We start from the raw sequence: 53891 nt of genomic DNA, 5'->3' as shown, positions 1-53891 counted from the left end.
GGAAGTGGCTCGACGTCCCCTTCATGAGGGAACACCAGACCTTCTGATAAAGGCGCAAATTTCTCGGATTGACCCCTTGCGCACGTTCGCACCACTTAGATGTCACTGATCGAAGGCTTCCATGAGGACGAGCGATCCTCATCGGATGAATTGGTCGATGTAGTCTGCCCCAAGGCCGTTTCGGCTATAATGGGCGCGGCACTTCTCGATGCGCGTGAACACGTCGTCAAACCCGACGGCCTTGCCATCCAGGTCGACATAGATCATGGCGCCATTCACTTGGAATAACGTGATCATCTCCTCTACATGAGGATCAACCACGAGGGTATGGGTCTCCCCCGGCGCTTCATAGGCGTAGGAGCCCTCCGTCGCCACCCAGTCGTGCTCGAGGTAGCGCCATTCGCCCTTGAGCACGAAGGCATGGACGGGTTGCGGGTGCCGGTGGCGTGAGAGCACGCCCGACTTCCGGACCCTCAGCAGGTTCATCCAATATCCGCGGGAGGCCGCCAGGAGGAGAGGACGGAACCAGACATTCTCCTCGACGGGCACCCAGATGCGCTCGTCCGTCGGGATCGCGTTCGGGACCACCAGTTCCGGCGGCGAATCCTTCGGCTGCGGGTGGCGGTAAGGAATCCACTTGTCATTCGCAGGCGGGGGGACCGAATCCGATTGGCTCATAGGGGCCTCCAAGATTTCTCAGGTTCACACAGTCAGATAGCCGCCGTCGATCGGCAGGATGGCGCCGGTGACGAAACCCGCGGCGGGAGAGGCCAGGAAGACGATCCCGGCAGCGACCTCGTCCGGCGTGCCCCAGCGGCCCATGGGCGTTCGGGCCAGTATCGGACCTGCCCGCTCCGGATCATCCTGAAGGGCCTGCGTCAGCGGGGTGGCGATCCAACCAGGTGCAACGGCGTTCACGCGGATGCCGTCACTGGCCCACGCGGCAGCCAGGCTCTTGGTCAACTGACCCACGCCGCCCTTTGACGCCGCATAGCCCGGGACACGGGCCCCGCCGAAGAAGGTGAGCATTGAGGCAATGTTCACAACGCAGCCCCTCGCCGACGCCAGTTTTGGTTTCGCCGCCGTGCAGGCCCGCATCGTGCCGGTTAGATTGATAGCTATAGTTTCGGCAAAGACATCCGGATCATGTTCCGCGTCGCGCCGGATCACGCCTGCGGCGTTGACGAGCACATCGAGGCGCTCGAGCCCAGCGACGAGCGTCTCAATGGCAGCACCGTCGCGCACGTCGAGGAGAGTAAAATCGATTCCGCTCGAACCGAATGCATCACTTGCAGCGATGCACTCGGCCTCGGTGGCGCCGGTGGCCACGACTTGCCCGCCGAGATCATGGAAAGCCCGCGCCGCGCCGAGCCCGATCCCGCTTGTGCCACCGAGGGCCAGCACTGTCCGGCCACGAAAGAGCCCCGGCGCGAAGGTATCTATCATGTCGATCATCCGTTCTCTCACAGCGCCTGCCCTTGTTGCCGAGGTCGGATGCGCTTCCAGGACCAGATGAAAACGGGCCACAGTAGCGCGCCTATGGTCATTGCTGCCAGAACAGCCGAGACGGGACGATCGAAGAATGGCAGCAGGCTTCCGTCGGACTTGATGAGCGACGTGACAAAGCTCTGTTCGACCATGGTGCCCATCACGATGCCGAGCACCATTGCGGCGACGGGATAGCCGTTGTTCTCCATCACGTAGCCGATAGCGCCGAAGGCTGCCACGAGAACGACCGCGAACAGGTTGTTCCCCGTCGCGAAGGCCCCTACGGCGCAACAGACGAGGATCACCGGCATCACTGTCGCTCGGGGAGCCCGCAGAACGGAACTCGCCGCGCGGATCATGACGATCCCGAGCGGAATCATCAGAATATTGGCAAGAACAAAGATGATGTAGAGCGCATACATGCTCGAGGCTCTCTCTGTGAAGAGAGTCGGGCCGGGATTGAGCCCCTTCATGTACAGAACGCCGATGGCGATCGCGGTGATCGTATCACCGGGGATGCCGAATAGCAGGGAAGGCACCCAGCCACTGGCCAGGCTCGCATTGTTGCTTGCCCCCGCTTCGACGAGGCCTTCGGGATGACCGGTGCCGAATTTCTTCGGCTCCTTGGAGAACCGCTTCGACATCGCATAGCTGACCCAGGCCGCCATATCCGCGCCGGCTCCCGGCAGAACGCCGATGATGATGCCGACGATATTGCCTCGAGTCATCTGACGCCAGTATTTCCGGGTGAGGTCGAGTTGACCGGACAGAATGCTTCCGAACTTGCGACGCGGCAGGGGAGGCGGTTCGGGTGACACCATGGCGCGGATCACCTCGGAGACTGCAAAGACGCCGACCAGGGCCGGAATCGCCTCGACGCCGCCAAGGAGTTCCGTGATCCCGAATGTGAAGCGAGGCACGCCGCCGGGATTTTCCATGCCGATGCACGCAATGAGAAGCCCGAGCAACATGCTGGCGATGGCCTTCACGGGGGACGACCGCGCGACCAACGTGGCGCACATCAGGCCCAGAAAGGCGAGCCAGAAATACTCGAATGTCGAGAAATTCAGCGCGAGCTCTGCGAGCGCGGGCGCCATCACGACGAGGGAGAGCGTTCCGGCGATTCCTCCAAGCGCGCTGAACCACAGGCCTGCACCGAGAGCGACTTCTGCCTGACCCTTCCGGGTCAATGCATAGGCCTCGTCCGTGTAAGCGGCGGAAGCAGGTGTTCCGGGAATGCGCAGCAGACAGCCCGGAATATCTCCCGAGAAGATCGCCATGGCTGAAGCGGCGATGATCGTAGCGACTGCTGCAATGGGAGAGAGATAAAAGGTTACCGGCACAAGAAGCGCGGTCGCCATCGTAGCCGAAAGGCCGGGCAACGATCCGATCACGAGGCCGTAGATCGACGACAGCAGGATCGCGATCAGCACATCTGGCGCGAGGACGAGACGGAAGGCTTCAATGAGTTCGTTCATGATCACCACGGCATCGGGAGCAGACCGGCAGGCAGCGGGACACGCAGGAGCTTGTAGAAGATCAGGTGAATTGCGATCGGAGCGATCGCCGCCAGCGGCAATGCCACGCGCAGCTTGGCGCCGAAGGCGAGGGCACCTACAAAGATCATGACAGCCGCCGTTGGGAGGAACCCGAGGCGATCGACGGCAACCACGTAAAACAGAAGCAGACCCGGTGGCAGCAATGCACGAAGCCTATAGATCAGAGGCTTCGTCGTTTGCGCGTGTTGCGAAGGACCTTCGACAGCCGCAAGATCAGCCTCGGCTTCCTCTTCGAAGCTGTGCCCGATTCCAAGGGTAATGAGGACACCGCACAGGATGAGACCGATGCCGATGACAATCGGAAACGCGCTGGGTCCGATATCCTGACCTGGCACGGGAGGAAGCCTTGAGCCGCCATAGGCGGACAGCACTCCTAGCGTGGCGACAAACGAACCGGTGATACGGTCAGACAACTGCATCGACGGATTTCTCTTCAGACGGATGAGCAGAAAGGACCCGGACGCCTTTGCCTAAGCGAAGGCATCCGGACGGAGCGCATACCTGCCGTCTCCGTTGGGCATGCGAGGACAGAGACCGCTTCGGCCTCATTCCGTCTATGCCTTGGCCAAGCCTGCGGCCTTCATGGCCTCGCCCATCTGCCGATCCGACTCATCCATGAACTGGCCGAATGCGGCTTTCTCGGCCCATTGGATCCCAAAGCCCCGACCGCTCATGAACTCCTTGTATTCCTTGGAGTCGTAAACGTCCCTGAGAACAGCAACCAGTTTGTCCTGGACGTCCGCCGGGAGGCCCTTGGGGCCGGCAATGCCACGCCACACCCCGACAGACTTGTGGGGGCCCATCTGTTCGTCGAGCGTAGGCACGTTCGGGAATTGCGGGTTCCGTTCCGGCGCGAGGATGGCAAGGCTCTTGGCGCGACCTGCATCGATCATGGGCCGGGCCTCAGGAAGCGAGCAAGGCACGATGTCGATACCGCCAGCGGCCAGATCCTGCATCCCCGGCGCGGCGCCGTTCGACGGCACCCAGGCCACGTGGTTTGGCTGAAGACCCAGCGACTGCAGCCAACCCACGAGGGCCAAGTGCCAGATGCCGCCTTGGCCGGTTCCCGAGGCTTTCAGCTTTCCGGGAGGTGCCGCCTTGATGGCGTCGGCCAATTCCTTGATGTTCTTGTAAGGACTGTCAGCCTTCACCTGGATGGCAGGAGCGTCGACGTTCATGAGTGCCAGAGGCGTGTAGCTTTTCGGCGTCAGCTCCGTCATCCCCTGCCAATGCATCATCGCAATTTCGACCGTGAGCAGGCCGATCGTGTAGCCATCCGGTGTCGCGCTGGAGATCGCCGCATGTCCGACCACACCGTTTCCACCTGTCCGGTTCACCACGTTCACGGGCTGGCCGAGCTTCTGCTCCATCACTTGCCCGATGATGCGTGCGGTCGCATCGGTGCCGCCGCCTGCGCCCCATGGACAGATCAGCGTGATCGGCCGATTGGGATAATTGGATTGTGAGAAGCTTGGTTTGAGTCCTACCACTGAACTAGCAAGGACAGTGGACGCTGACGCGACGAAACCGCGTCTCGTAAATGAAGTCATGCATTTCCTCCCGGCTAGTCCCCAGCCATGGCCTCGCCTGTTCCCGGCGCTTGACCTAAAGGTATCTTACGTGACCTTCCCGGCGGGGCAACTCATTTGCTCTAAGTTGGCCCTACAATTATTGCGATCGTATCGAAGGTGGAAGTCGCTCTTGATCGAAGGTTCTAGTGGACGTCCTCCGCCGCACCCCAAGCCTCTATAAGCTTCTCCACAGTGAAACCTGGGCTACGGGCAGCCTTCAGGACAGGAGCTTCCTTTCTCGTCACAAGGTCAATAGCGCGGGGAAGCTCCAGGGCGACGTAGGGATCGATCATGACTGCGCCATGGCGGTCCGCATGGAGCAGATCATCGGGCCTGACTTTCAATCCGAAGATCTCCACTGGACAATCGAACGCCTCGACGCGGACGAAGGCATGGCTCGGGCTGAGGGAGCCAGCCAGGATCTGAAATCCGGGGTCAACAGCGCCGAGATCACGCATCGAACCATTGGTGAGGACGCCTCGGGCCCCTAAACCCTTATGGATCGCCACGTTGATCTCACCCCAGAATGCTCCAAGCCCGGGCCGGGAGTCGATATCCTGCAGAACCACCACGACGGGACCGGCGTGAGCCGCGACATATCTGTAATAGGCGATCCGGCGTGCCCTTACTGTCTCGGGCGATTCCTCGGCCGGTTGCGAGCTTCGGATCAGCCCTGTGCGGGCGTAGCCGACAATGGCGGGGAGGCTCGGATGGGCGGCAAGCACTGGCTCTGTCGTGAAGCCCTCCGCCTTCCGATGGCCCAGGACGAGTTCGATTGCGTTGCAGACCGTCGGTGTATCAACAGCCGCCAAGGCAGTGAACACTTCAGGAGACAGCACTTGCTCCATTTTTCAAGCTTTCCCGCTTCAATTGAGTTGGCATTCAAAGGACTCAGCAGCTTCAGGCGATGCACTCCCAGACATCGTTCTGAGACTCGCAACCGACGAGTTGCAAGGTTGTTGCAATGTCTCGAGGCAGATTCAGTTCGATGACAAGCCATATCACATCGATTATCCAAGCAGGCCTGATGCGCTAGAAATTGACGCGGTCACCTCCTTTGAGCGACAGCATGTTGCGCGCATCGTCAGGAGTGGCGATTTCCAGTCCAAGTCCCTCGATAATCTGGCGCGCCATGTTTACCTGCTGCGCATTCGATTCCGCAAGCTTGCCAGGACCAATCCAGAGGGAGTCTTCCAAACCGACGCGGACATTGCCTCCCATGGCAGCCGCTTGGGCTGCAATGGGAAGCTGGTTCTTACCCGCCCCAAGGACCGACCATTGGTAATTGTTCCCAAACAACCGATCGGCCGTGCGCTTCATGTGGCCTACGTCCTCCGGGTGCGGACCAATGCCACCCAGAAGACCGAAGACGCTTTGGACGAAGAGAGGCGGTTTGATGAGACCTCGGTCCACGAAGTGGGCGAGAGTGTAGAGGTGGCCGATATCGTAGCACTCGATCTCGAAACGGGTGCCGTTCTCGGCGCAGGTCGTCAGGATGTATTCGATATCAGCGAAGGTATTGCGGAAAATGCGGTCACGCGATCCTTCGAGATATTGCTCCTCCCAATCGTACTTGAAATCCTTGAACCGGTTGAGCATCGGGTAGAGCCCGAAATTCATTGAGCCCATATTGAGGGATGCAACTTCGGGTTTGTAATAAGCCGCAGGGCGAACCCGCTCCTCCACCAGCATTGTCGGTGCGCCACCTGTCGTGACGTTGATGACGCAGTTGCTACGTTGCTTCACAGCCTGCAGGAAGGGGGCGAATGCTTCCGGCGACTGATCAGGCTTGCCGTTCTTTGGGTCACGCGCGTGAAGATGCACGATCGCGGCCCCAGCTTCCGCGGCGCTGATCGCGGCCTCGGCGATCTCCTCAGGCGTAATCGGCAGATGAGGAGACATGGAGGGCGTATGGATCGCGCCGGTCACGGCGCATGTTATGATGACTTTGCGGGCCATGGGCTTGGTTCCTCTCGGGAGATCACTGATCTGGTTGCGATTTCTTGTGGGCCTTCAACGCAGCCAAGCGTTTGTCCCGCCAAGCAGAGCGCCGTGCGAGCTCATCGGGTCCAGGCGCTTCGCCCCAGGTCTCCAGTATGCGGCTCACATTCTCCTTCTCCCAGACATGAGGCCTTGCGGCATCTTCCGAGAGACGCCGGTAGAAGCCTGTATAGCGGTCGCAGTAATCAGCGATGCCACCGGGTGCGTTGAGCTCGATGGTTCCAAAGGGGCCAAGGAAGGACCAGCGCAAACCGAGACCGTCCTTGACCGTCTTATCAAGATCCTGCGGGCTCACTACGCCTTCTCCGACGAGCCGGAATGCCTCTGCCAATAGCGCACCCTGGAGCCGGTTCAGGACGAACCCCTCGACCTCGTGGTTTACGACAATGGGCACCTGCTCGACACTCTCATAGATTGTTCGCGCCCGAGAGACTGTCTCGGGCGCAGTCCAGGGAGCTCCACACAGCTCGACGACTGGCACGAGATGGGGTGGGTTGACGGGATGGGCTACGAGGCAGCGGGCGCGGCCCGACAGTCCTTCGGTGAAGTGGGACGCAACAATCGCGGAGGTCGAAGAGGCAAGAATGCAGTCTGGTGGCGCGAGCCGGTCCAGCTCCGTGAAGATGAGCCGTTTGGTCTCGGCGATCTCGGGGCCATTCTCCTGAACGAGGTCGGCTCCGGTCACAGCCTCCGCGAGCGAGGATACGGCGACAACGTGAGCTGACGCATTTTCAGGATTGGCAACGAGGCCATGCCTTGCGAGCTCCTCTAATCCCTCGCGGACGAGGCCAGGGGCCTTCTCAAGCGTCTCGGGGTCCGGGTCGGTGATGCGCACCTCCCAGCCGGCCCGCGCAAAGACGATTGCCCAAGACCGGCCGATCAGCCCGGCGCCAATGATTGCAGCACTCGGCATTCTTTGATCTCCCTCATGGCTTACAGCCATAGGACCTTGCGGCGGAGCGCAAGATCGTCTCGCAAATCCTTCGATGGACCTGTATGGATCACCCGCCCACGCTCAAGGGCGACCGTCCGGTCGGACAGGGCGAGTGCGAGGTCCAGGTGATGGTCGACAATGATGATCGAAACTTCATGGCGGAGCTTGTCGAAACTCTCGAAAAGTTGCTCGATGATGGTCGGAGCAAGCCCTTCGAAGGGCTCGTCCAGGAGCAGCACCTTCACGTTCCCCGAGAGGGCGCGTGCGACCGCCACCATCTGCTGCTCGCCGCCGGAGAGAAAATCCGCCGGGGTTTCGAGCCTCTCACGAATGCGCGGGAAGTACTCGAAGATCCTGTCCAGATCCCACCGGACGCCATGGCCTGTCTCGCGCTTGAGCCGCCCGAGCTCAAGATTCTGAGCCACAGTCATTCCGGCAAAGAGGCCGCGCCCCTGCGGCACATAGCCAATTCCCAGACGCGCGATCTCAGAAGACGGACGGCCGGCGATCTCTTGGCCATCAAGCCTGATCGAGCCTGAACCGGGCGGTGCAATGCCGATGAGCGTTTTGAGCAGGGTCGACTTGCCGGCGCCGTTGCGGCCCAACAGAGCCAAGATCTCATGTTGGTGCACGTCGAGGGACACGTCCGTCAGGACATGGCTCTTGCCGTAGAACGTGTTGACCTTCTCTACGGCGAGCAGGGTCGCCTCTTCGACGGCGCTCTGCCGAGGCTTCGCCGCGATGGTCGCCGCGCCGGAGCCTATGTAGATTTCTTGGACTTTCGGGCTGGAGCGGGCATCCTCCACCGTCCCGTCAACCAGCACCTGACCCGCATTCATCACCGTAACGGCATCGGCGATCTGGAACACGCGATCGATGTCGTGCTCGACGAGCAGCATCGGAATGTCCGTGGAAATCCGCTTGATGATGTCGCCTATGCGCTGGCGCTCAGCGGCGGCTAGACCGGCGAGCGGCTCGTCAAGCAGCAGCACCCTCGGTTTCGTGGCAAGCGCCAGGCCCATGTCTAGGAGGCGCTGCCCGCCATAAGAGAGGGCGCCCGCCTCGGCCTTCTCGATGCCGGCAACTCCGAGATAGCGGATGACCGCTGAGGTCTCGGCTTCGATCTGCTTGATTGATCGCGCGGCCACCCACGGATTGAAACGCTGCGGGTGGCGGGCCTGTACGGCTAGGCGGACATTCTCTTCGACGGTCAGGGCCGGGAAGAGGCTCGTGATCTGGAACGAGCGTCCGAGGCCATCGTGCGTGATCGCTTCAGGGGAAAGTCCGGCGATGGACCGGCCTTGGAGGAGGACGTCGCCTTCGTCAGGCGTGTAGTACCCGGAAATCAGATTGAAGGCTGTTGTCTTTCCGGCGCCATTGGGCCCGATCAGGGCATGGAGGCTGCGGTTGCGCACGGCGATGTTGACCGACTGGACGGCCTTGAGCGCACCAAAGCTCTTTGTAATGCCGCGAGCTTCGAGAATGACGCCCTCCACATGACTGGCCGGCCTGAGAAACGGGGGCAGCGGCTCGTCGGTCAGGGTGCGGCCTGCCATAGCGGCTTCTTCCCTAACCTTGGCCCGGAACGGAGCTTTTATCCGTTGTGTGACTCCCACCAGCCCCGTCGGCGAGAGAACGATGAACCCGACGAAGAGGATACCAAAATAGAGCAGCCAGTGCGGGGTCCAGATCGACAGGAACTCGCGGAACAGAATGTAGAAGAGCGCTCCCAGGGCTGGCCCGAGAAAACTGCGCATTCCTCCGATCACCACCATCGCGATCAACTCACCTGAGAATGCAACCGAGAGGGGCTCGGCCGAGGCGAAGCGATGGTTGAAGACCGAAAGGATACCTGCAATCCCCACTACCGTGGCGGACACAACGAATCCGAGAAGTTTGTAGCGATTGGTCGGATAGCCGAGAAAGCGGGCGCGTTGCTCGTTCTCCCGGATCGCCACCAGCACGCTTCCTGCGGGCGAGCTGTGGAAGCGCAGCAGGGCAAAGCAGACGGCAAATGCCACAGCCGCCACGAACCAGTAGTAGGTCCAGTCCGAACTCAGATCGAGGCCAATCGCGCGGGTGCGGACGACACCGCCGAGCCCGCTTTCTCCACCTGTCAACGCGGTCCAGCGGTAAGCGACTGCAAAGAGCATTGCCGCCAATGCCAGCGTGAGCAGGGAGAAGTAGACGCCCCGGCGCCGCAGGATGAGCGCACCAAGGAGAGACGACGCTCCAGCGATGAAGACGATGGCGAAGAGAGCCGGAAGAACGATGCCCTCCGGAAACCAGTGGAGCTGGCTCAAGGCCGCCGCGTAAGCCCCAAGCCCGAACCAGACGCCGTGTCCGAAGGAGACGAGACCGGTGTAGCCGACCAGAACGTTCAGGCCGAGGCAGGCGATGGCGAATACGACCACGTCGATCGACGAGCGAAGCGGCAGGCCGATGGGGTCGAGGATGAAAGGCAGCAGAATGAGCGCTGCCGCTGCGATGAGGAGGGGCCAGTAATTCGTACGCATCGATCTACTCGAATTTCTGGATGCGTTCGCCGAGCAGCCCCCGCGGCCGCAAAAGCAGCACGAGAGCCATCAGTAGGTACATCGAGGCTTCACCGGCGGGTGGGAAAAAGTAGATCGTGAGGCCGCGCACTACGCCTACGAGTGCAGCGGCGGCGATCACGCCCCAAAATGACCCTAGCCCACCGATGACCACCACCACGAAGGCGGCTGTTAGAATCTCCGCTCCCATAGCGGGGTGCACTCCCGATATTGGTGCCAGCAGGACCCCGGCGAGACCTGCGAGTCCGATGCCGAGCGCGGCGACGGCTGTCATGTACGGCTGAAGTGAGATGCCGAGCGCGCCCACCATATCCGGGTTTTGCACTCCGGCCCGAACCACACGGCCAAAGGCAGTGCGATAAACCAGGAACCAGGTCGCGATGACAGCGGCGAGGGCTACCCCGAAGATGATCAGGCGGTAGCGCGGATAGATGAAGCTGCCGAGGAAGACCTGTCCCCGGAGAGCCGTCGGGATGGAAAAGGGCAGGGGAGCCGCCCCGAAAATGATCCGCAGGCTCTGCTCGATGATCATGGCAAGCCCAAAAGTCAAAAGCAGGCTGAGAATGGGATCCGCGCGGTAGAACCTTCGAAAGAGCAGGCGCTCGATGACGACGCCCAAGAGCGCGACGAGCAAGGGAGATGCAACGAATGCGCCGGCAAAGCCAATCCAGGATGTCAGCGTGACGGCAAGATAGGCACCGACCGCATAGAACGCGCCGTGGGAAAGATTCACGATTCCGCCCAGCGAGAAGATCAGCGACAGGCCGAGGGCGATCAGCAGATAGTAAGCACCCACCAAAAGGCCATTCAGCACCTGCTCAAGAAGAAAGACGAACGCCACGCGAGACTCCCTTTCCAGTCATTGGAGGCGTCCTCCCGCGAGGAGCCGGAACTGAGGGGAAACAGAATGTCGTGCTTTCTGGCGGCCGGATCGGCGGTCAACCATCCGGCCTGACCAATGATTGAGGCGTCACGCCTGCATCTTGCAGGTTCCGTCCTTCGGGGGTGCCAGAACCTCAAGATCCTGGTTGGGACCAGAGACGGAGCCCAGCGGGTCATAGATATCCCACTGGTCCTTCATCTTGTCCGAATCCTTCGCACGAACGGCATACATCTCCTGGACCATCTGGTTGTCGTAGGCCCGGAAATAGCCTTCGCGGCCCTTCAGAATGTCAAACTTCGCGCCTTTTCGCAGGTGCTCGGCGAGCTTTTGCGGGTCGGCCGTTTTCATCTCGGTAAAGGACTGCGCGACGATCTTGAGGGAGTTGTAGTCGCCCCAGCACTGGTTCTCAGGCAGTTTGCCGTATTTCTTGGTGAAGGCCTCAACGAACTTCTTCGACGATTGCGTATCGACCATGTGGTGCCAAATCAGCGGCCAGATGCCAGAGAAATTCCCCTTGCCGGCGCCCCAGGCCACGGCCGTGTCGAAGCCGAAGCCGGTGATCGGGAACTGGAGACCGTACTCGGCATACTGCTTGATGAAGTTTGTGATCTGATTGCCGGCAAGATTCGAGGCGACGATATCCGGCTGGGCCTGCCGGATCTTGAGGAGGTAGGGGCTGAAGTCGGTCGCGTCGGTGGGGACGAGTTCCTCGCCGATGAATTCGCCGCCGTTCTCCGTCACGAATTTCTTGGCGACCCGGAAGAGATCGTGGCCGAAGGCATAATCCGCCGTGAGGGAGTACCACTTCTTGCCCTTGATCATGTTCTCGGTCTTCAGGTACGTGCCGACTGCCGTGACCATCATCGAGTTGGCAGCCTCGATGTGGAACATGAAAGGATTGCAGCTCGCTCCGCGCAGGGCGTCGGAATTGGCGCCGGTGTTGATGAACACCGTCTTGGTCCTGTTGGCCACCTGACCAATGGCCAGAGCCGAGGCGGAAGAGATTTCGCCGATGATCATCGCGACCTTGTCGCGCTCGATCAGGCGCTCGGCTTTGGCAGAGGCCGTCTGCGGGTTCACCGAATCCTCGATCACGAGCTCGACCTTGCGGCCGAGGACGCCACCGGCGGCGTTGATTTCCTCTGCGGCGAGCTTGACGCCCATCTGGGCGAACTCGCCGAGCGGTCCCAGGAAACCGGTTACAGGCGTGAGGTGCCCGATCCTGATCACGTCAGATTGCGCCTTTACGATTGCAGGCATCCCGAGGCCTGCAAGCGCAGTCGCGCCGGCCGCTCCCTTCAGGAGCATACGACGGGTCAAGTCATCAGAATGTGCCATGGCCGTTTCCTTCCTCCCATGATGCTGTCGCGTCACTTGCCGTGATCCGTGATCACAGTTAGACTGTCGGAAAATGAGCAACTTGTCGAGCCCCCGCCCCACCAAGACGCCATCGGCCATCGCCCAGATCGGCCGGCTGGAACGTGTTACCCTCGGCGAACGCGTCCATACCGAGCTACGTGAGCTGCTGATGAGCGGTGAGCTCGCCCCCGGGCAGAAGATGTCCCTGCGTAGCGTCGCCGAGACTCTCGGCGTCTCGATGATGCCGGTGCGGGAGGCAGTCTCGCGGCTTGTCGCCGACCAATCCCTGGAGGTGCTGCCGAACCGTGCGGTGCGCGTGCCGCTGATGAACCTTGCACGTTTCCGGGAACTGACGATCGTGAGACTCGCGGTCGAGGGCTTCGCGGCGGAGCAGGCAGCCAGAAGCCGTGCGGAATCCGACCTCGCCGCCATGCGGCAGTTCGAAGAGGCGTTCCTCGCTGAGGCCCGAAGCTCCGAACCTCATGCAGATCGGGCCGTCCGGGCCAATAAGGAGCTCCACTTCGCCGTCTACGAGGCGACCCGTCTGCCGACCCTGGTGGGGATCATCGAGGGGCTCTGGCTAAAAATCGGGCCAATTCTGAATTTCGACCTCAAGGCCTCGCCCGAACGGTTGCGAACGGGCGGCGCAACCGGACATCACCGTCGTCTCGTCGCTGCGGTGAAGGCTGGTGACGGAGCCGCCGCACGCCAGGCGCTCGTCGACGACATCGAAGGCGCGGCCTGTTTCATCGAGAGCACTGGACGTCTGCTGGAGTAGGCCGGCGCCCCAGCCCTCGAACATCACAGGACGATCGGGCGCCGAGTGCTGGGGGCCCGCTTCAGGGATGGAGACGACGAAGATGGACCTCAACATCGCCGGATTTCGTGTGCTGGTGACGGCTGGCGCTGCTGGCATCGGCCTTGAGATTGCCCGTGCCTTCCACCGCGAGGGTGCGCGCGTGCATATCTGCGACGTGGACCGCGCCGCTCTCCGGGAGGCGACCGCGAGTGATCCTGACCTGACGTCCTCCTATGGCGATGTGGCTGATCGTGCTGATGTCGCCCGGGTTTTCGAGGAGACGCTGGGAGTTCTCGGGGGACTGGATGTCCTCGTCAACAATGCTGGTATCGCGGGGCCGACCGCGCGGGTTGAGGAGATCAACCCGGAGGATTGGGATCGCTGTCTTGAGGTCTGCATTACCGGGCAGTTCAACTGCACGCGTCTTGCCGTGCCCTACCTGAGGCAAAGCCAGAACGCCTCGATCGTGAACTTGTCCTCCGCCGCAGGCCGTTTCGGCTTTCCCCTGCGTTCCCCGTACGCTGCTGCCAAATGGGCCGTGATCGGGTTTACGAAATCGCTGTCACGGGAACTCGGTGAGGATGGCATCCGCGTGAACGCGATCCTGCCCGGCGTCGTCGCCGGCGACCGCCAGCGCCGTGTGCTCGAAGCCAAAGCCCAGCAACTTGGCGTATCGTTCGATGAGATTGAGCGCCGGGCGCTCGCGAGCACGTCTCTGAAGGAATACGTGACGGCGCAGCAGCTTGCCGATCAGATCGTCTTCCTATGCTCGCCGCTCGGACGCACAATCTCGGGGCAGGCGATTGCCGTCGACGCCGATCTCCAAGCCCTTTCCTGAGGAGTGATGAACAGCGCTGTCTACTGCCTTCCTTCCAAACTCATTCTGGAGTTCCAGCCATGACCTCTCCCGAGGCCTACCCCACCATTCCCGATCTTGCCGGCAAGGTCATCCTCATCACCGGCGCCAGCACCGGGATCGGAGCCGCGGCCGCAGTCGCATTCGGGCACAACAAGGCGCGTGTGGCAATCCATTACAACACCAGCAAGAACCCGGCGCGGCAAGTAGCCGAGGAAGTAAGAGCGGCCGGCGGGGAGGCGTTCCTGATCCAAGCGGACGTGACCGAGCCTGAGGCGGCGGCGCGGGTCGTGGCCGGGGCTGTTGAGCATTTCGATCGCCTTGATGTACTCGTCAACAACGCCGGCGGCCTCGTCAAGCGGACGCCAATCAAGGATTACACGGACGAGTATGTCGATGCCGTGCTTGCCCTGAATGTGGATCAGGTCGTGCGCTTCGTCCGTGAGGGCATTTCGCATATGCGGGCGCAGGGCGGCGGTTCCATCATCAATGTGTCGTCGATCGCCGCGCGCCACGGCGGCGGGCCGGGATCGGTCATCTATGCCGCAGCCAAGGGCTTCATCTCGGTGGCCACGCGGGGCTGGGCCAAGGAACTGGTCAAGGACGGCATCCGGGTCAACGCGGTTTCGCCCGGCGTCATCATGACTCCGTTCCACGAACGCTATTCGACCCCGGAGCAGCTTACCGCCATGCAGGCCACCATTCCCATGGATCGCCTCGGCACGCCGGACGATTGCGTCGGCGCCTTTCTCTATCTCGCTTCCGACAAGCTCAGCGGCTACGTCACGGGGCAGGTGATGGAGGTGAATGGAGGCCAGTACATGCCGTAGACGCGCTTGGTGTTCGAGAGAGGGTGACAGAAGGATGTTGGTGCATAAGTCCGTCCGGAGTGACGCGCCGGGCCGACAGTGAGGTATAGGAGCGATCCGCCGAAGCTGAGAGCTGTATGCCTTACAAGGTCAATGAAAAGTGCCGCCACAGGATCCCAAAGGCCTGCTACCGCGTGAAGAATTGGTATTCCTACGATGCGGCGCTACGCCGGCGGGGCGATCTGAAGGTGTTGGTCACACCCGCCGCCTCGCAATGGCAGGCGCCGCCGACCACAGCAATATTCAGCGATTGCGATTGAGACCAGCTTGACGCTGCGGCTGGCGTTTGGCCGGCCGTGGCACCAGACCGAAGGCATGCTGGCCTCGATCATGCGCCTGCTCGGCTTGGAGCTTACGGTTCCCGATCTGGTGCCGGCGAATGGCAGCGTGAGAAGCGTGGTGGCCAAGGGCGCCGGACCTGGCGCAAGCTCCACCTCGCCGTTGATCCCGATTCCGGTGAGATCCTCGCGTCGGAACTGACCACAACTGCACACGGCGACGCCTCGCTGGCTGGGCCTTTGCTGGATCAGATCTCGGACCCGATTGCTTCGGTCGCGGCTGATAACGCGTACGATGGCGATCCCGTTTACCGCGTCATTGCGCAGCGCGATCCTGCCGCCGCCGTTATCATCCCACCGCGATCAACTGCAGTGCCGAGCGACACGGCCGAGACGGCGCCCACCCAGCGGGACCAGCATCTCCAGATGATCCAGGAGCGGGGTCGGCGCGGCTGGCAGAAAGCGGTGAACTACGGCCGGCGGTCGTTGAGCGAGGTGGCGATGATGCGCTACGAGACCCTGATCGGTCGCCGTCTCCACGCCCAGACTCTGCCAACGCAAAAGACTGAGGCCGCGGCCGCTTGCAAGGTTATCAACGTCATGACCCACCTTGGCATGCCGGTATCCCAGCGCCTCGCCTGAACCCCAGTGCCAGAGGATGAACGCGGCCCATCTCTGAATTGCGCACCCGACCGTCCGCGTCCTGACCCCGGCCTCTGGAGCGATCGCCAGGAAGTCGACGGCATCCTGACGGGTCAGGTTGGCGACGGACACGATCCGCCGCTCCTCCCAGAGCAACCTGTAGGGGAACTGCGGGATATCGCTCATGTGGATGCCGCCGCAGACGACGCGGCCGCCCTTCCGCACGGCCCGCAGGGCCAGAGGCACGAGTTCGCCTGCGGGCGCGAAGATGATCGCGGCGTCGAGGCTCTCCGGGGGCATCTCGTCCGAACCGCCCGCCCAGACGGCGCCGAGCGAGCGGGCGAACTCCTGGGCGGCGACGTCGCCCGGGCGCGTGAAGGCATGGACGCGCCGTCCCTCCCAGGCGCAGACCTGGGTGATGATGTGAGCCGCCGCCCCGAAGCCGTAGATGCCGATCCTCTCGCCGGGACCGGCGGCCACCAGCGAACGCCAGCCGATCAGTCCGGCGCAGAGGAGCGGAGCCTGGGCGACGGGGTCGCCGTCCTCGGGCAGGCTGAACGCGTAAGCCGCATCGGCGACCGCCAGGGAGGCGAAACCGCCGTCGCGGGTGTAGCCTGTGAACAGCGGCTCGTCGCAGAGGTTCTCTTGGCCCGCAAGGCAATAGGAGCAATGTCCGCAGGTGTGCCCGAGCCAGGGAATGCCCACGCGCTGCCCCGGCTCGAGAGACGAGACCCCGAAACCGAGCGCCTCGATCCGTCCGACGATCTCATGGCTGGGGATCAGGGGTAGCCTGGGATGCGGCAGGTCCCCGTCGACCACATGGAGATCGGTCCGGCACACCGCGCAGGCTTCGACTGCCACGCGGATCTCACCTGGACCGGCTGCGGGCGGCGGCCGTTGCTCCAAGACCAGAGGCGTTCCTATCTCGTGGAGAACCATGGCCTTCATGGCAGCCCCTCAGCGGAACGTGGCGTCCATCCGCTCCCTCAGCGCCTCGATCTCGCGGACATACGGCGCGCGCCGCCTGCAATGGCTCAGCCAGAGGCCGGTCGTCAGCCGGTCCTTGCGGGCTTCGTCCATCGGCCTGCTCTCGATCACGATCAGATTGCTCGCGTGGGCGACATCGAGGTCGACCAGGGTTGCGAGCAGCGACCGAAGACGCGGGAGGATGTCGGGATCAAAGGCCCGATGCTCCTTCCGCTCACCTTGAACATGCGAACGCTCATCACCCATGGAGCCCTCCGCCGTCGGTCGGGTTCGTGAAAGGCTCGCCCGTGTCCGATCATACGCGAAAACCGGGCAGGTTGCGGTCGGAATTGTGCGGAAGCCTGCGGTCGGATCGGGGAAGCATTCAGAACGAACCTGGGCCAAGGATGCGGGGCTTCTCCGGCCTCGGCATTGATCCAGATCAAGGCGGTCGGGCGGGACCGAAACCATCATGGGCCAGCACGGTCCGTCCACTGTGAGGACATGGCCATGGACGCAAGACTTCGCGACGAGATCCTGTCCATTCTCGACCGCGCGAGCGACATGACGCTCGCAACGGTCCGCCAGGACGGCTACCCGCAGGCCACGACGGTAAGCTTCGCCAACGACGGGCTCGACATCTACTTCGGATGTTCGGAGGATTCCCAGAAGGCCCGAAACATCCGCCGCAACGGCAAGGTGTCCGTGACAGTCAACCTGCCCTATGCGGACTGGGGCGAGATCCGTGGCATCTCGGCCGGGGGCCGTGCTACCTGCGTCACGGATCCGCAGGAGATCGAGCGTGCGGGACAGCTCCTGCTTGGGAAATTCCCGCAAGGGATCGCGGAGTACGCCTCGGGGCCACACGTCGGCGTCGCGTTCTTCAAGGTCGTTCCGACCGTGATCTCCGTTCTCGATTACCGGAAGGGTTTCGGCCACAGGGATCTCGTCACCGGCGCCTCGGCCGCATGTGCTCCTTTGGACAGGTGATCGGCTTGAGCGGAAGAACTTTGTAACGAAGACATCATCGGCCCGCGCCACCTCAGTGATTTCGCCGCCGTTCCACACGGGCTTGTCGGAGTTGCGCGGCCTCATTGGAAACCAGAACGATGGCCCAAAATGCCCTGCACCTGTCCTGATTGATCAAGCACAGGGCTCTGGAGCAGGTAGAATTTCCCGACAGGCAAGAGATGACAGAAGGCGCGGCTAGGGCGAGTGCCGCCCACCCTTATGCCTGGGAGAGGAAAGATCCATGCACGCTGTGATCAGAACCTACTCAGGTCAAGGAGCCAAGGAGCTCTTTGATCTGCTCGAAAAGCGTACGTCGGATGTCGAAGGCCTGATGCGGACGGTAACGGGATTTGTCAGCTACGCCCTGATCCGCACCGGCGATGGCGGCATTACCATCACGGTCTGTCAGGACAAGGCGGGCACCGATGAGAGCGTCCAAAAGGCCAGGGAGTGGGTTGGGCAGAATGCGTCGGACATTGGCGCGAGTGCCCCGAAAGTGACGGATGGTCCAGTCATCCTTCACTTGAAATAGGGGCCAGCCGACGCTGCGGAGGCAGCCTCGTTTGGCAGCCTGCTCAAATCGCCTCAGGTCGAAACGCCGGAGTTACTCTGGCCGCCGCCAACCCAGGTTCCATCAACGGCGTTCCGCGAAAGCCACCTACCTGGAAACAGGGAATGTCTCTTCCTGGCACTCCTGAGACATCGTCTTAAGAGCAGCAATTCTCACGCAACCGGACGCTCCGAACGCGTAAGGAAACGCGGTTCCTGACCCAGTGCGGACCTATAACAGCCATGAGGGCAGGTCCTCTTGAGCCTTGCCGCTACAGGCAGCCTCTACGCACTCGGCCATGCTGCCGAACCGAACACCACGCCCGACGAGGCCTGGCGCATAATGCGCGTACTTGCCGGAGTTGGTCATTAGCGTCTGCACCGCCGGAGGGATTACAGGTTCGCTGAGCATGCACCAGCATGTATCGGTGATAAACTGGATGCCAAAGGCTTCGGCCTCGGCGACATGACCGGCTTGGCGCGCCGCTTCATGCACTGCCCTGCCACAGGTCACGATCACCACAACGTCTGCTGACCTTGTTCGCCCCCGCACCAGTGCTGCCAGTCGAGCGCACTCACTCAGAGAGAAGTGCGGGTTGCCGAGACTGACAAGCCCGATCTCCGGCGACGCAGCCGTGTTCAGTGCCCCCAAGGCCTGTCGCAATTCGCCCAATCCGATGCGAACCTGTCGCTCCGGCCTTTGGTCATCTGCCTCCGGCGTGATCCCGGCAATGTGGAACATCGGTGCGGCGGCGACCGTGGCGAAGGCCGCACCAAAGGCCTTCAGCTCGTCCAGTCCGGCAGCGCTCGTCTCTAGTCCGCAGATCAGCGGGATCTCCGTGCCGCAGACGGAGCCGCAGCAATACCCGAGCAGCGGCCAAAAAGCATCGTCTGCTCTCTCTGGCAGTTCAACCTCCAGCGCGAGTGTCGCCCGCCGACCGGCATCAAGATGGCAGCCGGCTAGCGGCGCCCGCCCGGTCAGGGCGATGCAGACGTCCAAGTAATCCGGGTACTTCATCGTCCGCGCGCCGATCACGCTGTTGGCATAGATTACCGCATTTGACTCCGCCCAGCCGACCTGCTCTCCAAACCGGGGGGCGCTCTCAAGCAGGTATGGCGCACACGTGAAGCTGGGCTGAGCGCCCATGGCAAGGTAGGCGTCCGCAAGGGCGCTCGCAGGGGCGCCTAAGTCTTGCGCCACGCCCTGCGCCCGCCAGCGGCGTTTATCGACAGAGATAGAATTGAGCGTCGTCGGGACGCGCACGCGCGCTCCCCACTCGAGCAGCATCTGTGCGAAGCGCAGGCTTGCTGGCCCCGTGTAGATGCAGCCATCGATGTGGACCTGCGATACATCCATGAAAGCCTCGGCCCCCTGAACTGCTGCCATCCGGAGCAGCAAGCGCATGGCGACCTGCGCCGCTTTGCCGTGCCGACCCGAAAGGAAGGCCTCATCGACCGCGTCCAGCGAGATTGTTGTGTCTTCATAGCTCCCTTGGTGAGCTGGCCCGGGCTGCCAATCCTCATCAAGGGGCTCGTGGAGGAGTTGAAGGCTGGATCCTACCACTCTGGCGTATCGGTACTCACCGATACGGGCGAACACCTCCCGCTCTACTCGCAGCACTGGAATGGATTGCGCAAACATCACCTCTGCAACCAAAGCGCCAAGGGTGAGGATCTCTTCGCGCTCACAGATGATGATGGCTGCCGGCGCATGGCCGTTGAGGATCAGTTCGAGCAGTACGCCGCTTCCGGAGCATGAGCCACGTCCGCTCGGGATCGCAAGCACCCGCCCGGCAAGGCTTTGGTCGCGCAAGGGGTGATGCTGATCGATGACAACGCCCGTTTGAGGATCTACGCCGCCCCAGAAGCTGAGACCCATTTCGGCGCTGAGCAATTCGCCCTCGGCACTACCCGTCACCAATGTCTTGCCATGCCTGATGAGTTCCATGCGATTGCCTCCTGACCTGATGGATGTTCAGGCCTGGGTTTTTCTCCCGAAATCCGCGGCGATGTGCAAGGCTGGTTCCGACGTGGCGAAGTTACGTAGCCTGCGGAACGAGGCTAACTCGCTCATGCCTTCGCTAGGAACGGCCTTGTAGCAGATCCTTCGAAAGGTCCGTTCCTGGCACGAGGCTGACCTTGGCCGTATTTTCGCAATGGGGCTGCAAGGCGACCTTCATGTGACGGCCGCACGGACAGGCTCAGTGCAGGCACCGGTGCGGGATCGGTCCCGACGCGGCAAGTTCCCCCTCGTGGGCCAAGGGCACCCGCAGCAGGCAGCGCTCCCCCGCTGCGGCGAGCGCCCGGGTTACAAGCCGCTCAGCCATGCGAGTCTCACATGGCAGGCGAGGAGAGTGCGCGGAGCGATCCTGTCGAGGACGGCGGGCACTCCGCATGCTGGCAGCGGCCGCAGCCGTCGCGGTCTCGGCGATTGGGTACTGGGCTCAGCGAACTCGTCCGTTCCTCAACGCATCCCCGATCGCTTGCTCGATTTCTTCGATCCAGCCTGGATTGGGGGACGGGATCAACCGGGCAAGATCGCCTTCCGCGACAGTGGCGGATCGGACCTGAGAGGCCGCGGAACGAGCCTGTTCCAGGTCGCCAAGCCGCGTGCAGCACAGGGCAATCATCTTGAGGGCGGGCATCCAGTGCGGGCGCACTGACAGGGCCCGGCGTGCCGCGTCCAGCCCAGCCTCGGCATTCCCCGAGAAGGTATAGGCTACGGACAACAGGAACTGCCACGTGAAGTTCTGCGGATCGTAGGGAGAAAGCCGCAGCCCATGATCCAGCGACGCGATCGCCTCCGGCAGGCGGCCGGTGCTCAGATAGGCAGGCCCAAGCACCAGGTGCCCCAGGGCAAAGCTGGGACTGAGGCCGATGGCGCGCTGAGCGGCTCGAATAGCGGTTTCGTACTCGCCGCCGAAGACATGGGTCACGGCCACGGCATAATGCGAGTAGGGGTTCTTCCCGTCGAGCTCGACAGCCTTCAGGCCGGCTTCCATCCCGCTCCGCAGGCCGGCCTCGGGATCGCTCCCCCAGCCATAAGCGGCAAGGCCGGCCTCGACCCGCGCCAGCCAGATGTACCCATCGGCGGAGTCGGGTTCGGCCTGGATGGCCTTCAGGAACAGCTCGCGGGCGCGCTGGTGCGAGTCGGGCCTTATCTTGTGGAACTCCCACATGCCGCGCCGGACGAGATCCCAGGCCGTCAGGCTCCGGGAGCGCTCAGCCCCGCGCTGACCCTCCTTCCTGAGGAGTTCGGGTTCGATGGCCCCCGCAACCGCCTCCGTGATCTGATCTTGAAGCAACAGGACATCGTCGATATCGCGGTCAAATCGCTCGGCCCAGATGGAGCCGCCGGTCTCGGCCTCGGTGAGTTGGGCCGAGACGCGGACGTGAGAGCCGCTCCGGCGCACGCTGCCGCTGAGGATGTAACGGACACCCAATCGTTGAGCGACTTGCTCCGTCTCGATGGCCTTGCCCTTGAAGGCAAAAGAGGAACTGCGGGACGCGACGAACAGCCAGCGGGCTTTCGTCAGGGCCATGATGATGTCGTCCGTGATCCCGTCGGCGAAATACTCCTGCTCGGGGCGACCGCTCAGGTTGGCGAACGGCATGACGGCAATGGAAGGTTTATCCGTCTGGTTTGGGGTCGGCCGGGCTGCCTTCGGCTCTTGGGGCGAGATGTCCCCGGCTTTCAAGGCATAGACGTGGATGGGCCGTGCGATGTTCTTGAGGCGCTGTTCGCCTCGGTCCTCGAACGGCAGGGACAGCTTGCCCTCAAGCTCGTCGAACACCTTGCCCGAGATGCAGATGCCGCCAGGATCGGCCACACCCTCCAGGCGCACCGCGACGTTCACGCCGTCGCCAAGGATATCCTCGTCCTCGCTGACCAGGATATCGCCCAGGTTGATGCCCATGCGGAGCCGGATTGTCCCGTTCCCCGGTTGGTTGGCGGCGAGATCAGTGACCGCCGTCTGAGCCTCGATCGCACACAGCATGGCCTCGACCGGGCTGGCGAACTCCAGTAGGGCTCCGTCGCCCATAGTCTTGACGATCCGTCCGTGATGCCGCGCGGCGGCCGCCCCGATGATGTCCGACAGGATCGTCCTGATGGCTGCGGCCGCGCCCTCCTCGTCCTCCTCCATGAGTCGGGAAGATCCCACCACGTCGGCAGCCAGGATGGCGGCGAGCCTGCGGTGGGATTTTGGACGCAGATCAGGCATGGACGTGTCCGCGTTTTCATGCAGGGGCAGTTTGCGCCGATCTCGGGTCTGGGTCTACCGGGCTTGGAGCGGGCTTGCAGGCAGGAATGGTGATAGCCCTCTGTCGGAACGATACCCAGCGTGCGATCTTGCCAATCCCGACCGCGATCCCTGGGGCGACGTTTGCCCTTCGTGAGGGTCACATCGGGACTGTTCCATAAACGGCGTCAGCAGCAAGCCGCCCTTGGGTCAGGCAGCCCAAGGACTGAACGTCCGAGGCGGGGAGATCGGTCGATCGATCCTTATCGAGACAGTCATGACGGCAACCCGCTGATGATGCTCGTCGCTCACCTCGACCACTGCCTGGCAGACGCCGTCGTTCGGCAGGTTGTGCAGTCCGATGGCGGCCGCGGTGCGCGCCGCCTCGCGTTCGGCTGCGGCGAGAGTTTCGAATCCAGCGCTAGTCCAAGCGGGAGCGGGGCTCAGCTCATCATGCACGTTCAAGTGGTAGCGAGGCATGGCACCCTCGGACCTGCGGGGAGTTCCTGCAAGTCAGGATAAGCGACCCGCTCGGCATGTCGATCAAATATAAGTTGTGGGATCCATCAAGAATCGTGGCCGCCACAGGCGCAGGTCTCACATGTGAACGATGGCTTTGGACCCGTCGCGCCGTGCGATCGGGTGCTCCGAACGTCCGCTCTGGCGGAGGTACCGGGCGTTCCTGACCGGAAGGGGATCGTCAATGCGTGACCCATTTCAGACCTTTGGCAGGCCGGCACCACTTCCGGGAATGCTAGAGTTCTGCGTGTCGAGCCTGGCTGTAGGCGCTCGGCATGTTGAGTCAATATCCATTCCAAGGCGGTCGATGGTGGACTATCATTGGTCCCGCGGATTGAGCGCTTTCGCTGTGGCATTCCCATGGCGGAGAGCCGAATTCGATCACTCAATCCGAGTTGTGTTGCCCTTCCGGCGCGGGACACCACCCGCCCGTGACCTCAGGTTGATGAGGAGGAACGCACAATGGCCCGCAATCCCATGACCCCCTTCCGTCCCGGTGGCGGGATGTTTCCAGGAGATCCCTTCCTGTCGCTTCATCGTGAGATGAACCGCCTCTTCGATGATGCCTTCCGCGGCATCGGCTTGCCCGCTGCGACTGGCAGTCAGGGGCAGGGCGATGTCGGCAACTTCGTCCATGCCAGCATGAACGTGTCCGAGACGGACACGGAAATCCGGATCACGGCGGAGCTGCCTGGCGTCACCGAGCAGGACATCGATGTGAGCCTCGATGATGACGTGCTTACCGTCCGGGGTGAGAAGAAGTTCGAGCGCACGAACGAGAAGGAGAACTTCCACTTCGTCGAGCGCTCCTACGGCACCTTCCAGCGTTCGTTGCGGCTGCCCTACGCCGTGGACCCCGAGCAGATCCGAGCCAGCTTCGAGAACGGCGTCCTGAGCGTGACCGTGCCGAAGGCCGGACGGCAGGAGCGCTCCCGGCACATCCAGGTCCAGGGACGGGGCACGTCCGGCCAAGGCGGCACGAATGGACCCGGACAGCAGGCCACCGACAGGTCGGGCCGATCCGACGACACGAAATCCGGCTGAAGCCGGCCCGCGCACCCCGTCGGCACGTGCCTGTCACCGCGAGGGGAGTCCTACGCCACGCAAAGGCGAGGCTCCCGGATCTGAGTTGATCCGCGTCAATGTCGGTCGTCGGGAGCCGCGCCATGATCCACATCGTGCACCCTCGGGGCCACGACGCCCCGCATGAACCAGCCGGAGGACTGTCATGCCAAGGATGAAAGCCGCCATCTTCGTGGAGCCGGGCCGCATCATCCTGGACGAGAAGCCAATCCCGGACATCGGTCCCCTCGACGCGCTCGTGCGCATCACCACGACGACGATCTGCGGCACCGACATCCATATCCGGAAGGGTGAGTACCCGGTGGCGCGAGGGCTGACCATCGGCCATGAGCCTGTCGGCGTGATCGAGAAGCTCGGCTCGGCCGTGCAGGGCTACCGGGAAGGCCAGCGGGTCATCGCCGGCGCGATCACGCCGAGCGGGCACAGCGCGGCCTGCCTGTGCGGCTGCCATTCGCAGGACGGGGCCGGCACGAAACACGGATGGAAGCCGCTGGGCGGCTGGCGCTTCGGCAACACCATCGACGGCTGCCAGGCCGAATACGTGCGCGTTCCCGATGCCATGGCAAACCTTGCCCCCGTACCCGAGGGGCTCACGGACGAGCAGGTGCTGATGTGTCCGGACATCATGTCGACGGGCTTCTCCGGCGCGGAAAGCGGGCGCATCCGCATCGGCGACACGGTGGCGGTTTTCGCACAAGGCCCCATCGGCCTGTGCGCTACGGCCGGCGCCCGCCTGATGGGCGCCACATCCATCATCGCTGTCGAGAGCGTGCCCGCGCGCATGGAGATGGCACGCCGCATGGGCGCGGATCACGTGGTCGACTTCACGAAGGCCGACCCCGTCGAGGAGATCATGCGTTTCACCGACGGACGGGGCGTCGACGTGTCCATCGAGGCGCTTGGGCGGCAGGAGACCTTCGAGGCGTCGCTGCGGGTGCTGCGTCCTGGCGGCACGCTGTCCTCGCTCGGGGTCTATTCGGGCGATCTGAGGATCCCGCTCGACGGCTTCCTAGCGGGATTGGGGGACCATACCATCCGGACGACGCTCTGCCCGGGCGGCAAGGAGCGCATGCGTCGGCTCATGGGTGCGATCGCGTCGGGCCGTGTCGACACACGGCCGTTGGTGACGCACCGATTCAAGCTCGACCGGATCGAGGAGGCTTACGACCTGTTCGCCCACCAGCGTGACGGCGTGCTGAAGGTCGCGATCACGCCGTAAGCCCACCGAGAGGTCCGCCGAGGAACCCGGCCGAAGACCGATACGCCGATTGTCTCGGGCGGGTTGCGTCAGATCAAGGCGCTGACCCGCCCGCGGCTACATGATCATGGCCTGGTACGAGGCCGTGACATGGCAAGCAGAGGGAGAGAGCGATGATCAAGGACATCATGGTGCATCTCGATGGAAGTTCCGAGGACGAGATCCGGCTGGAGCATGGGCAGGCCCTCGCGTCATCCGGACGGGCCCATCTGATCGGGCTCTTCACCAACCAGCTTCCCGACCTCACGATCGCCATGCCCATGGATGGCGGAGCAGCCGGGATCCAGGTTCTGACCGAGCTCCAGGACCAGGCCCTGAAGGACGGCGATGCCACGGCCAAGCGGCTGACGGAGCGACTGGCCGGCCTTCAAGTGCCGAGCGAGCTCCGCCGGTTCGACGAGACGTTCGGTGCGTTGTCCGGGAAGGTCGTGGCCGAGGCCCGTTGTGCCGATCTCTTCATCGCCACACGTCCCTATGGCGGGGCCGAGACGGCGGCCTGGCCGGACCTGGTGGAGGCGGTGCTCTTCGGCAGCGGACGCGCGCTCCTGCTCGTGCCACCCGGGCGCCACCGACAAGGGCCGATCCACTCCGTGCTGGTCGCCTGGAACGGCAGCCGCGAGGCGGCCCGTGCCTTGCGCGAAGGGCTGGACTTCATCGAGCAGGCGGCGCGTACCGTCGTCCTCGTCGTGGATCCCCCGGCGGATGCCGAGCCGGTGGCGGAGCTGAAGGCCCACCTCGCCCACCACAATGTCGTCGCGGAGGTCGTCACCGCCGACAGCCAGGACCGGGATGTCGCCGACGTCATCCTCGAGGAGGCGCGCCGCATTTCCGCGGATCTCGTCATCATGGGAGCCTATGGCCACACCCGCCTGAGGGAGCAGGTGTTCGGCGGCGCGACGCGGGACATGTTGACCGCATCGGAAAGCCCAATCCTGGTGGCTCATTGAAGCGGACCCTTCCAACCGGGAGCGGACATGACCGTGCATGCGCGAACGGTACGGAGTGGCCATACCGCCGACGCCGCGATGGTCGCACCTGCGGGTTTGACGGGTCTCGACGAGGCCGAGGCGCAGCACCGCCTCGCGCGACATGGGCCCAATGCCGTCGTGGGGACGCGCTCCCGCGGCCTAATCGACATTGTCCGCGGCATCCTGCGCGAGCCGATGTTCCTGCTTCTGCTGGCCGCCGCAGGGCTCTACCTGGTGCTCGGCGATATCGGGGAAGGCCTGTTCATGACGGCTGGCGCCGTCGCGACCATCGGCCTGGTGGTGCTTCAAGAGGCGAGGAGCGAGCGGGCCTTGGCAGCCCTGCGTGAGCTGGCCGAGCCGTTCGCCCGGGTGATCCGCGGCGGGACCGAGCGGCGCGTCCCGGCGCGTGAGGTCGTGCCGGGCGATCTCGTCCTCGTCGGAGAGGGGGAGCGCCTGCCGGCCGATGGCCTCCTGATCGCGGGCGACGCGCTGACGGTCGACGAGTCCGCCCTCACGGGCGAGTCCGTGCCGGTGTCCAAACGTCCTGCGCCAATCGGAATGGACAGAGCCGAAGACCCGGAGCCTGGGGGAGACGACACCCCGTACCTGTTTGCCGGGACCCTGAACGTGCGCGGGCAAGGCATGATCCACGTCGTGCGCACCGGTGCGTCGACGCGGCTGGGACGCATCGGCGCCTCGCTGGCTGCTATCGAGGACGAGCCGACGCTGCTCCAGAAGACGACCGGGGCCCTCATCGTCAGACTCGGCATCCTCGCGCTCGCGTTCTGCGCCATCGTCGCCGTGGCGTACGGCGTGCTGCGGGACGACTGGATCGGCGGCGCGTTGTCCGGCATCACGCTGGCCATCGCGCTCCTGCCGGAAGAGTTCCCGATGGTGCTGGCGATCTTCATGGCGCTCGGGGCCTTTCGCCTCGCCCGCGACAAGGTGCTGGTGCGCCGCGCCGCGGTGATCGAGACCCTCGGCGCAGCCACGTTCCTGTGCGTCGACAAGACCGGGACGCTGACCGAGAACCGGATGGCTCTCACCACGGTGTGGCGGGGCGGCGAGGCACAGGACCTGCGGGGCCATGGCAGGCTTGCCGATGCTGCCGTCGAACCGCTGCGGACGGCGCTGCTCGCGTCCGCCGTCCGCCCGGTCGATCCCATGGACAAGGCTGTCCGCATAGCGGGGATGCGGGTTCTCCCGGAAGCGGATTGGGCCGGAGCCCCACTGCGCACCTATCCGCTCCGTCCCGAGCTGCTGGCCTTCATCCAGGTCTGGCCCGTTTCGACGGGCGGCGTTCTCTATGCCGCGAAAGGGGCACCCGAGGCGATTACTCGCCTCTGCCGCATGAGCGATGACGAGCGAGCGGCGATGGACGCCATGGTTGCGGGACTGGCGGGCCGCGGTCTCCGGATATTGGGGGTGGCATCCGCCCGCGATGACTGGGACCATGCTGCGGCTCCCGAGGATCTGGCGTTCCGGTTCGAGGGCCTGATCGGGTTTGAGGATCCAGTCCGGTCTGATGTTCCCCAGGCCGTCGCCGAGGCGAAGCGCGCCGGGATCACGGTGGCGATGATCACGGGCGACTATCCGGCCACGGCCCTGGAGATCGCCCGCCGGTCCGGATTTGACACGAGTGGCGGTGTGCTCATCGGCAAGGACGTCGCCGAACTCGACCCAGAAGGCCTGCGCGAGCGGGTGCGGCGCATCCGTGTCTTCGCCCGCATCATGCCGGAGCAGAAGCTTGCCCTCGTCGAGGCGCTCAAGGCCAACGGCGAGGTCGTTGCCATGACCGGCGACGGCGTCAACGACGCGCCGGCGCTCGAGGCCGGCCACATCGGCATCGCCATGGGGCGGCGCGGCACGGATGTGGCGCGCGAGGCGGCGGACCTCGTCCTCCTCGATGACCGGTTCGTCTCGATCATCGGCGGCGTGCGGCTCGGGCGGCGCATCTTCACGAACCTGCGCAAGGCGCTGATCTACGTGACGGCGGTCCGCGTGCCCATCGCCGGGCTGGCCCTGCTGCCCCTCGTCATGGGGCTGCCGCCAATCCTGTACCCGATGCACGTGATCCTGCTGGAACTCGTGATCGACCCGGTCTGCTCGCTCGCCTTCGAGGGGGAGCCGAGCGAGCGGCAAGCAATGGAGAGGCCGCCGCGTCCCGCGAGCGAGCCGCTCTTCGGCACTTCCCAGATCGTGCTCGGGTTCATCCAGGGAGCCGTCGTTCTCGGCGCCGTCCTCGGCCTCTATGTTTGGGCACTGAACGTGGATATCCCCGAGACGCAGGCGCGCACATCGGCGTTCGTGGCCCTGGTGGTCGGCAATCTGGTCCTCGCCTTCGCCGACGCGGCGGAGCCGGGCACCTCGTTCTTCGATCGTAGCAGGCTCGCCTTCTGGGTGATCGGGGCCGTGGCTGCCGCCATCATCGCCGTGGTCCTTTACGTGCCACCCCTTGCCGCCATTCTTCGCCTGTCGCCGCCGAGCCCGTGGTGGTTGGCAGCAGCCCTGACGATCGCGGTCCTGGCGGGCGGCTGGTTCGGGCTGGCCAAGCGGCTCCGGGCGGAGTGGGCGCCACGAAACGAGCAGCGGACACCGGCATGACGCGCATCGTCATCATCCAGGGCCACCCCACATCTGGCGGCGAGCATTTCTGTCATGCGCTGGCGGACGCCTACGCCGAGGGAGCTTTTGCAGGCAGCCACCACGTTCGTTTCATTACCGTTGCCGACCTCGACTTCCCCTTGCTGCGCTCGAAAGCGGACTGGGACAAGGACCCGCCGCCAGCCGTCATCGTGGAGGCCCAGCGGACGCTGGCATGGGCCGAGCACCTCGTCATCATCTATCCTCTCTGGCTGGGAGGGATGCCGGCCCTCCTGAAGGGATTCCTGGAGCAGGCTCTGCGCCCCACATTCCTGACGGGCGGTCGGGAAGGGGCGAGCTGGAAGAGTGTGCTCAAGGGCAGGTCCTCGCGGATCGTGATCACCATGGGCATGCCAGCCTTCGCGTATCGCTGGTACTTCGGAGCGCACAGCCTCAAGAGCCTCAAGCGCAGCGTCCTGTCCCTGGTCGGCATCGGCCCGAACCGGCAGACGCTGATCGGCCTGATCGGGGGCATGGGCGACGCCAAACGGGCGGCATGGCTCGAGGCCATGCGCCGCCTCGCCAAGAGGGCTCGATAACGCCTTGCCGACTAGGTAGGGCGCGGGAACGGTCTCAACTTGTCCCGAGGGCTTGACCGGGATCAAACGCGGCGGCTCGACCGCGGTGTACGAAGGTGCGATCCTTCCGCCCGACGGTCAAAGCCCGGGAGAGAACCTTGTCGCTTCGTCTCCACTTCCACGGCGCCGCCCGAACCGTGACGGGTTCCTGCTTCCTGCTCGAGACGGAAACAGCCCGCATCCTGATAGATTGCGGCATGTTCCAAGGGTCGAAGGAGGAAAGGGAGCTCAACTACCAGCACTTCCCGTTCCGCGCCGCAGGGATCGACGCACTCTGCCTCACTCACGCGCACATCGACCACAGCGGCCTCGTGCCGAAGCTCGTGAAGGCCGGCTTCGATGGTCCGATCTACGCGACTGCCGGAACGGCGGATCTCGCGTCCATCATGCTGCCGGACTCCGGCTACATCCAGGAGATGGAGGTCAATCAGCTCAACCGCCGCAACCGCCGCCGAGGTCGGCAGACCGTGTCGCCGATCTACACGGAGGAGGACGCCGTCGCGTGCCTCACACGGTTTCGGCCCGTGGCTTACGGGCAATGGCAGGAGGTCGCTCCCGGCTTCCGCGCCCGCTACTGGAATGCAGGCCATCTGCTGGGCTCGGCCTCCATCGAGATGGAGGTGATGCATGGTGGGGACGGGAAGCCGACCCGCCTTCTGTTCTCCGGCGATATCGGCCCCGATCACAAGCTCCTTCAACCCGATCCCGCCGGTCCCCGCGACCTCGATTACGTGATCCTCGAATCCACCTATGGCGATATCGATCGTGCGGGCACCACCATCGAGCGTCGCCGCCGGATGCTGCGTGACGAGGTCCGGGCCGCGATGCATCCGAGCGGCGCGTTGCTCATTCCATCGTTCGCGGTTGAACGAACGCAGGAACTCCTCGTAGACCTTTTGGAGCTGATGGAAGCGGGTGAACTGCCGGACATTCCGATCTTCATCGACTCGCCCCTGGCCTCGAAGGCCAGCGCCATCTTCAAGCGGCATGCCGGGGAACTCAGGAACGGCACCGATCTAGTCCAGGCGCTCGAGTCCCGATGGGTCCGCTTCACGGAGACTGTCGAGCAGAGCAAGGCCATCGACCGCATCCACAGCTTCCACATCATCATCGCCGCCAGCGGGATGTGCGAGGCAGGCCGCATCCGGCATCACCTGAAGGCTTGGCTCTGGCGGGACGAGGCCACCGTTCTCTTCGTCGGGTTTCAGGCGCAGGGCACGCTCGGCCGGATCCTTCAGGATGGTGCCTTGAAGGTCCGGATCCACGGTGAGGAGGTGAAGGTCCGGGCCCGCATGCGGACACTCGATCTCTACTCGGGCCATGCGGACGGGCCGGAGCTGAAGGCCTGGCTCGCCGAGCGTCTTCCAGTCCGGCGCGGGGTTTTCCTCGTGCATGGAGAAGACCCGCCCCTCAAGGCGCTGCAAGCGTCCCTAGCCGATCTTGATCACGCGCCCGGCGCGATCATTCCGGAGATCGACGACGTCTATGATCTGGCAGGCGACCAAGCAGTCCGGATCGAGCGCCGTGAGGAGCGTCTGCCGAGTGCGAGCGCCGGGCACCGCGACTGGCACAACGACTACGCGGAACTGCTTCTCGAGATCAACGATGCCGTGGAGGCGGCGGCTGGCAGAAACGCGAAAGGGGTCATCATCCGGCGCATCAGGGATGCCCTGAAGGATGGAGCGCGCGGGTAGCCTCGCATCGGCTTTCCGATCCACGTTTGGTTCCGTGTTGATCAGGATCAAGGCGGCGAGGCGAGTTGGATCCTACGCTTTGCCACAATGGTATGGCCTGCTTGAGCCGTGGCCATGCCCGGGAGGGACTGATGCTCCATCACATCACGCTGCACCTCGCCCGCAGCAAGCAGTTCCCCGAAGGAAGTTCCCGTCACGGCTATGAGATCACCGCGCCGCTCGATGCAGAGGGGCGCCTCGATCAGAAAGAATGGGGAGCGAGACGGAATCACTGCCGGGTCAGGCGCTTCTGGGCCGACGAGGGTGACCGCCAGGGTGTTCTGGTCCATCGACCAGGCGGAGCCGGCGGAGCGACCTGGATGATCGACTACAACCAGGATCAGCTTGGCGACGAAGAAGCGGGCTATCACCTGCATCAGCATCGTTTCATTGAGGGCGAATACGTCACCATCGAGGACGATGACGACAAGCCTTACACGTTCCAGGTCGTCTCGGTGACGCCAGCGCAACCCGGCATGGCAGGGGGGCATCGATGATGCGGCGGCTGGCTGTCCTCTCCCTTGTTCTCGCTAGCGCCTCGTCGGCTGCCATGGCCCAGTCCGGACGGGTGCAGCGTGGGTTCACGTTCGCACAGACGAACTGCTCTCAATGCCATGCCATCGGGCGTTTCGGCGAAAGCCCCATTCCGGAGGCGCCACCCTTCCGGACCCTGCACACGCGCTATCCCGTTGAGGACCTCGCTGAGGCCTTTGCGGAAGGCATCACGACGGGCCACCCGTCCATGCCCCAGTTCCAGCTCGACCCGGCTCAGATCAACGATCTGCTCGCCTACCTGCAATCCATTCAGGGGTAGAGCCCATCGGCAGGTCATAATCTTCGAGTTGCGTGCGCTTGCATTCAGTAGGAGAGGAACAGGGGCACAGGCGCGTTTTTGAGCAGCGATTGTGTCGTACCGCCGAGCACCATCTCGCGCAGGCGTGAATGGACATAGGCACCCATCACGATCATGTCGGCACGCGTAAGGTGGGCATGGTTGCGTAGGGTTTCGGCCACGTCCGCCTTCATCGCAGGCAGCGCGAGGACGTTCACCGTGACGCCATGACGAGTGAGGTGCGGTGCAATCTCAGCACCAGGCACCGTGTGCTCCAGGTCCTTCTCGCCCGTGACGCTGACCAGCTCGACCTGAGTGGCAGCCCGCAGGAACGGCAATGCATCGTTCAGGGCACGTGCCGCCTTGGCACTGCCATCCCATGCCACGACGATCCTGTCTCCCGCGAAGGCCTCGCGACCCTGTGGCACGACGATGAGCGGCCGGCCGCTGTCCATCAGTACGGCCTCGATCAGCCCGCGATCAACGGCCAGGGCAATCGGCTCGGAGTCGAGGATCGACAGATCATGGGCGCGGGCAAGGGAGGTAAAGCTCTTGATGAGCGCCGGATAGGCGAGCTGCGGCGCCTGTGTGGTGCAGGCAACGCCCGATGCGGCCGCGGCCCGTTGGGACGAGTCGGCGACCGCGCGCGCAAGCGCATCCAGCCGGCGGTTCTCGGCGGCCACCAGTCCTTCGGCGATGGCGCTGACGAAGGCATGGGTCAGGGTGAGCTTCAGGGAGGCAGCCTCGACAGTGACATGGGCGTCCGCCTGCCGGGCGAGCGAAAGCCCGTAGGGCAACGCGGACGACCGTTCCTCGGCTTCGCCTTCTTCCGTGATCCCGATCAGGACGCTGCGAATGTTCTCGATCATGATTTTCTCCCTCTGAACCTGTGATTCGATTTCCGGACGCAATGACATCTGCTTCCTTCCTGCATCAGGGGACCAGGACCGCGGCCCCTTGGAGCCGTCCCGACCGGAGGTCATCCAAGGCCTCGTTGGCGGCCTCCAGTGGGTAGCGCACCGTCTGGGTCCTGATCCGGGCCCTGGGAACGATCGCCAGAAAATCCGCGGCGTCCCGTCGGGTCAGGTTGGCGACGGAGACAACCTGCCGCTCCTCCCAGAGAAGCCGATAAGGGAAGCTCGGGATGTCGCTCATGTGGATGCCGCCGCAGACCACGCGGCCGCCCTTGCGCACGGCCTTGAGCGCTAGGGGTACGAGATCGCCCACGGGCGCGAAGATGATCGCTGCGTCGAGACTTTCGGGCGGCGCCTCGTTGGAGCCATCGGCCCAGACCGCTCCGAGCGAGCGCGCGAACTCCTGGGCGGCGAGATCGCCCGAACGCGTGAACGCAAAGACGTGCCGTTCCTGCCAGGTGCAGACCTGCGTGATGATGTGAGCCGCCGCACCGAAGCCGTAGATGCCGATCCGCTCGCCGGGACCGGCAGCCACCAGCGAGCGCCAGCCGATCAGGCCGGCACAGAGGAGCGGAGACAGTGCAATGGGATCGCCGTCCTCCGGCAGTCCGAAGGCATACTCTGCGTCAGCGATGACGTGGGAGGCGAAGCCGCCGTCGCGGGTGTAGCCCGTGAACAGCGGCTCGTCGCACAGGTTCTCATGGCCTGAGGCGCAGTAGGGACAGTGACCGCAGGTATGGCCGAGCCACGGAATGCCCACACGGTCCCCCGGCTTATGACTCCGGACCCCGGATCCGAGTGCCTCCACCCGTCCCACGATCTCGTGGCCGGGAATGACGGGTAGCCTGGGGTGCGGCAGGTCGCCGTCGACCACATGGAGATCGGTCCGGCACACCGCGCAGGCTTCCACAATGACACGGATCTCGCCTGGTCCGGGGGGCGGAACCGGGCGCTCCTCCATCACGAGATCTGTGCGCACCTTGCGGAGAACCATGGCCCTCATGGCATCGCCTCAATGGAATGCGGCTTCCATCCGCGCCCTGAGGGCCTCGATTTCGCGAAGGTAAGGGGCGCGCCGCCTGCAATGGGACTGCCAGAGATTAGCGATCAGTTGCTCCTTGCGGGCCTCGGCCATCGGCCTGCTCTCGATCACCAGCAGGTTGCTTCCGTGGGCGACGTCCAAATCAGCCAGGATCGCGAGCAGCGACTGAAGCCTCGGGAGGATGTCCGGTGCATAGACCCGGTCAGCCTTCGACCCATTCCCGGCCTGCAAACGCTCATCATTGATGGTCATGGAGCCCTCCGCCGTTGGTACGGCTCGTGAAAAGCTCGCTCGTCCCTGATCATACCCGAAGATCAAGCAGGTTGCCGCAGGAATCATCCGGCAGCCTGGTGGTGGACCAAGGGATCTTTCCCATCGAACCTGGGCAAAGCATGGCGCCTTCTCCGGCCGCGGCATTAATCCAGATCAAGGCGGATCTCGAGGGCAGCACCACCACGTGGCGAGCCCTTCCGATCTTCCACTTCGTGCTCAGGCTGATGCGGCCGCATTGTCGATCACGAGAGGCGTGTCGAAGTACTCGATCTGCGGAGACGCACCGAAACGCTCGGCAATCCGCTGCCGCCAGGCGTCGGAATACATCCTTTCTACGGCCTCGAGGCTCTCCCACAGGTACACGCCGCCTCCCGTCCGCTCCGCGCCGAGCAAGTAGTATTTCCGGATCAGCCCTGCCGCTCCCCGGAACTGGGGTGCGAAGTGCTCATAGGCGGCCTTCACCTCGTCGGATGAGAGACCTTCGGGCAGGGGAAAGCGCACAATGGCCGTGATCATCATCAGCTCTGAACCGCTGGCAGACAGCATCGCTAGCAATCGGGCAGTACTATCGCCGAGTTCTCTCCTGCTCGAAGTGTGGCAACACACCGAAATGTCGCTTGTTGGCACCGGGCTGACCTTAGCCATAATTCCGCATTGGAGGCGTGAGCTGACCTTCACAGGCAAGAACTCAATGGCTCAGTTTGACCCATTGCGGAAATTGGTGCGTATCGGGCTACAACAAGGGCGCCAGCTCCCATCGGCGCATACCTTATCGGGATGGTTCCGCAACAAAACCTATGATCCCAGACCGCGCTCAGCCCGCCGTCATCATTATCCCGGGCCGGGCCTCGTGCAGGATGAAGCCCTCGACTGGATCGAAGTCACCCGACCACGGTGCCAGTTCCAGAACCCGGCTCGTGTCGGCGTAGCCCGCCTCCCAGCGGCGGCGGATGCCCCGCGGGCTGAAGTCGATGTCCTTAGTGTGGTCATCCCCCTCGAAAGGCGGCGCCAGCAACCGGACCACATGCATGCGGGTCAGGCAGCCGTAAGCCGCCAGCTCCCGCACCGCCTCGGTCTTCCGCTGCTTCTCCGGCAGCCGCCGCACGAGCTCAGCGATCACGTGGCGCAACCGATGGATCTGCTTCTGCCGTGTGATGTGGCTGACCGCGCGGCTGGAATACTGGATGTCCTTCTGCCGGCTCATCACCTGCCAGATGGTATCCGGTTCGGATCCCTGCGGATTCCAGATGTGGACCGCGAAGATGACCGAGTTTTTCCGTGGATTGTCGTCGAACACGGCCTCGACCGGCGTGTTCGACAGGATGCCGCCGTCCCAGTAGAGATCGCCGTCGATCCTCACGGCCGGGAAGGCAGGCGGCAGAGCGCCGGAGGCCATGACGTGCCGGACATCGAGATCCATGTCGCGACTATCGAAGTAGCGCATCTCGCTGGTGCGCACGTTGGCGGCTCCCACCGTGAGACGCGTCTGCCTGCCGTTGATCCGGTCGAAGTCGACGAGATCGGACAGGGTGCGGGCCAGAGGCGAGGTATCGTAGTAGCCGGCAGAGTCCGATCCCAAGGGTATCTGGAGGCCAAGGAAAGCCGGCAGGTTCGGCCGGAAGAAGGCCGGAATGCCCTGAGCGATGGTCGTCAGGTTCGTGGCCAACGGTCCCACGAGAGGCCACGCGCCCAGGAGCTCCATCCAAGGGCTGTGCTGCATGCGGCTCCAGAACTCCTGAAGCCGCTCCATGCGATCCTCCGGCGCGTTGCCGGCGATCAGGCTGGCGTTGATCGCGCCGATCGAAGTGCCGATCACCCAGTCGGGCTCAACCCCGGCCTCATGCAGGGCCTGATAGGCGCCAACCTGATAGGCGCCGAGCGCGCCGCCACCCTGGAGAACGAGAACGATCTGTCCGAGCTCCTTCGGGATGCGGCGGAGGCGGGCCGGTATGACGTCCGGGAGCCGTTGTTCGGTGATCGTTTCAGGCGGGGTTCCAGTCCGCTCGAGTTCGCCGATCACCGCTGCGTCGGAGCCCTTGTTGTTCCTCTGGGTGTCGGGTGTGACATGTTTGAGCATGGCGTCCTCCTCAGTGAGCCGTCCAGCCGCCGTCGACCGGCAGGGCGGAGCCCGTAATCGAGGCCGCGGCATCGCTGGCCAGGAACGCTGCGAAAGCCCCGATCTCCTCCACGGTGGCGAAGCGCTTGTTCGGCTGCTGTGCCAGCAGCACGTCCCGGATCACCTGCTCGCGCGGGATGCCGTGGGACTTGGCCTGTCCTTCGATCTGGGCCTCGACCAGCGGGGTGAAGACATAACCCGGGCAGATGGCGTTGCAGGTGATGTTTTCCTCAGCCGTCTCGAGAGCGACCACCTTGGTTAGGCCCACGATCCCGTGCTTCGCCGCCACGTAGGCGGCCTTGAACGGGGAGGCGACGAGTGCATGCGCCGAGGCTATGTTGATGATGCGTCCCCGGCCCTGGCGCCGCATGGCCGGAACGGCGAGGCGGATGGTGTGGAAGGCGGAGGACAGGTTGATCGCCAGGACCGCGTCCCATTTCTCGACCGGGAACTGGTCGATCGGACTGACGTGCTGGATGCCGGCATTGTTGACCAGGATATCGAGGCGGCCGAAGGCCTCCAGGGCAAGGCTCACCATGCCGGCGATCTCGTCCGGCTTGGTCATATCGGCTGCCGAATAGATCGCCTTGCCGCCCGTCTCGCGCTGGAGGAACTCGAGGGTGTCGTTGACCTCCTCCGGCTTGCCGAAGCCGTTGATCACAACAGAGGCTCCGGCCGAGGCGAAGGCGCGGGCGATCCCGAGTCCGATGCCGCTGGTGGAACCGGTGACGAGGGCGACCTTGCCGTCCAGAGATTTTGCGGAACCGGTCGCGGGCTGGGTGAAGGCGACGTTCATGGTAATCCTCCTGATGGTGGTGCGCTGTTGGGGCGGAGCGTCATCCGACCCGTTCGACGATGGCAGGGGGAGGATCGGACCCGAAATGCCGCCTCGCTCCCGTATTGATAGAGGCCCGCTATCGAGCCGCCCGGCTACGCCTAGTGGACCGCGGCCGGGGCTGGCGTCGGGACATCGCGCCCGGTTTCAGGCAACGGGCTCTCGGCCATGGGCCGCAACCGTACGGCCAGAAGCGAGGCGGCCAGGAGCGAGATCCCGACACCCGTGACGCACGCTCCCCAGCCGAAGCGATCGAAGACCTGCCCCAGGACTGCGCTGCCCACCAGCCCGCCCGAGAAGTAGGAGGCGAGATAGAGCCCACTTGCCGAGCCCCGGTCCATCGTGGCCGCATAGCTGACAAAGCCTGTGGCGGTCGCCTGGGCGAAGAACGTGCCGCCACCGATGAGCATCAGGCCGATCAGAACTGCCGGGAGGTTCGGCACGACCAGGAGGGGCAGGCCGAAGCCTGCGATGGCCAGCGAGCCCCAGAAGGTCGGCCGGGTCCCGAACCGCTGCACCGCACGGCCGGCCAACAGGGTGGTGACGATGGATGGGGCGAAGACGAAGTACACGAGCCCGAGGCTCATCTGGCTGAGTGCGATCGGCTCACGCACCAGCACGAAGTTTACGAAGGTGAAGGTGCCGATGAAGGCAAACAGGATGCAGAAGCCGATGGCGAAGCTGGGGCGCAGGAGCGGGTTGCGCAGGTGCTCCGCCCAGACGGAGAACGGTGACGGGCCGGATCCGCCCTGATCCGTCATCATCGCGGCCTGCGTGAGCCAAACATAGACGATCACGGCACCGAGGAGGTTCAGGCCCGCCAGGGACAGGAAGGTCGCCGGCAGGCCGAGATGATCGGCAAGTCCCGCCGCCAGAAGCCGGCCGAAGAGGTTGCTGGCGACGTTGCCGGTGATGTAGGCCGCGAAGGCCCCGCCCGCATCCGTGGCGCTGCAATGCTCGCCGAGATAGGCCAGGGTCAATGTGAATGCGGAGGCCATGCACAGCCCCTGGGCGATCCGCAACACCGTGAAGGTCGCGAGGTCAGGCGCGATGGCCAGCAGTGCCGTCGGGATCGCCAGTACCGTGAGGCTGATCAGGATGCCGCGCCGGCGATCGATGCGATGGCTGAAGTAGGCGACGCCTAAGCAGGCGGCCGCCATGCCCATCGTGGTGGCATTGACGGCAAAGCCTATGGCGGCGGGTTTCACGCCGTAGCTCCGGGCCAAGGCCGGCAGGATGGCCTGTGTCCCAAAGAGATCGACTACCGTCAGGAAGGCAATCAGGCCAATAAGAAGAGTCCGTTCGATCGTGCCGGCATGATGGCCATGCATCGACCTCGCTTCGTGTTGGCTGGATGTGGTCATCGTCATCTCCTGTCGCAGGAGGGTGGACTGGTGCCGGGCCTGACGGACCGGGCACCAGCCGGGGCAGCCGAACGCATCACATCATGTGAGGGTCTGCCTTGGGCATGTCGTGGAATACATCGGACGACAGCAGCACCACCGGGGTCTTGCCGGTGTTCTTCCACCAGTGCTGAACCCCGCTCTTCTCGACCGAGACCTCGCCGGCCTTATGGACGATCGGCACCGAGCAGTTGCTGGCATATTCCTCGATCGTGCCAGAAACGACGTAGATCAGGGCAGGACGGTCCTCGTGGCTGTGCCAGGGCACGATCCCGCCGGGCTGGACGACCAGTTTCCGCGTCCGCAGTTGGCGATCAGCGAGGTTAACCTTCTCCTTGGACAGGTCGATCGAGGCGAGCACCGTGTCCGTGACGCCCTTGGGCTGCATCTCGCCCTGCGTGCGGACGCCGGGGCTGACCTTGTCCGCCGGGCACTCCCCGGCCTGGGCAGAGAGGGAAAGGAAGGCACCTGCCGCAAGGGTAGCCGCGCAAAGCCCGGTCCGGATCATATGAGCGCCTTGAATTCGGTTCAGCATGTCGATGTCTCCTCTGTTCCGCCGCGCCCGGATGGAGGCACCTTCGGGAGCCAGCGCGATGCGGTGATCGGATGGTCAGGCAGGCGGAGACGGAAGTGAAATGCCGAGCCGACCTCGACTCGATAGCCAAAAGCTATCGCGGCTCCAGAGCCGCAGGTGGTATTTTAAGGGTGCGAGCTTGTCAGCGCGGACACTGATCCCTGGAGAATGCTCTCGAAGGAGGATCCCATGGAAATGCACCAGATCCGGTACTTCCTGGCCGTGTGCGAGGAACTCAACTTCACGCGGGCGGCGGACCGCTGCAACGTGGCCCAACCCTCCCTGACGCGGGTGATTAAGCTCCTCGAGGAGGAACTGGGCGGCCAGCTCTTTCATCGGGAGCGCGCCAACACCCACCTGTCGGAGCTCGGCCGGATGGTGAAGCCGCATCTGGAGGAGGTCTATACGCACTCGCTTGAGGCCAAGAGGCAGGCCCTCGACTTCACCAAGCTCAAGAAGACCAGTTTGAGGCTCGGGGTGATGTGCACGATCCAGCCGGACGAACTCATCGACCTGGTGAGCGGACTTCAATCCAGGCACCCCGGAATCGAGCTCGAAGTGGTGGATGCCAGCGCGGCCCAGTTGGAGGACCGCCTCCTCAGTGGGGATCTCGAGGTGGCCATCTACTGCATCCCGGGCCAGGAGCCGGATGAGCGCCTGCATTACATGCCCCTGTTCCGGGAGCAGTTCATGATCGTGGTGTCGCCCAACCATCCCTTGGCGCAGCGCAACACGATCCGCCCGAGCGACCTCACGGGCGACCGCTATCTCAACCGGGTCAATTGCGAGTTCTTCTGCTATGCCGGAGCGCTCTGGCGCGAGCATGGCTTCGAGGGATGCGCGACCGTCTACCGGAGCGAACGCGATGACTGGATCCTCGCCATGATCGCCGCCGGGCTCGGCTTCGGCTTCATGACGCAGAGCTGCGCCAAGCATCCCATGGTGGTCTGCCGCCCCATGGTCGATCCCGAGTTCTGGCGCGAGGTGAACTTGGTGACTGTCCGCGGGCGGCCGCACTCGCCCGCGGTCGGCGCTCTGGTCAAGGAGGCGATGCGGGCCCGCTGGCTGGGCCAGCCCGCGATCGCCGCAAAGGCCGAGAAGGAGCGAGTGGCTCTCGAGCACCCACCCCTTGAGCTAGCCCAATGAGAGCTACGCCACTCCCTTCAGGTGAGGCTTCGTGATCGCTGTTTCCGAAGCGACCTGGTCGAGGCCAGGATCGGATCCTGTGATGAGGCGTGTGCCGCGCTGGAGGCTGACATAGGTCCAGGCCCAGTTCATCGCCACGACCAATCGGTTGCGGAAGCCGATCAGGAAGTAGATGTGCGCCAAGCTCCAGAGCCACCACGCCAGGTAGCCGCTGAGGCGGAGCCGGCGAAACTGCACCACGGCCCTCTTGCGGCCGATGGTGACCAGCGCCCCTGGGTCGCGGTAGCGGAAGGGCGGAAGATCGCCCCCGGCAACCCGTGTCCGGATCAGCTTGGCAAGGTATTTTCCTTCCTGCTTCGCCACGGGGGCGACCCCCGGGAGAGGCTTCCCGTCCATATCGAGCACATGGGCCGTGTCACCGATGACGAAGATCTGCGGGTGCCCCGGCACGCTGAGATCGGGTGCGACCCTGACGCGCCCCGCCCGATCGGTTTCGGCCCCCAGCCATCGACCGGCGAGCGAGGCCTGCACGCCCGCGGCCCAGAGGATGGCGCGCGTCCCGATGCGCTGGTCCCCGAGCAAGACGCCGGCGTCATCGCAGCCCGTGACGGCCGTCGAGACCCGAACCTCGACCCCGAGTTCCTCGAGCGAGCACCGTGCCGCCTCCGAGAGATGCTCCTCGAACACCGGCAGAAGGCGCGGGCCCGCCTCGACCAGGACGATGCGAGCATGGGTCGGGTCGATCGAGCGAAAGTCGGCCGCCAGGGCCTCACGGGCCAGCTCGGCGATGGCTCCCGCCATTTCGACGCCTGTCGCGCCACCCCCGACCACCACGAAGGTGAGCAATCGGCTGCGCTCCTCCGGGTCCGTCTCGAACTCGGCCTTCTCGAAGGCCAGCAGGATCCTGCGGCGCAGGCCAGTGGCATCGTCGATCGTCTTGATCCCTTTCGCGAACGCCTCCCAGTCGTCGTGACCGAAATAGGCATGCCGGGCTCCGGTCGCGAGCACGAGATAGTCGAACGGAATGCGGCGATCTCCCGCCACAACCTCGCCGGAGTCCGTGTCGATGCCGGTGGCTTTCGCCAGCATCACCGACGTGTTCCGCTGGCCCTTGAGGATCGTGCGGATGGGCGAGGCGATATCGGCCGGCGATAGCGCCGCCGTCGCCACTTGGTACAGCAGCGGCTGGAACACATGGTGGTTCCGCTGGTCTATGACCGTAACGTCGACCGGTGTGTCGGCGAGGGCCTTCGCGACCGTCAGCCCCCCAAAGCCGGCGCCAACGATCACGACCCGGGGCCGCCCGGTGTGAGATACCTCGTTCATGTCAGGCTCCTTTCGTCGGGTTCCGACGCATTCTCGTGAAGGGTTCATCGGGTGAAAGCGGCGACCTGCGGCCTGCGGAACAGGAGGTGGTCGAGGGAGAGGGTGCCGGGCCCTCGGCTGATGACCACCAGGAGGGCCGTGGCCCAGAGGATGTGGTCCGGCCAGCCGCCTGGATAGACGAAGGCCTGGATCACGGCCGTCATGGCGAGCAGCCAGGCCGCCGACAGGCGCGACGCGAGACCGACGATCAGCAGGACCGAGAAGACATTCTCGGAGAAGGTCGTCAGGTACGCGGCGAAATCGGGCGGGAGCAGCGGAACCATGTACTCCTCGTGGAACAGAAAGAACGTGGAGTCCTTGATGTGGAATCCCTCGATCTTCGTCTGGCCCGAGCGCCAGAAGACCCCGCCGGCGGCAAGGCGGGCGATCAGCGAGACGAGACTGTCGGGAACGGCGTCAGCGAGAGCAATGCCCCGATCGACCAAAGCTTTGATGGACATCGTGGAGCCTCCTTTGGTTCAGGACCGGAGGATGCCGATCCTGTCCCGATATCACACCACCCGCCGGTCCGCGCCGGAAATACCGAGGAGCCATCGATCCCATAGCCGGTTGCTATCCTGTCTGGATGGACTGGTGACACAGCCAGCGCCGCCGGTTCCCAAGTGCCGACTGGTCAGTAAGGCGTTCCCTCCGCGCGCTGGCGGTGCAGGGCCTCGGCATACCAGGCGAGTTCACTCACGAAGCGGCCGGCCGCCTTGTCGAGCCAGGGCACTTGCGCATGTCCGTCGGGGGTGAGGGCCGTGCCGATCTCGGGAATGGGTAGCAGGGATGGAATGCTCGGGGTCCCGATCTCGCCCAGCATGGTGCGAAGCTGCATGGCGGCCCGAACGCCGCCGAAGCGCCCGCCCGAGTAGCAGACGATCGCTGACGGGCGCCAGAAATACTCCTCCAGGAAGTGATCCAGCGTGTTCGACAGGGCCGGCGGGATGCTGTGGTTGTACTCGCCCGACACCACCACGAACGCATCGGATTTTCGGAGGAGTTCGGCGAGACGCTCGAGGACCTCGGGCGCCTGCCCCTTGGGATGTTCTTTGTACATGCGGTCGAGCAGGGGGAGGCTCAGCTCAAGGGGATCGACAAGGGGCGCTTCATACCCGCGCTCCTCGAGGTGACGGATGATGAAGCGGGCGGCCCGCAGCCCCTGCCTGTCGGAGCGGACCGAGCCCAGGATGACTGGCGTAAGGAGCGGCATCTCGTCCTCCTGTCTGTTGATGTTCGGGCGCAGTGCATGGATCCGCCCTAACGCCCCTCCATCAAGCCACCAGGCGCTCTGGATCTGAAATGCCCGAAAGCCATCGAACCCATAGCCTCCTGCTATGGGACATTCTGCGACCATGGGTGTCTCGTGAAGCAGGGGAGATCTCACCTGATGGATGCCAAGCACCTCCACTCATCGCTAACCAGAATGACAGCTCGCGTCGGGTACCACTCCCGAACCTACTTCATGCGGCTTGAGGCGTGGATCAGCACGATTGAGAGCGCCATCAATGCCGCGGTCCATAGAGCCTTTCTATGATCGCGGAAGCCGACCGATATTTCCGCTCGTGCTCGCCAACTGCCATCCTCTCTGCACCAAATAGCCGAAGCCCCTTGGGTCAGGCTTGGCGCAAGGAGGTTATGATGAGCACGAGCGAAGCCGAACATGTCCTCGTCGTGGACGACAATCACATCTTCCGCGAGACCCTCGCACAGAGGTTGCGGGATGCAGGACACCGGGTCACCGCGGCAGAGACCGCAGAGAAAGCCTTTTTCGCATTGCGCGACTGGAGCAGGCCGGTTGGTTGGCTTTACACGCGTGCCTGCCTGCCAGGTCTCATCGATGGCTGGATCCTCGCCGACGAATACCACGACCACCAGAGGAAGCGCGCGGTCATCATTGCTGCGTCGGAGGCGCGCGAGTCGCAACAGGGGGATATCGTCCTGGATCACCCGTCAGTCACGACCGTTCTGGACATGCTCCGGCACATGATCGGGGCCGCGCGAGCGAATACGGCTGCGGCACCTGCCGAAACGGGCTACCGACGGCGTGCGGCCTGACGGCCAAGGCATGAAGATCGGAGTTTTCCGGAGTGTCGTTCCAGAGTGGAAACCTCGGAAGGCTAGACTTTGGACTGCTCCCGTTACGGCACCGAAGGTTCCGATTGCCGCCGCCGATGGATTCTGCCTCCCGCTTGGGCTCTATAACCCCTGATGTCCCAGGCGGTGGATGCCTACGATGATCCTGACGGCGAGAATTCCCGACAACGTGGTGATCAGATCAAAATCCGGATCAGCCGCTGCCCCATCGGCGGCAGCCCTCAAACTTGCACCCTTCAGGAGCGCCATCAGGAAGGTGGCTGCGCCAGGGGGGAGGCGGTGGACCTCCACGTCGAGATCCGGGCGGGCCACGAGGGCGTCCTCTCCGTTCGAGCCGTCGATCATGGGTGATTCACCCGAGTGGGTATGGGCTTCCCAAATCGACACGACCGGGTACTGCGACGTCACGATCTGCACGGAGGGATGTAGCTTGAGATGGGTGTCGTCCCACCGGTTTGGCGCAAGAGCGGCAAGTTCATCGAAGGTGAGCGGAGAAGCATCCGCCGCGTGATAGGCGCGCGTCAGCGCTGCCTCAAGGCGGGCCACATCGCCCAGGTATGGGACTGGGCCTGCGGGTGGGAAGGTCTCGATGAAGTTCGCGAAGTCGTCGCCATAGGTCATGAGAACAGGCGAGCGGGGTGGCGACAGCTCGATGAACACCCGGGCCGTGGCGCGGAAGAATTCGTCTCCAACAAGAGCGTGGCAGACAGGAAACCGGGCCACGAGAGCCTCGGTCAGGCTGACGAAAACATTGTTGCGGTAGACATTGAAGCGGTGCCCGGCCCGGTTCCTCCCTGCCGCATGGATCCCCGGCGGGGCCTCACGCGTGCGGTCGAGCAAGGCTAGGGAAAAGTGCTTCCGAAGCGCACGCAGCGACAGCATGACGGACCTCACGTGAACTCGAGCACGGCCCTGCGGCGGTATCTCTCCGTTACCAGGGCGCGATCCGCCTTCCTGGCCTCGGTCATCAGAGTAGGAAATGCGGGAACGTCATTGTCCCATTCGATCAGCGTCGCGACCGGTCCGGTCCGCCGGAGAGTCAGCTCGAACAGCCTCCAAACGATGTCCGCCACCGGAGTGCCGTGGGCATCGATCAGGAGCCGGTCCCCGGTATCGCCCTGGTCCTCGGCAAACCCGGCAAGATGGATCTCGCCGACGTATTCGACAGGAAAGGCGTCGAGATAGGCTGTTGCATCGTAAGCATGGTTGGTGGCCGAGACGAACACGTTGTTGACGTCGAGAAGAAGCCCACAGCCGGCCCGGCACGCGATCTCGCGCAGGAAATCGATCTCCGACATGTCGCTTTGCTCGAAGGCGATGTAGGTGGAAGGATTCTCCAGCAGCATGCGCCGCCCCAAGGTCTCCTGGACCTCGTCGACGTGCTCGCAGACCCGCCTCAGGGTCGGGCCATCGTACGGCACCGGCAGCAGATCGTTGAGGAACACGGTGTCGTGCGTGGACCAGGCGAGGTGCTCGGAAAACGACTCGGGCTCGTAGCGCTCGATCAGGCGACGCAGGCGGGCGAGATGCGTCTTGTCGAGCGGCTGGTCGCCGCCGATGGACAAACCCACGCCGTGCACCGACAACGGATAATGGGCTCGAATCCGCTCCAGGTACCGGTGCGGCGGTCCGCCGTCGCCCATGTAGTTCTCCGCATGCACCTCGAAGAACCCGACTGGGGGTAAGGCCTGGAGGATCTCCCCGTAATGCCGGGGCTTCAACCCCAGTCCGGCCCGTGCGGGAAGCACCCCGAGGCTGGAAGGTGTGCGAGAGGCTGGTGCAGTCATGGCATCCTCCTGTCCTGTGCTCAATGACGGCCCGGGCCCAAACAAAGCGGATCCCGGGCGCTTGGTACGTCCATCGTTGGGCCCGGAACTGTGTCCCGGCAGGTCGATCAGGACGGTGGAAGGTCGCGGTTGACCGCTTGCAGGCTGCCCATGCGGTTGCCGGGGGCCATCACGGTCGTGCAGGTACCCTTGGGCACGATCTTCCAGGCGTTGCCCTGATAGTCGATCTTGGAGGTGCCGGCACAGGTGGTGCCGGGGCCGGCCGCACAGTCGTTCTGTCCCTTGAGGGCAACTCCGAAGCACTTTTCCTGGTCGGCCGTCGGTGGGCGCTTGGGCTGCGCATGGGCGGCAGTCGCCGCGGCATAGGCGAGGGACGCCGCCATGGCCGCGGCAACGCTGATCGTGGTTCGGGTGGTCATCGGTTGTTTCCTCCATTCGTGGAGCGGCGCCACGACGGCGTCCGCACGAGCCATGGTCATGGCAACGGAAGGACAGGTGAAATACCGGCTTGCGATGGAGCCGATAGCTGCCGTCTATCATGGGGTGGCCGGCTGGATCGAGCGGGGCTGACGTCCGCACGGTCTGCCCTTCGGCTGACGATAGCCTGAGGATATGGACTTGAAAGCCATTCGGAATTTCAGGCGGAGAACGCATGGCCTCATGCTTGCGGCATGGCTCACGAACAGCGCGTGAGCGGCAACCAGGAGGACCGATCCATGACAGCCCGCATCGCAGCTCTCGCCGCAGCGACCCTCATCCCGTTCACCCTCGCCCTCGTGCCCGTCGGTGCAAGGGCGGAGGACTCGACCCACCAGGTGCTCGAGAACGGGCTCGTCCGCGTCAAGAGCGCTTACCCGTTCAACGAGACCATCGACCGGATCAAGCAGGACATTGCGGCGAAAGGCATCATGTTCTTCCTCGCGGTCGACCAATCGAAGCTCGCCTCCGAGGCCGGGATCAAGCTGAGGCCGTCGACGCTCCTGGTGTTCGGCAATCCGGCACTCGGCTCGCAGTTCATTACGTCCAACCCAGATGCAGGGATCGACTGGCCGGTCCGGCTGCTGGTTTCGGAGGGTGAGACCGGTGCCGTGTGGACCGTTTACAACGACTTCCATCATATCGCCCGTCGCCATCGCATAACGGATCGGGACACGGCTTTCGACAAAGCATCCGATGTGATCTCGTCCATTGCATCAAGCATTTCCGAGTAGGGCCTGGCGAGGCGACTGACTCGCCAAGGATTGAAGACGGAGCTGGTCGCACACTTCCACCCTGTCGTGGATACGGATCGGTGCTTTCCCGGCTCCTAGGAGGCATTGCCCGAAGAGACGGTGACTCCGGATTTGACGTACGTTCTGCCTGGAAGGAAGGTCGGTTCCTGGCACGTTCCGGACGGTGGGCGAATTTCCGCTTTGGACAGGAACATCGGATGTTCCTGTCAGTGAACGAATTTCACTACCTGACCCAAAGCAGTCATCGTCTGCGTCGGGGATGTCCTAAACCTAGCGTGCTCTATCGGTACCTTCATTACGAATTATCCGCGCCGGAGCTCTTAATGGATCGTTGCTCTCCACGCTCCCGGCGTAGTGCCGACGAGGCGTGCGAACGTGCGGGTGAGATGGCTTTGGTCGGAAAAGCCACACGTCAACGCGATGTCCGCGAGGGAGGTGTCGCGGAAAGTGAGGAGATCTTTCGCCCGCTCCACGCGGCGTCGTTGAAGCCATTGATAGGGCGCCATGCCCGTCGATCGCTTAAAAGCATGAGCGAACTGGCTCGTCCGCAGTCCACATAGGCTCGCGAGTTCGGCCAGTCCGATGCCACCTACCACGCTGGTCTCCATAACCTCTTTCGCCAGCCGCTCTTGCCATGTGCTCAAGCCGCCTCTGACCGGACGACGCATGGCCAGATCTCCATAGGTAGCGCATACATAGATCCCGAGGCTCCACATAAAGTGATCCGCAAATAGCGGGTCAATGGTCTCTGGTGCGTCGAAGTAGGGATAGATCCGCAGGGCGAGACGGCGAAGGACCGGATCGTCCGTCACATGATAGAGGCTCTTGCCCAGATGCGTCACGTGCGGCACTTCGAGATCATCCGCGATCTCGCGCATGAAACTCCGCTGTAGGATGGTTTCGACCGTATGGCGAGGTGTGGTGAAGTCGATGTGCTCCAAGCCCGACACGTATAGGAAATGCGTCTCGCCCCTGCGGTGCGGACGCGAAATGGTGCGGCCGTCCATGACGACGTCGCTCTTTTCATCGTTGAAGCGCACGCCAATGCTGTAGGCGTCTTCCCACTTCGGAAACTCTGCATTGCTCTCGACAGACTTGAAGCCGTAGCAGACATCAGCCGAGATCAGCCGAGAGCTTGAGAGCCCCCGGACGGCAAGCTTTCTGTCCGTCTTGCGAGGCAGCCCAATTGGAACCGTGGCGACTTCAACCAATCGCAGGTTGAGGCTCATGGCGACCTCCTCCGTCTCGTGACACCCCATTCCTAACATGGCAGCGCAATGCAGGGTACCTCGTCCCTATTGCTTCGATCTGCGCCTCACAGAGAAGGATTGGACGAGAGAGTTAGGTCTGCATTGAACGATCCTGCAATTCGGTTGGAAAATGGATCTGGGCGCCGGATAAGCCAGTGCCCAGACGGGAGGCTATTGGAGCCCGGCGTTGACGGCAGCACGGGCAATCAGGTCGGCCACAACCTGGGGGGTTGAGACATAGACCGCATGGCTGCCTGGCGTTTCCACGGTGATGGCTCCCGCTCGCTCAGCCATCTGACGTTGGGCAGCGGGCGGGATCATTTTGTCGTCAGTCGCCACCAGATACCAGGTGGGCTTCCCCTTCCACGCTGGCGCGCTCACCTTTCCTTTCAGCGCGGCGACGCCCCAGGGGACCTGGGAAGCCGCCATGAAGGATGCGAGTTCCACGTCAACGTCCGCGGCGAACGAGTCAAAAAACTTGGCCCGATCGAGGAAGAGAAACCCGTCCATGGGGGCCAGGATTGGGGGCACGGGGGAACCAGGCGGCGGGTTCGCAATCAAGCTTGAGACCGACTCTCCGGCATCAGGTGCGAAGGCCGCGATGTAAACAAGGCCAGCAACCTTTGGGTCGGTCCCTGCCTCGGACACCACAACACCACCGTAGGAGTGCCCGACCAGGATCACTTGGCCCGAGGCGGCCGCAATTGCGCGCTTCGTTACAGCTACATCGTCGGCGAGCGAGGTCGTAGAGTTCTGCACGACAGTAACATCGAAGCCGTCCTTCTTCAGGATACTATAGACGCTCTGCCAGCCGGAGCCGTCCACAAAGCCGCCATGGACGAGGATGACGGACTTGACGGGTTCTTCGCCAGCCGCCTTGGCTGAGACGGCGCCGATGCCGAGAGCCAGGGCTGCGGCAGAAGCAAGAAGAGTAATGGTGCTGGACATGTTCTTTCTCCCTTTCCAAAGCACTTGTGGGCTGGAAGCAAGCAGCCACGCAGTTCGGGTTGCTCTACCAGCCTGATGCCACGGTATTCGGAGCTGTCGTCCCTCGATTGAACGATCCTGCATCGCTCGCGGTCACAGCGCTCGGTAGCACTACTTTGGATAAATTGTAGAGGTTCAGGTTGTATCCGCCCTGTAACGAGCCTGAGCCGGCTGACGCTATAGGCACGGCGAAGGATGGATTGATGGTAGGGCCATTAGGGTTCAAACCTCAGTATCCTATGCTGCTTCGTCCGAGGTCCGCCTTTGGCACTCCTGAGGCCTACGCTTGAAGGCAGCAATCCTGGCGTAACCAGACCTTCCTCACGGTCCGCGAACTTCGTTGCCTGACCCCAAGCCGACCTTTGGGCCGCGCGTGACGAGGGACGAGCGGACATTCCTGAAGGATTTGATGGAGCAATCATATTTAGATCAGCGGCAGCCCTTGTTTTCGGTGGCCTGTCGCCCATAACGCTACAGGTGTAGCATCAAGGATCGATCATGAAAGCCTCCCGAGGCACCCCTCCGGCAGTTCCGGCTCATCCAGGCTTGATCCTGCGTGACCGGATCCTGCCTGGCCTTGATCTCTCCGTCAGCCAAGCCGCCCGCGAGCTTCGCATCGCACGCCAGACGCTTCATAAGGTTCTCGCCGGCACGGCCGCCGTCAGTCCCGAGATGGCCACGCGTCTGGCGCGTCTCTCGGGCACGACACCGCACTTCTGGCTTGACCGCCAGCAACAGTACGACCTCTGGCACGCCGAACAGGCGCTCGCCGACGTGCTCGGGCTGATCCCGACACACACCCTTCCGGCCGCTCTTCAGCAAGAGATTGGACTTCATCATGACCGATAAGCCTCAACCCTCCCCGAAAGCGCGGACCGGGGTTGCGGGGCTGGACGATATTCTCGTCGGCGGCTTGTCCCCCGGGCACGTCTATCTCCTGGAGGGCAGCCCCGGCACCGGCAAGACCACCATCGCGCTCCAGTTCTTGCTCGAAGGAGCCAAGATCGGAGAAACCGGGCTCTACATCACCATGTCGGAGACCGAGCAGGAGCTGCGCGAAGGAGCCGCGTCACATGGCTGGACCATCGGCGGCGATGTTGAGGTGTTCGAACTCGTGCCGCCGGAGAACCTCCTTGACGACGAGCACCAGCAAAGCCTGCTCTACTCGTCGGATCTGGAGCTGGGTGAGACCACCAAGGCCGTGTTCGAGGCCATCGACCGAGTCCAGCCGGTCCGCATCGTGATCGACAGCCTGTCCGAGATCCGCCTCCTGGCGCAAAGCTCCCTGCGCTATCGTCGTCAGATCCTGGCGATGAAGCACTACTTTGCCCGGCAGGGCGCGACGGTGCTGATGCTGGACGACCTGACCACCGACACGAATGACAAAACCGTTCACAGCCTCGCCCACGGCGTCATCCGCCTGGAGGGGCTGACGCCCAACTACGGCGCCGAGCGCCGCCGCCTGCGAGTGATCAAGTATCGTGGCCAGTCGTTCCGGGGTGGCTTCCACGACTTCATCATTGCCGAAGGGGGTGTGCAGGTCTTTCCGCGTCTTATCTCCAGCGAGCACAAGACAGGCTTTGACCGCCATGTGCTCACCAGCGGCATTGGTGAGCTCGATACACTCCTGGGCGGCGGCATCGAGCAGGGCTCCAGTACCTTGATCATGGGACCTGCGGGGGCAGGCAAGTCCCTGCTGGCTGTCCAGTTCGCCGTCGCTGCCGCCGCACGGGGCGAGAAGGCGGCCTTGTTCATCTTCGACGAAGAGCTTGGATTGCTCAAGGACCGCACCAGGCTGATGGGCATCGATCTGGACGCGCTGTGCGCCAGCGGTCACCTGTTTATCGAGCAGGTCGACGCCGCCGAGCTCTCACCAGGAGAGTTCGCCCACAGGGTCCGGGCCAGGATTGATCGCAACAGCGTCAAGACGGTCGTGATCGATGGCCTCAACGGCTATCAAGCCGCCATGCCGGATGAGCAATTCCTGACTCTGCATATCCATGAGCTGTTGCAGTACCTGAACCGGCAGGGGGCCTCGACCTTCCTGACCGTGGCCCAGCACGGACTCGTCGGCGACATGAAGTCGCCCGTCGATGTCACTTATCTCGCCGACACAGTCATCCTGCTGCGCTACTTCGAGGCGTTCGGCCAGGTTCGGCGGGCGATCTCCGTCATCAAGAAACGGTTTGGCACGCACGAGAACACCATCCGCGAGATCCGGATCGACACCAAAGGCATTGCCGTCGGAGAGCCCTTAACGGGCTTCCAGGGGGTTCTACGCGGCACTCCGGTCCTGGCCGAGGGCAACCGGTCCCGGCTGCTCGAAGACCGCTGAGCATGAGCGACACACCCCAGTCCCGTTCGGGGCGGGCGCTCATCCTGGCTCCGCACGGACGGGATGCGGCTGTTGCGGCGGACATCCTGCAAGCTGCGGGAATTGCGGCCGAGATCTGCCCCGACCTTCCGACACTGTTGCGCGAGATCGCGCAAGGTGCGGGTTTTGCTCTGGTCACGGATGAGGCGTTCCGCACCACTAATCTGAAGGAGCTTTCCCAATGGCTGTCGGATCAACCGCCGTGGTCCGACTTCGCCTTCGTGCTTCTCACCCGTCGTGGCGGTGGGGTTGAGCGAAATCCGGCCCTGGCGCGTCTGTCCGAGATCCTCGGCAACGTGGTGTTTCTGGAACGCCCCTTTCATGCCGGCACGCTGGTGAGCGTAGCCCGTTCCGCCTTGCGGGGACGGCTTCGGCAATATGAGGCGCGATCCCGCCTGGAGGATCTGCACGAAGGTGAGGAGCGGCTGAGGGCGGCGCTCGAGAAGGAAAGGCGCGCAGCCGAGCATCAGAGGGTGCTCATCAACGAGTTGAACCATCGGGTCAAGAACACGCTCGCGACCGTGCAGTCGATCTCGGCGCAGACCTTGCGCACCGCAGAGACGAAAACGGACGCGCGCGAGGCTTTGGAGATGCGGCTGCTGGCTCTGTCCCGAGCCCACGACGTGCTCACCCGCGAAAGTTGGGAGGGCGCCGATCTGGTTGAAGTGGTCGCCAACGCTCTCAAGCCTTACGAGATCTCGGAGGAGAGCCGCTTCCACATCAAGGGGCCGCATGTGCGGGTCACGCCGCGCATGTCGCTCGCGCTGGCGATGGCGCTGCATGAGCTGGCGACCAATGCAGTGAAGTACGGGGCACTGTCCAACAAGACCGGCACTATCGAGGTGTCATGGGAGTTGCAAAATGGAACCGCGCCACCGCGGCTGACTCTGCGCTGGACGGAGGCCGGGGGGCCGCCCGTGGTCGCCCCGAGTCGGCGGGGCTTTGGGTCGCGTCTCATCGAGCGCACCTTGGCGCAGGATCTGGATGGACAGGTGACGATTGCCTTTCCTCCCACCGGCGTCGTGTGCATTGTCGAAGCCCCTGTGGCGTAGATCTCGGGCGACGATCTGGAACATGTGCAATGATCCTGTTCCATTCGACAATGATCAACGAAGATCGATCTAAAGAACTTGCAAGGAGCGGCGGTGCAAGTTCCGAATGTCGCCCCCGGCAGCTTTCGATGTGGGAGTCTACCCTGTACCACCGATTCCAGCACCTTGCGGAAGTTGACCCGATCGGGACCTTCGTGATTTGACTCAAACCTTGAACACAGGATCCAGGACTCGTAAGTTTATTACGCAATGCCGAGGGGCTGACGTACGATCCCGAATGTCGATATGGGAGTAGACACAGCTCGAGAGACCGGTAACCTGACGAGCCAACCCTCCCAACCAGTCTGTGGAATTCCATCGAGTGCCCATGCCTTCCATTCTGGTCCGACACAATGTTAAGATTCTGGGCCAGGGCGAGCAGCCCATGATCTTTGCCCACGGTTATGGCTGCGATCAGAACATGTGGCGGTTCATTACCCCTGCTTTCCAGGACCGCTACAAGATCATCCTCTTCGACTATGTTGGGCACGGGCAGTCCGATGCTGCCGCTTTCGATCAAGCACGATACGATTCCCTCCAAGGCTATGCTGATGACGTCCTGGCGATCTGCCGCGCGTTGAACCTCAAGGATGTCATTTTCGTCGGACACTCGGTCAGTGCCATGATCGGGGTTCTCGCTGCCATCCGGGAGCCGGAGCGGTTCGATTGTCTTGTGCTCATTGGCCCCTCACCACGCTACATCGATGATGCCGATTTTGTGGGTGGGTTCACGCAGGAGGATATCGAGGGTCTGCTGGATTCCCTCGACAGCAATCACCTCGGCTGGTCGAGCGCCATGGCTCCGGTGATCATGGGCAACCCGGAGCGGCCGGAACTCGGCGAGGAACTTACCAACAGCTTCTGCCGCACCAATCCGGACATCGCCAAGCACTTCGCCCGTGTGACATTTCTCTCGGACAACCGCGCTGACCTGCGCAAGGTGAAGACCAAGGCGCTCATCCTCCAGTGCTCGCAGGACGTGATTGCACCCGAGGCGGTTGGGCACTACGTGCATCAGAACCTGCCGGACAGTGAGTTCGTCCTGATGCAGGCGACGGGCCACTGCCCGAACCTGAGTGCACCTGAGGAGACGATTGCCGCCATGGAAGCCTTTCTGCACGGTTCAGCTTCCAACAAGACGGCGGCAGAGTGAGCATCGACCCTAAGAGCCCGTCCCGAAAAGGGTTGAGTGGCCGAGGCCGCTATGATTCCAAGAGGGTGCTGATGCCT

General features: G+C 63.5%; 51 protein-coding genes and 2 pseudogenes. 21 read left to right on the top strand and 32 right to left on the bottom strand.

Annotated features, from left to right (window positions below; genetic code table 11):
• Positions 1 to 138: 138 nt before the first annotated feature.
• From KBI52_RS17905 to KBI52_RS17855, 11 genes are all read right to left on the bottom strand, one after another.
• Entirely contained in the window at positions 139 to 678 is a 540-nt protein-coding gene (locus tag KBI52_RS17905; protein ID WP_210809130.1) for a 2,4'-dihydroxyacetophenone dioxygenase family protein, read from the bottom strand.
• A gap of 24 nt (positions 679 to 702) precedes the next feature.
• Entirely contained in the window at positions 703 to 1455 is a 753-nt protein-coding gene (locus KBI52_RS17900) for an SDR family NAD(P)-dependent oxidoreductase (protein ID WP_173948703.1), read from the bottom strand.
• 8 nt (positions 1456 to 1463) lie between these two features.
• Positions 1464 to 2969 (bottom strand): tripartite tricarboxylate transporter permease, encoded by a 1506-nt coding sequence (locus KBI52_RS17895; RefSeq protein WP_210809140.1) that lies wholly within the window; start codon positions 2967 to 2969, stop codon positions 1464 to 1466.
• Positions 2969 to 3466: a tripartite tricarboxylate transporter TctB family protein gene (locus KBI52_RS17890; RefSeq protein WP_210809127.1), complete on the bottom strand. Its 498-nt coding sequence runs from the start codon at positions 3464 to 3466 to the stop codon at positions 2969 to 2971. The genes KBI52_RS17895 and KBI52_RS17890 overlap by 1 nt, the downstream gene beginning before the upstream one ends.
• Before the next feature lie 135 nt (positions 3467 to 3601).
• Positions 3602 to 4597: a tripartite tricarboxylate transporter substrate binding protein gene (locus tag KBI52_RS17885; RefSeq protein WP_173948680.1), complete on the bottom strand. Its 996-nt coding sequence runs from the start codon at positions 4595 to 4597 to the stop codon at positions 3602 to 3604.
• 164 nt (positions 4598 to 4761) lie between these two features.
• Complete coding sequence (locus KBI52_RS17880) at positions 4762 to 5466, bottom strand: RraA family protein (protein WP_210809124.1); 705 nt, start codon at positions 5464 to 5466, stop codon at positions 4762 to 4764.
• Between the two features lie 184 nt (positions 5467 to 5650).
• Positions 5651 to 6577 carry a 3-keto-5-aminohexanoate cleavage protein gene (locus tag KBI52_RS17875; RefSeq protein WP_173948678.1) on the bottom strand — a complete coding sequence of 309 codons (927 nt, stop codon included), beginning with the start codon at positions 6575 to 6577 and terminating at the stop codon, positions 5651 to 5653.
• A gap of 22 nt (positions 6578 to 6599) precedes the next feature.
• Positions 6600 to 7532: a 3-hydroxyacyl-CoA dehydrogenase gene (locus tag KBI52_RS17870; RefSeq protein WP_173948677.1), complete on the bottom strand. Its 933-nt coding sequence runs from the start codon at positions 7530 to 7532 to the stop codon at positions 6600 to 6602.
• A 20-nt stretch (positions 7533 to 7552) separates the two neighbouring features.
• Positions 7553 to 10069 carry a branched-chain amino acid ABC transporter ATP-binding protein/permease gene (locus KBI52_RS17865; RefSeq protein ID WP_210809121.1) on the bottom strand — a complete coding sequence of 839 codons (2517 nt, stop codon included), beginning with the start codon at positions 10067 to 10069 and terminating at the stop codon, positions 7553 to 7555.
• A 4-nt stretch (positions 10070 to 10073) separates the two neighbouring features.
• Positions 10074 to 10949 carry a branched-chain amino acid ABC transporter permease gene (locus KBI52_RS17860; RefSeq protein ID WP_173948675.1) on the bottom strand — a complete coding sequence of 292 codons (876 nt, stop codon included), beginning with the start codon at positions 10947 to 10949 and terminating at the stop codon, positions 10074 to 10076.
• Positions 10950 to 11078: 129 nt separating this feature from the next.
• Complete coding sequence (locus tag KBI52_RS17855) at positions 11079 to 12329, bottom strand: ABC transporter substrate-binding protein (RefSeq protein ID WP_210809118.1); 1251 nt, start codon at positions 12327 to 12329, stop codon at positions 11079 to 11081.
• 82 nt (positions 12330 to 12411) lie between these two features.
• Between KBI52_RS17855 and KBI52_RS17850 the strand changes: the two genes are divergently transcribed.
• The 4 genes and pseudogenes from KBI52_RS17850 to KBI52_RS17835 all read left to right on the top strand — a co-directional run bounded on the left by KBI52_RS17850 (position 12412) and on the right by KBI52_RS17835 (position 15794).
• Entirely contained in the window at positions 12412 to 13128 is a 717-nt protein-coding gene (locus KBI52_RS17850; RefSeq protein ID WP_247654471.1) for a GntR family transcriptional regulator, read from the top strand.
• A gap of 82 nt (positions 13129 to 13210) precedes the next feature.
• A complete protein-coding gene (locus KBI52_RS17845) occupies positions 13211 to 13987 on the top strand; it encodes an SDR family oxidoreductase (protein ID WP_173948672.1) in 777 nt (258 codons plus the stop codon).
• 59 nt (positions 13988 to 14046) lie between these two features.
• A complete protein-coding gene (locus KBI52_RS17840) occupies positions 14047 to 14835 on the top strand; it encodes an SDR family NAD(P)-dependent oxidoreductase (protein ID WP_210272219.1) in 789 nt (262 codons plus the stop codon).
• Between the two features lie 116 nt (positions 14836 to 14951).
• A pseudogene (locus KBI52_RS17835) lies at positions 14952 to 15794 on the top strand (IS5 family transposase).
• A gap of 51 nt (positions 15795 to 15845) precedes the next feature.
• Here the strand turns inward: KBI52_RS17835 and KBI52_RS17830 are convergent.
• Both KBI52_RS17830 and KBI52_RS17825 read right to left on the bottom strand, forming a co-directional pair.
• Positions 15846 to 16742: pseudogene (locus tag KBI52_RS17830) on the bottom strand (zinc-dependent alcohol dehydrogenase family protein); the annotation flags it as partial.
• Positions 16743 to 16751: 9 nt separating this feature from the next.
• Entirely contained in the window at positions 16752 to 17027 is a 276-nt protein-coding gene (locus KBI52_RS17825; RefSeq protein WP_210809115.1) for a hypothetical protein, read from the bottom strand.
• 243 nt (positions 17028 to 17270) lie between these two features.
• Between KBI52_RS17825 and KBI52_RS17820 the strand changes: the two genes are divergently transcribed.
• Both KBI52_RS17820 and KBI52_RS17815 read left to right on the top strand, forming a co-directional pair.
• A complete protein-coding gene (locus KBI52_RS17820; protein WP_173948670.1) occupies positions 17271 to 17750 on the top strand; it encodes a pyridoxamine 5'-phosphate oxidase family protein in 480 nt (159 codons plus the stop codon).
• A gap of 262 nt (positions 17751 to 18012) precedes the next feature.
• Positions 18013 to 18303: a hypothetical protein gene (locus tag KBI52_RS17815; RefSeq protein ID WP_210809113.1), complete on the top strand. Its 291-nt coding sequence runs from the start codon at positions 18013 to 18015 to the stop codon at positions 18301 to 18303.
• Positions 18304 to 18552: 249 nt separating this feature from the next.
• On the opposite strand, the gene KBI52_RS17810 is transcribed toward KBI52_RS17815, so the two are convergent.
• The 3 genes from KBI52_RS17810 to KBI52_RS17800 all read right to left on the bottom strand — a co-directional run bounded on the left by KBI52_RS17810 (position 18553) and on the right by KBI52_RS17800 (position 23041).
• Complete coding sequence (locus KBI52_RS17810; protein ID WP_210809111.1) at positions 18553 to 20268, bottom strand: aconitase X; 1716 nt, start codon at positions 20266 to 20268, stop codon at positions 18553 to 18555.
• 496 nt (positions 20269 to 20764) lie between these two features.
• Positions 20765 to 22543, bottom strand: coding sequence for an adenylate/guanylate cyclase domain-containing protein (locus KBI52_RS17805; protein WP_210809109.1), 1779 nt, complete (start codon positions 22541 to 22543; stop codon positions 20765 to 20767).
• A 228-nt stretch (positions 22544 to 22771) separates the two neighbouring features.
• Entirely contained in the window at positions 22772 to 23041 is a 270-nt protein-coding gene (locus KBI52_RS17800) for a hypothetical protein (RefSeq protein ID WP_210809107.1), read from the bottom strand.
• Between the two features lie 501 nt (positions 23042 to 23542).
• Between KBI52_RS17800 and KBI52_RS17795 the strand changes: the two genes are divergently transcribed.
• From KBI52_RS17795 to KBI52_RS17760, 8 genes are all read left to right on the top strand, one after another.
• Entirely contained in the window at positions 23543 to 24124 is a 582-nt protein-coding gene (locus tag KBI52_RS17795; protein ID WP_210809105.1) for an Hsp20/alpha crystallin family protein, read from the top strand.
• Positions 24125 to 24308: 184 nt separating this feature from the next.
• Positions 24309 to 25382, top strand: coding sequence for an NAD(P)-dependent alcohol dehydrogenase (locus KBI52_RS17790; protein ID WP_173948664.1), 1074 nt, complete (start codon positions 24309 to 24311; stop codon positions 25380 to 25382).
• Between the two features lie 152 nt (positions 25383 to 25534).
• On the top strand, positions 25535 to 26368 hold the full coding sequence (locus tag KBI52_RS17785) for a universal stress protein (protein WP_173948663.1): 834 nt from the start codon (positions 25535 to 25537) through the stop codon (positions 26366 to 26368).
• Positions 26369 to 26395: 27 nt separating this feature from the next.
• Positions 26396 to 28993, top strand: a complete 2598-nt coding sequence (locus KBI52_RS17780) for a cation-translocating P-type ATPase (protein WP_247654470.1) — start codon at positions 26396 to 26398, stop codon at positions 28991 to 28993.
• On the top strand, positions 28990 to 29571 hold the full coding sequence (locus KBI52_RS17775) for an NAD(P)H-dependent oxidoreductase (protein ID WP_210809101.1): 582 nt from the start codon (positions 28990 to 28992) through the stop codon (positions 29569 to 29571). Before KBI52_RS17780 ends, KBI52_RS17775 begins: the two co-directional genes overlap by 4 nt.
• Before the next feature lie 137 nt (positions 29572 to 29708).
• Positions 29709 to 31304, top strand: coding sequence for an MBL fold metallo-hydrolase (locus KBI52_RS17770; RefSeq protein ID WP_210809098.1), 1596 nt, complete (start codon positions 29709 to 29711; stop codon positions 31302 to 31304).
• 131 nt (positions 31305 to 31435) lie between these two features.
• Positions 31436 to 31840: a hypothetical protein gene (locus KBI52_RS17765; RefSeq protein WP_210809095.1), complete on the top strand. Its 405-nt coding sequence runs from the start codon at positions 31436 to 31438 to the stop codon at positions 31838 to 31840.
• Positions 31840 to 32157, top strand: a complete 318-nt coding sequence (locus KBI52_RS17760; protein WP_173948700.1) for a cytochrome c — start codon at positions 31840 to 31842, stop codon at positions 32155 to 32157. The genes KBI52_RS17765 and KBI52_RS17760 overlap by 1 nt, the downstream gene beginning before the upstream one ends.
• 44 nt (positions 32158 to 32201) lie before the next feature.
• Here the strand turns inward: KBI52_RS17760 and KBI52_RS17755 are convergent, their stop codons facing one another.
• From KBI52_RS17755 to KBI52_RS17720, 8 genes are all read right to left on the bottom strand, one after another.
• A complete protein-coding gene (locus KBI52_RS17755; protein ID WP_210809091.1) occupies positions 32202 to 33044 on the bottom strand; it encodes a universal stress protein in 843 nt (280 codons plus the stop codon).
• Positions 33045 to 33108: 64 nt separating this feature from the next.
• Entirely contained in the window at positions 33109 to 34092 is a 984-nt protein-coding gene (locus KBI52_RS17750; RefSeq protein ID WP_173948658.1) for a zinc-dependent alcohol dehydrogenase family protein, read from the bottom strand.
• Between the two features lie 9 nt (positions 34093 to 34101).
• Positions 34102 to 34383 carry a hypothetical protein gene (locus tag KBI52_RS17745; RefSeq protein WP_210809089.1) on the bottom strand — a complete coding sequence of 94 codons (282 nt, stop codon included), beginning with the start codon at positions 34381 to 34383 and terminating at the stop codon, positions 34102 to 34104.
• A 237-nt stretch (positions 34384 to 34620) separates the two neighbouring features.
• Entirely contained in the window at positions 34621 to 34920 is a 300-nt protein-coding gene (locus KBI52_RS17740) for a monooxygenase (RefSeq protein WP_173948656.1), read from the bottom strand.
• A 298-nt stretch (positions 34921 to 35218) separates the two neighbouring features.
• Positions 35219 to 36481, bottom strand: coding sequence for a patatin-like phospholipase family protein (locus KBI52_RS17735; protein ID WP_247654469.1), 1263 nt, complete (start codon positions 36479 to 36481; stop codon positions 35219 to 35221).
• Positions 36482 to 36491: 10 nt separating this feature from the next.
• Positions 36492 to 37316, bottom strand: a complete 825-nt coding sequence (locus KBI52_RS17730) for a 3-hydroxybutyrate dehydrogenase (protein ID WP_173948655.1) — start codon at positions 37314 to 37316, stop codon at positions 36492 to 36494.
• A gap of 140 nt (positions 37317 to 37456) precedes the next feature.
• Positions 37457 to 38719: an MFS transporter gene (locus KBI52_RS17725; protein ID WP_210809087.1), complete on the bottom strand. Its 1263-nt coding sequence runs from the start codon at positions 38717 to 38719 to the stop codon at positions 37457 to 37459.
• Between the two features lie 76 nt (positions 38720 to 38795).
• The gene (locus KBI52_RS17720) at positions 38796 to 39293 is read right to left on the bottom strand and encodes a cupin domain-containing protein (protein ID WP_173948653.1); all 498 of its coding nucleotides are present in this window, start codon (positions 39291 to 39293) and stop codon (positions 38796 to 38798) included.
• Between the two features lie 228 nt (positions 39294 to 39521).
• Between KBI52_RS17720 and KBI52_RS17715 the strand changes: the two genes are divergently transcribed.
• Positions 39522 to 40478 (top strand): LysR family transcriptional regulator, encoded by a 957-nt coding sequence (locus tag KBI52_RS17715; RefSeq protein WP_210809084.1) that lies wholly within the window; start codon positions 39522 to 39524, stop codon positions 40476 to 40478.
• A gap of 3 nt (positions 40479 to 40481) precedes the next feature.
• Here KBI52_RS17715 and KBI52_RS17710 read toward each other — a convergent pair whose 3' ends face one another.
• The 3 genes from KBI52_RS17710 to KBI52_RS17700 all read right to left on the bottom strand — a co-directional run bounded on the left by KBI52_RS17710 (position 40482) and on the right by KBI52_RS17700 (position 43056).
• Positions 40482 to 41804, bottom strand: a complete 1323-nt coding sequence (locus KBI52_RS17710; RefSeq protein ID WP_210809081.1) for an NAD(P)/FAD-dependent oxidoreductase — start codon at positions 41802 to 41804, stop codon at positions 40482 to 40484.
• 44 nt (positions 41805 to 41848) lie between these two features.
• Complete coding sequence (locus KBI52_RS17705; RefSeq protein ID WP_210809079.1) at positions 41849 to 42304, bottom strand: DoxX family protein; 456 nt, start codon at positions 42302 to 42304, stop codon at positions 41849 to 41851.
• Positions 42305 to 42477: 173 nt separating this feature from the next.
• Positions 42478 to 43056, bottom strand: coding sequence for an NADPH-dependent FMN reductase (locus KBI52_RS17700; RefSeq protein ID WP_173948646.1), 579 nt, complete (start codon positions 43054 to 43056; stop codon positions 42478 to 42480).
• 428 nt (positions 43057 to 43484) lie between these two features.
• On the opposite strand from KBI52_RS17700, the gene KBI52_RS17695 reads away from it, so the two are divergent.
• Positions 43485 to 43901: a hypothetical protein gene (locus KBI52_RS17695; RefSeq protein ID WP_173948644.1), complete on the top strand. Its 417-nt coding sequence runs from the start codon at positions 43485 to 43487 to the stop codon at positions 43899 to 43901.
• Between the two features lie 141 nt (positions 43902 to 44042).
• On the opposite strand, the gene KBI52_RS17690 is transcribed toward KBI52_RS17695, so the two are convergent.
• From KBI52_RS17690 to KBI52_RS17680, 3 genes are all read right to left on the bottom strand, one after another.
• Positions 44043 to 44822, bottom strand: a complete 780-nt coding sequence (locus tag KBI52_RS17690; protein WP_210809077.1) for a DUF2063 domain-containing protein — start codon at positions 44820 to 44822, stop codon at positions 44043 to 44045.
• Positions 44823 to 44830: 8 nt separating this feature from the next.
• On the bottom strand, positions 44831 to 45727 hold the full coding sequence (locus tag KBI52_RS17685; protein ID WP_210809074.1) for a DUF692 domain-containing protein: 897 nt from the start codon (positions 45725 to 45727) through the stop codon (positions 44831 to 44833).
• A gap of 107 nt (positions 45728 to 45834) precedes the next feature.
• Positions 45835 to 46146, bottom strand: a complete 312-nt coding sequence (locus KBI52_RS17680; RefSeq protein ID WP_210809072.1) for a DUF2282 domain-containing protein — start codon at positions 46144 to 46146, stop codon at positions 45835 to 45837.
• Positions 46147 to 46443: 297 nt separating this feature from the next.
• On the opposite strand from KBI52_RS17680, the gene KBI52_RS17675 reads away from it, so the two are divergent.
• Positions 46444 to 46938 (top strand): DUF302 domain-containing protein, encoded by a 495-nt coding sequence (locus KBI52_RS17675; RefSeq protein ID WP_173948629.1) that lies wholly within the window; start codon positions 46444 to 46446, stop codon positions 46936 to 46938.
• A gap of 341 nt (positions 46939 to 47279) precedes the next feature.
• On the opposite strand, the gene KBI52_RS17670 is transcribed toward KBI52_RS17675, so the two are convergent.
• On the bottom strand, positions 47280 to 48188 hold the full coding sequence (locus KBI52_RS17670; RefSeq protein WP_210809070.1) for an AraC family transcriptional regulator: 909 nt from the start codon (positions 48186 to 48188) through the stop codon (positions 47280 to 47282).
• A 192-nt stretch (positions 48189 to 48380) separates the two neighbouring features.
• Positions 48381 to 49157 (bottom strand): alpha/beta hydrolase, encoded by a 777-nt coding sequence (locus KBI52_RS17665; RefSeq protein WP_210809068.1) that lies wholly within the window; start codon positions 49155 to 49157, stop codon positions 48381 to 48383.
• Between the two features lie 537 nt (positions 49158 to 49694).
• Here KBI52_RS17665 and KBI52_RS17660 point away from each other — a divergent pair.
• From KBI52_RS17660 to KBI52_RS17645, 4 genes are all read left to right on the top strand, one after another.
• Positions 49695 to 50045, top strand: coding sequence for a HigA family addiction module antitoxin (locus tag KBI52_RS17660; protein WP_210809066.1), 351 nt, complete (start codon positions 49695 to 49697; stop codon positions 50043 to 50045).
• Positions 50035 to 51531, top strand: coding sequence for an ATPase domain-containing protein (locus KBI52_RS17655; protein ID WP_210809064.1), 1497 nt, complete (start codon positions 50035 to 50037; stop codon positions 51529 to 51531). Before KBI52_RS17660 ends, KBI52_RS17655 begins: the two co-directional genes overlap by 11 nt.
• A 2-nt stretch (positions 51532 to 51533) precedes the next feature.
• Entirely contained in the window at positions 51534 to 52622 is a 1089-nt protein-coding gene (locus KBI52_RS17650; protein WP_210809062.1) for a sensor histidine kinase, read from the top strand.
• Positions 52623 to 53046: 424 nt separating this feature from the next.
• Complete coding sequence (locus tag KBI52_RS17645; protein WP_305797892.1) at positions 53047 to 53814, top strand: alpha/beta fold hydrolase; 768 nt, start codon at positions 53047 to 53049, stop codon at positions 53812 to 53814.
• Positions 53815 to 53891: the final 77 nt, after the last annotated feature.

This window comes from Microvirga sp. HBU67558, assembly GCF_018069605.1.
GTDB classification, from domain to species: Bacteria; Pseudomonadota; Alphaproteobacteria; order Rhizobiales; family Beijerinckiaceae; genus Microvirga; species Microvirga terrae.
Note: the sequence above shows the minus strand (reverse complement) of the source record. Positions and strands in the feature narration are given on the sequence as shown.

Bases quoted from the DNA above. Each gene is read 5' to 3' on its own strand.
- KBI52_RS17755 (WP_210809091.1), bottom strand. From the start codon at position 33,044: ATGATCGAGAACATTCGCAGCGTCCTGATCGGGATCACGGAAGAAGGC.
- KBI52_RS17650 (WP_210809062.1), top strand. From the start codon at position 51,534: ATGAGCGACACACCCCAGTCCCGTTCGGGGCGGGCGCTCATCCTGGCT.
- KBI52_RS17905 (WP_210809130.1), bottom strand. From the start codon at position 678: ATGAGCCAATCGGATTCGGTCCCCCCGCCTGCGAATGACAAGTGGATT.
- KBI52_RS17765 (WP_210809095.1), top strand. From the start codon at position 31,436: ATGCTCCATCACATCACGCTGCACCTCGCCCGCAGCAAGCAGTTCCCC.
- KBI52_RS17715 (WP_210809084.1), top strand. From the start codon at position 39,522: ATGGAAATGCACCAGATCCGGTACTTCCTGGCCGTGTGCGAGGAACTC.
- KBI52_RS17680 (WP_210809072.1), bottom strand. From the start codon at position 46,146: ATGACCACCCGAACCACGATCAGCGTTGCCGCGGCCATGGCGGCGTCC.
- KBI52_RS17720 (WP_173948653.1), bottom strand. From the start codon at position 39,293: ATGCTGAACCGAATTCAAGGCGCTCATATGATCCGGACCGGGCTTTGC.
- KBI52_RS17810 (WP_210809111.1), bottom strand. From the start codon at position 20,268: ATGGAACTCATCAGGCATGGCAAGACATTGGTGACGGGTAGTGCCGAG.
- KBI52_RS17645 (WP_305797892.1), top strand. From the start codon at position 53,047: ATGATCTTTGCCCACGGTTATGGCTGCGATCAGAACATGTGGCGGTTC.
- KBI52_RS17710 (WP_210809081.1), bottom strand. From the start codon at position 41,804: ATGAACGAGGTATCTCACACCGGGCGGCCCCGGGTCGTGATCGTTGGC.
- KBI52_RS17775 (WP_210809101.1), top strand. From the start codon at position 28,990: ATGACGCGCATCGTCATCATCCAGGGCCACCCCACATCTGGCGGCGAG.
- KBI52_RS17845 (WP_173948672.1), top strand. From the start codon at position 13,211: ATGGACCTCAACATCGCCGGATTTCGTGTGCTGGTGACGGCTGGCGCT.
- KBI52_RS17805 (WP_210809109.1), bottom strand. From the start codon at position 22,543: ATGCCTGATCTGCGTCCAAAATCCCACCGCAGGCTCGCCGCCATCCTG.
- KBI52_RS17690 (WP_210809077.1), bottom strand. From the start codon at position 44,822: ATGCTGTCGCTGCGTGCGCTTCGGAAGCACTTTTCCCTAGCCTTGCTC.
- KBI52_RS17740 (WP_173948656.1), bottom strand. From the start codon at position 34,920: ATGATCACGGCCATTGTGCGCTTTCCCCTGCCCGAAGGTCTCTCATCC.
- KBI52_RS17705 (WP_210809079.1), bottom strand. From the start codon at position 42,304: ATGTCCATCAAAGCTTTGGTCGATCGGGGCATTGCTCTCGCTGACGCC.
- KBI52_RS17700 (WP_173948646.1), bottom strand. From the start codon at position 43,056: ATGCCGCTCCTTACGCCAGTCATCCTGGGCTCGGTCCGCTCCGACAGG.
- KBI52_RS17800 (WP_210809107.1), bottom strand. From the start codon at position 23,041: ATGCCTCGCTACCACTTGAACGTGCATGATGAGCTGAGCCCCGCTCCC.
- KBI52_RS17885 (WP_173948680.1), bottom strand. From the start codon at position 4,597: ATGACTTCATTTACGAGACGCGGTTTCGTCGCGTCAGCGTCCACTGTC.
- KBI52_RS17865 (WP_210809121.1), bottom strand. From the start codon at position 10,069: ATGCGTACGAATTACTGGCCCCTCCTCATCGCAGCGGCAGCGCTCATT.
- KBI52_RS17730 (WP_173948655.1), bottom strand. From the start codon at position 37,316: ATGAACGTCGCCTTCACCCAGCCCGCGACCGGTTCCGCAAAATCTCTG.
- KBI52_RS17670 (WP_210809070.1), bottom strand. From the start codon at position 48,188: ATGAGCCTCAACCTGCGATTGGTTGAAGTCGCCACGGTTCCAATTGGG.
- KBI52_RS17840 (WP_210272219.1), top strand. From the start codon at position 14,047: ATGACCTCTCCCGAGGCCTACCCCACCATTCCCGATCTTGCCGGCAAG.
- KBI52_RS17785 (WP_173948663.1), top strand. From the start codon at position 25,535: ATGATCAAGGACATCATGGTGCATCTCGATGGAAGTTCCGAGGACGAG.
- KBI52_RS17665 (WP_210809068.1), bottom strand. From the start codon at position 49,157: ATGTCCAGCACCATTACTCTTCTTGCTTCTGCCGCAGCCCTGGCTCTC.
- KBI52_RS17750 (WP_173948658.1), bottom strand. From the start codon at position 34,092: ATGAGGGCCATGGTTCTCCGCAAGGTGCGCACAGATCTCGTGATGGAG.
- KBI52_RS17745 (WP_210809089.1), bottom strand. From the start codon at position 34,383: ATGACCATCAATGATGAGCGTTTGCAGGCCGGGAATGGGTCGAAGGCT.
- KBI52_RS17875 (WP_173948678.1), bottom strand. From the start codon at position 6,577: ATGGCCCGCAAAGTCATCATAACATGCGCCGTGACCGGCGCGATCCAT.
- KBI52_RS17790 (WP_173948664.1), top strand. From the start codon at position 24,309: ATGCCAAGGATGAAAGCCGCCATCTTCGTGGAGCCGGGCCGCATCATC.
- KBI52_RS17890 (WP_210809127.1), bottom strand. From the start codon at position 3,466: ATGCAGTTGTCTGACCGTATCACCGGTTCGTTTGTCGCCACGCTAGGA.
- KBI52_RS17880 (WP_210809124.1), bottom strand. From the start codon at position 5,466: ATGGAGCAAGTGCTGTCTCCTGAAGTGTTCACTGCCTTGGCGGCTGTT.
- KBI52_RS17815 (WP_210809113.1), top strand. From the start codon at position 18,013: ATGCACGCTGTGATCAGAACCTACTCAGGTCAAGGAGCCAAGGAGCTC.
- KBI52_RS17760 (WP_173948700.1), top strand. From the start codon at position 31,840: ATGCGGCGGCTGGCTGTCCTCTCCCTTGTTCTCGCTAGCGCCTCGTCG.
- KBI52_RS17660 (WP_210809066.1), top strand. From the start codon at position 49,695: ATGAAAGCCTCCCGAGGCACCCCTCCGGCAGTTCCGGCTCATCCAGGC.
- KBI52_RS17825 (WP_210809115.1), bottom strand. From the start codon at position 17,027: ATGGGTGATGAGCGTTCGCATGTTCAAGGTGAGCGGAAGGAGCATCGG.
- KBI52_RS17725 (WP_210809087.1), bottom strand. From the start codon at position 38,719: ATGACCACATCCAGCCAACACGAAGCGAGGTCGATGCATGGCCATCAT.
- KBI52_RS17655 (WP_210809064.1), top strand. From the start codon at position 50,035: ATGACCGATAAGCCTCAACCCTCCCCGAAAGCGCGGACCGGGGTTGCG.
- KBI52_RS17870 (WP_173948677.1), bottom strand. From the start codon at position 7,532: ATGCCGAGTGCTGCAATCATTGGCGCCGGGCTGATCGGCCGGTCTTGG.
- KBI52_RS17855 (WP_210809118.1), bottom strand. From the start codon at position 12,329: ATGGCACATTCTGATGACTTGACCCGTCGTATGCTCCTGAAGGGAGCG.
- KBI52_RS17685 (WP_210809074.1), bottom strand. From the start codon at position 45,727: ATGACTGCACCAGCCTCTCGCACACCTTCCAGCCTCGGGGTGCTTCCC.
- KBI52_RS17695 (WP_173948644.1), top strand. From the start codon at position 43,485: ATGAGCACGAGCGAAGCCGAACATGTCCTCGTCGTGGACGACAATCAC.
- KBI52_RS17780 (WP_247654470.1), top strand. From the start codon at position 26,396: ATGACCGTGCATGCGCGAACGGTACGGAGTGGCCATACCGCCGACGCC.
- KBI52_RS17675 (WP_173948629.1), top strand. From the start codon at position 46,444: ATGACAGCCCGCATCGCAGCTCTCGCCGCAGCGACCCTCATCCCGTTC.
- KBI52_RS17795 (WP_210809105.1), top strand. From the start codon at position 23,543: ATGGCCCGCAATCCCATGACCCCCTTCCGTCCCGGTGGCGGGATGTTT.
- KBI52_RS17735 (WP_247654469.1), bottom strand. From the start codon at position 36,481: ATGCTCAAACATGTCACACCCGACACCCAGAGGAACAACAAGGGCTCC.
- KBI52_RS17900 (WP_173948703.1), bottom strand. From the start codon at position 1,455: ATGATCGACATGATAGATACCTTCGCGCCGGGGCTCTTTCGTGGCCGG.
- KBI52_RS17820 (WP_173948670.1), top strand. From the start codon at position 17,271: ATGGACGCAAGACTTCGCGACGAGATCCTGTCCATTCTCGACCGCGCG.